Origin of the sequence: Sphingomonas endophytica (genome assembly GCF_001476895.1) — a bacterium.
Taxonomy (GTDB): domain Bacteria; phylum Pseudomonadota; class Alphaproteobacteria; order Sphingomonadales; family Sphingomonadaceae; genus Sphingomonas; species Sphingomonas endophytica_A.
Genome location: NZ_LDTB01000016.1, coordinates 1 through 44,832, shown reverse-complemented (window position 1 = coordinate 44,832; position 44,832 = coordinate 1). Strand labels below are relative to the sequence as shown.

The 44,832-nt window shown below is 68.7% G+C and carries 38 protein-coding genes; 17 read left to right on the top strand and 21 right to left on the bottom strand.

Translation table 11 applies throughout. The features are described from left to right. Nucleotides 1–71: 71 nt before the first annotated feature. Together NS334_RS06960 and NS334_RS06955 are read right to left on the bottom strand one after the other, a co-directional pair. The gene (locus NS334_RS06960; protein ID WP_058755249.1) at nucleotides 72–1,088 is read right to left on the bottom strand and encodes an LLM class flavin-dependent oxidoreductase; all 1,017 of its coding nucleotides are present in this window, start codon (nucleotides 1,086–1,088) and stop codon (nucleotides 72–74) included. Between the two features lie 105 nt (nucleotides 1,089–1,193). Continuing rightward, the gene (locus tag NS334_RS06955; protein ID WP_058755248.1) at nucleotides 1,194–1,568 is read right to left on the bottom strand and encodes a winged helix-turn-helix transcriptional regulator; all 375 of its coding nucleotides are present in this window, start codon (nucleotides 1,566–1,568) and stop codon (nucleotides 1,194–1,196) included. Nucleotides 1,569–1,658: 90 nt separating this feature from the next. On the opposite strand from NS334_RS06955, the gene NS334_RS06950 reads away from it, so the two are divergent. From NS334_RS06950 to NS334_RS06925, 6 genes are all read left to right on the top strand, one after another. Continuing rightward, on the top strand, nucleotides 1,659–2,783 hold the full coding sequence (locus tag NS334_RS06950) for an NADH:flavin oxidoreductase (protein ID WP_058755247.1): 1,125 nt from the start codon (nucleotides 1,659–1,661) through the stop codon (nucleotides 2,781–2,783). Nucleotides 2,784–2,860: 77 nt separating this feature from the next. Then, nucleotides 2,861–5,659 (top strand): DUF3857 domain-containing protein, encoded by a 2,799-nt coding sequence (locus NS334_RS06945; RefSeq protein ID WP_241491845.1) that lies wholly within the window; start codon nucleotides 2,861–2,863, stop codon nucleotides 5,657–5,659. Between the two features lie 481 nt (nucleotides 5,660–6,140). Continuing rightward, nucleotides 6,141–6,665: a ferritin-like domain-containing protein gene (locus tag NS334_RS06940; RefSeq protein WP_058755245.1), complete on the top strand. Its 525-nt coding sequence runs from the start codon at nucleotides 6,141–6,143 to the stop codon at nucleotides 6,663–6,665. A 125-nt stretch (nucleotides 6,666–6,790) separates the two neighbouring features. Further along, entirely contained in the window at nucleotides 6,791–7,039 is a 249-nt protein-coding gene (locus NS334_RS06935) for a hypothetical protein (RefSeq protein ID WP_058755244.1), read from the top strand. Nucleotides 7,040–7,110: 71 nt separating this feature from the next. After that, the gene (locus NS334_RS06930) at nucleotides 7,111–7,797 is read left to right on the top strand and encodes a response regulator transcription factor (RefSeq protein WP_058755243.1); all 687 of its coding nucleotides are present in this window, start codon (nucleotides 7,111–7,113) and stop codon (nucleotides 7,795–7,797) included. Between the two features lie 216 nt (nucleotides 7,798–8,013). Further along, a complete protein-coding gene (locus tag NS334_RS06925; RefSeq protein ID WP_058755242.1) occupies nucleotides 8,014–9,342 on the top strand; it encodes a HAMP domain-containing sensor histidine kinase in 1,329 nt (442 codons plus the stop codon). 9 nt (nucleotides 9,343–9,351) lie between these two features. On the opposite strand, the gene NS334_RS06920 is transcribed toward NS334_RS06925, so the two are convergent. Next, on the bottom strand, nucleotides 9,352–11,778 hold the full coding sequence (locus NS334_RS06920) for a TonB-dependent receptor (RefSeq protein WP_058755241.1): 2,427 nt from the start codon (nucleotides 11,776–11,778) through the stop codon (nucleotides 9,352–9,354). Between the two features lie 421 nt (nucleotides 11,779–12,199). Here NS334_RS06920 and purB point away from each other — a divergent pair, with 421 nt between their 5' ends. Then, entirely contained in the window at nucleotides 12,200–13,513 is a 1,314-nt protein-coding gene (gene purB / locus NS334_RS06915; RefSeq protein WP_058755240.1) for an adenylosuccinate lyase, read from the top strand. A 308-nt stretch (nucleotides 13,514–13,821) separates the two neighbouring features. Continuing rightward, nucleotides 13,822–14,352: a molybdenum cofactor guanylyltransferase gene (gene mobA, locus NS334_RS06910; protein WP_058755239.1), complete on the top strand. Its 531-nt coding sequence runs from the start codon at nucleotides 13,822–13,824 to the stop codon at nucleotides 14,350–14,352. Nucleotides 14,353–14,618: 266 nt separating this feature from the next. Here the strand turns inward: mobA and NS334_RS06905 are convergent, their stop codons facing one another. Further along, nucleotides 14,619–15,221, bottom strand: a complete 603-nt coding sequence (locus NS334_RS06905) for an arylesterase (RefSeq protein WP_153002619.1) — start codon at nucleotides 15,219–15,221, stop codon at nucleotides 14,619–14,621. 50 nt (nucleotides 15,222–15,271) lie between these two features. Here NS334_RS06905 and NS334_RS06900 point away from each other — a divergent pair, with 50 nt between their 5' ends. Together NS334_RS06900 and NS334_RS06895 are read left to right on the top strand one after the other, a co-directional pair. Continuing rightward, the gene (locus NS334_RS06900) at nucleotides 15,272–15,979 is read left to right on the top strand and encodes an ABC transporter ATP-binding protein (protein ID WP_058755238.1); all 708 of its coding nucleotides are present in this window, start codon (nucleotides 15,272–15,274) and stop codon (nucleotides 15,977–15,979) included. Further along, complete coding sequence (locus NS334_RS06895; RefSeq protein ID WP_058755237.1) at nucleotides 15,976–18,465, top strand: ABC transporter permease; 2,490 nt, start codon at nucleotides 15,976–15,978, stop codon at nucleotides 18,463–18,465. The genes NS334_RS06900 and NS334_RS06895 overlap by 4 nt, the downstream gene beginning before the upstream one ends. Before the next feature lie 18 nt (nucleotides 18,466–18,483). On the opposite strand, the gene NS334_RS06890 is transcribed toward NS334_RS06895, so the two are convergent. Continuing rightward, a complete protein-coding gene (locus NS334_RS06890) occupies nucleotides 18,484–19,185 on the bottom strand; it encodes a FadR/GntR family transcriptional regulator (RefSeq protein WP_058755236.1) in 702 nt (233 codons plus the stop codon). Between the two features lie 215 nt (nucleotides 19,186–19,400). Between NS334_RS06890 and NS334_RS06885 the strand changes: the two genes are divergently transcribed. The 3 genes from NS334_RS06885 to NS334_RS06875 are packed head-to-tail and all read left to right on the top strand — an operon-like array spanning nucleotide 19,401 to nucleotide 23,613. Continuing rightward, a complete protein-coding gene (locus NS334_RS06885) occupies nucleotides 19,401–20,585 on the top strand; it encodes an HlyD family secretion protein (RefSeq protein ID WP_083500304.1) in 1,185 nt (394 codons plus the stop codon). Nucleotides 20,586–20,587: 2 nt separating this feature from the next. Continuing rightward, a complete protein-coding gene (locus tag NS334_RS06880; RefSeq protein WP_058755235.1) occupies nucleotides 20,588–22,171 on the top strand; it encodes an MDR family MFS transporter in 1,584 nt (527 codons plus the stop codon). Further along, entirely contained in the window at nucleotides 22,171–23,613 is a 1,443-nt protein-coding gene (locus NS334_RS06875; protein ID WP_058755234.1) for an efflux transporter outer membrane subunit, read from the top strand. Before NS334_RS06880 ends, NS334_RS06875 begins: the two co-directional genes overlap by 1 nt. Here NS334_RS06875 and NS334_RS06870 read toward each other — a convergent pair. From NS334_RS06870 to coxB, 9 genes are all read right to left on the bottom strand, one after another. Then, nucleotides 23,599–24,174 carry a TetR/AcrR family transcriptional regulator gene (locus tag NS334_RS06870; protein WP_083500303.1) on the bottom strand — a complete coding sequence of 192 codons (576 nt, stop codon included), beginning with the start codon at nucleotides 24,172–24,174 and terminating at the stop codon, nucleotides 23,599–23,601. The two genes, NS334_RS06875 and NS334_RS06870, sit on opposite strands and share 15 nt — an antisense overlap. Nucleotides 24,175–24,192: 18 nt before the next feature. After that, nucleotides 24,193–24,909, bottom strand: coding sequence for a Crp/Fnr family transcriptional regulator (locus tag NS334_RS06865; RefSeq protein ID WP_058755232.1), 717 nt, complete (start codon nucleotides 24,907–24,909; stop codon nucleotides 24,193–24,195). Continuing rightward, a complete protein-coding gene (locus NS334_RS18595) occupies nucleotides 24,906–25,247 on the bottom strand; it encodes a response regulator (protein WP_058755231.1) in 342 nt (113 codons plus the stop codon). Before NS334_RS18595 ends, NS334_RS06865 begins: the two co-directional genes overlap by 4 nt. Nucleotides 25,248–25,285: 38 nt before the next feature. Continuing rightward, nucleotides 25,286–26,839: a sensor histidine kinase gene (locus NS334_RS06855; RefSeq protein WP_058755230.1), complete on the bottom strand. Its 1,554-nt coding sequence runs from the start codon at nucleotides 26,837–26,839 to the stop codon at nucleotides 25,286–25,288. Between the two features lie 111 nt (nucleotides 26,840–26,950). After that, entirely contained in the window at nucleotides 26,951–28,027 is a 1,077-nt protein-coding gene (locus NS334_RS06850; protein WP_058755229.1) for a c-type cytochrome, read from the bottom strand. Then, complete coding sequence (locus tag NS334_RS06845; RefSeq protein WP_058755251.1) at nucleotides 28,024–28,593, bottom strand: cytochrome c oxidase assembly protein; 570 nt, start codon at nucleotides 28,591–28,593, stop codon at nucleotides 28,024–28,026. The genes NS334_RS06850 and NS334_RS06845 overlap by 4 nt, the downstream gene beginning before the upstream one ends. Next, a complete protein-coding gene (locus tag NS334_RS06840) occupies nucleotides 28,593–29,000 on the bottom strand; it encodes a hypothetical protein (RefSeq protein WP_058755228.1) in 408 nt (135 codons plus the stop codon). The genes NS334_RS06845 and NS334_RS06840 overlap by 1 nt, the downstream gene beginning before the upstream one ends. Beyond that, nucleotides 28,997–31,522: a cbb3-type cytochrome c oxidase subunit I gene (locus NS334_RS06835; protein WP_058755227.1), complete on the bottom strand. Its 2,526-nt coding sequence runs from the start codon at nucleotides 31,520–31,522 to the stop codon at nucleotides 28,997–28,999. The genes NS334_RS06840 and NS334_RS06835 overlap by 4 nt, the downstream gene beginning before the upstream one ends. Then, complete coding sequence (coxB, locus tag NS334_RS06830; RefSeq protein ID WP_241491844.1) at nucleotides 31,519–32,367, bottom strand: cytochrome c oxidase subunit II; 849 nt, start codon at nucleotides 32,365–32,367, stop codon at nucleotides 31,519–31,521. The genes NS334_RS06835 and coxB overlap by 4 nt, the downstream gene beginning before the upstream one ends. Nucleotides 32,368–32,606: 239 nt before the next feature. On the opposite strand from coxB, the gene NS334_RS06825 reads away from it, so the two are divergent. The 3 genes from NS334_RS06825 to NS334_RS06815 all read left to right on the top strand — a co-directional run bounded on the left by NS334_RS06825 (nucleotide 32,607) and on the right by NS334_RS06815 (nucleotide 36,108). Continuing rightward, entirely contained in the window at nucleotides 32,607–34,172 is a 1,566-nt protein-coding gene (locus tag NS334_RS06825) for an alpha-amylase family glycosyl hydrolase (RefSeq protein WP_058755225.1), read from the top strand. 124 nt (nucleotides 34,173–34,296) lie between these two features. Next, nucleotides 34,297–35,304, top strand: a complete 1,008-nt coding sequence (locus tag NS334_RS06820; RefSeq protein ID WP_058755224.1) for a glycosyltransferase family 4 protein — start codon at nucleotides 34,297–34,299, stop codon at nucleotides 35,302–35,304. Between the two features lie 60 nt (nucleotides 35,305–35,364). Next, nucleotides 35,365–36,108 (top strand): MauE/DoxX family redox-associated membrane protein, encoded by a 744-nt coding sequence (locus tag NS334_RS06815; protein ID WP_058755223.1) that lies wholly within the window; start codon nucleotides 35,365–35,367, stop codon nucleotides 36,106–36,108. A gap of 139 nt (nucleotides 36,109–36,247) precedes the next feature. Here NS334_RS06815 and NS334_RS06810 read toward each other — a convergent pair whose 3' ends face one another. The 7 genes from NS334_RS06810 to cyoA all read right to left on the bottom strand — a co-directional run bounded on the left by NS334_RS06810 (nucleotide 36,248) and on the right by cyoA (nucleotide 43,234). Continuing rightward, complete coding sequence (locus NS334_RS06810) at nucleotides 36,248–36,778, bottom strand: response regulator transcription factor (RefSeq protein ID WP_058755222.1); 531 nt, start codon at nucleotides 36,776–36,778, stop codon at nucleotides 36,248–36,250. After that, nucleotides 36,775–38,073 carry an ATP-binding protein gene (locus NS334_RS06805; protein ID WP_058755221.1) on the bottom strand — a complete coding sequence of 433 codons (1,299 nt, stop codon included), beginning with the start codon at nucleotides 38,071–38,073 and terminating at the stop codon, nucleotides 36,775–36,777. Before NS334_RS06805 ends, NS334_RS06810 begins: the two co-directional genes overlap by 4 nt. A 277-nt stretch (nucleotides 38,074–38,350) precedes the next feature. After that, nucleotides 38,351–39,034 carry an SURF1 family protein gene (locus NS334_RS06800; RefSeq protein ID WP_153002617.1) on the bottom strand — a complete coding sequence of 228 codons (684 nt, stop codon included), beginning with the start codon at nucleotides 39,032–39,034 and terminating at the stop codon, nucleotides 38,351–38,353. Beyond that, the gene (gene cyoD, locus NS334_RS06795; protein ID WP_058755219.1) at nucleotides 39,034–39,456 is read right to left on the bottom strand and encodes a cytochrome o ubiquinol oxidase subunit IV; all 423 of its coding nucleotides are present in this window, start codon (nucleotides 39,454–39,456) and stop codon (nucleotides 39,034–39,036) included. The genes NS334_RS06800 and cyoD overlap by 1 nt, the downstream gene beginning before the upstream one ends. Next, the gene (cyoC, locus tag NS334_RS06790; protein ID WP_058755250.1) at nucleotides 39,456–40,088 is read right to left on the bottom strand and encodes a cytochrome o ubiquinol oxidase subunit III; all 633 of its coding nucleotides are present in this window, start codon (nucleotides 40,086–40,088) and stop codon (nucleotides 39,456–39,458) included. The genes cyoD and cyoC overlap by 1 nt, the downstream gene beginning before the upstream one ends. A gap of 5 nt (nucleotides 40,089–40,093) precedes the next feature. Beyond that, nucleotides 40,094–42,094: a cytochrome o ubiquinol oxidase subunit I gene (gene cyoB / locus NS334_RS06785; RefSeq protein WP_058755218.1), complete on the bottom strand. Its 2,001-nt coding sequence runs from the start codon at nucleotides 42,092–42,094 to the stop codon at nucleotides 40,094–40,096. Nucleotides 42,095–42,100: 6 nt separating this feature from the next. Then, nucleotides 42,101–43,234 carry a ubiquinol oxidase subunit II gene (gene cyoA / locus NS334_RS06780; protein WP_058755217.1) on the bottom strand — a complete coding sequence of 378 codons (1,134 nt, stop codon included), beginning with the start codon at nucleotides 43,232–43,234 and terminating at the stop codon, nucleotides 42,101–42,103. A 112-nt stretch (nucleotides 43,235–43,346) separates the two neighbouring features. Here cyoA and NS334_RS06775 point away from each other — a divergent pair, with 112 nt between their 5' ends. Continuing rightward, nucleotides 43,347–44,669 (top strand): MFS transporter, encoded by a 1,323-nt coding sequence (locus NS334_RS06775; protein ID WP_058755216.1) that lies wholly within the window; start codon nucleotides 43,347–43,349, stop codon nucleotides 44,667–44,669. Nucleotides 44,670–44,832: the final 163 nt, after the last annotated feature.

The window sequence follows — 44,832 nt, the reverse complement described above, 5'->3', positions numbered from 1 at the left end:
GGAACAAGTCCGGGGTGACGGTCGCGTGCGGCTTCCGATGCGACGTAGGCGAAGGTGCCGCGCAGGTCAGTTTAGCGCCAGCCGAGCGCCGGGGCGACGTGGCGGAGGATGTTATCCAGCACATGCGCGTTATAGTCGACGCCGAGCTGGTTCGGGACGGTCAATAGCAGCGTGTCGGCCTCCGCTATGCCTTCGTCGGCGCGGAGCTGCTCGATCAGCCGGTCGGGCTCGGCGGCGTAGGAGCGGCCGAACACCGCGCGCATATTGTCGATGACGCCGATCTGGTCGCCGCCGCCGTCGCGCCCGAAATAGGCGCGGTCGCGGTCGTCGGTCAGCGCGAAGATCGACCGCGAGACCGACACGCGCGGGGTGCGCGTGTGGCCCGCCGCCGCCCATGCGTCGCGATAGGCGCGAATCTGGCGCGCCTGCTGGACGTGGAACGGCTCGCCGGTTTCATCAGCCTTCAGCGTCGAGCTTTGCAGGTTCATGCCCTGCTGGGCCGCCCAGACGGCGGTGGCGTTCGAGGCCGAGCCCCACCAGATCCGGTCGCGCAGGCCGGGGGCGTGCGGCTCCAGCCGGAGCAGGCCGGGCGGGTTGGGGAACATCGGCTGCGGATGGGGCTTGGCGAACCCCTCCCCGTTCAACAGCCGCAGGAAGAGTTCGGTGTGGCGACGCCCCATGTCGGCGTCGCTTTCGCCGGGTTTGGGAGCGTAGCCGAAGTAGCGCCAGCCCTCGATCACCTGTTCGGGCGAGCCGCGGCTGATGCCGAGTTGCAGCCGACCGCGCGCGATCAGGTCCGCCGCGCCGGCATTCTCGGTCATGTAGAAGGGATTTTCGTAGCGCATGTCGACGACGCCGGTGCCGATCTCGATCGTGCGCGTCTTCGCGCCGACGGCCGCGAGCAAGGGGAAGGGCGAGCCGAGCTGCTGCGCGAAATGGTGGACGCGGAAATAGGCGCCGTCCGCGCCGAGTTCTTCGGCCGCGACCGCGAGGTCGATCGACTGGAGCAGCACGTCGCTGGCCGAGCGGGTGGCGGAGCCATGCGCGTCGGACCAGTGGCCGAAGGAGAGGAAGCCGATCTTTTTCATGGGATTGTTCCGTCAGAATGCTCGTCATTGCGAGCGGAGCGAAGCAATCCAGGGCCACACCCGGACGCTCTGGATTGCTTCGCTCCGCTCGCAATGACGAAAGGATTACGCCGCCGCGCGCTCGTCGAAGCTGCGTCGCGCTTCCTCGACATGCGGCATGTTGTCGATCGTCCAGCGGTACAGCGCCTTGAACGGCTGGTGCAGCGAGCGACCGAGCGGGGTGATCGCATATTCGACCGCGACCGGCGACGCCGGGATCACGCGCCTGGACACCATGCCGTTGCGCTCCAGCCGGCGCAGACATTGCGTCAGCGCCTTTTGCGTCACACCCTCCAGATGGCGGCGGATCGCGTTGAAGCGCATCGGCCCGGCGTCGAGCACGGTCAGCACCATCATCGACCATTTGTCGGCGATCTGATCCAGCAACGTGCGGCTGGGACAGGACACGGAGAAATGCTGACAGGTGACGGCGGTTTCCATGAATATACCTAGTCGATCGCAGGTGCGTTATTGACGTCAGGTTTCCAATATATACCTGAAGGGCCGACACCACAAGAAGAAGGCCCGTTCATGTCCTCCGCCTCGGTCGATACCCTGTTCCGTCCGTTCTCACTCGGCTCGCTGGAGCTGCCCAACCGCATCGTGATGGCGCCGATGACGCGCACCATGGCCCCGGACGGCGTACCCGGCGAGGCCAATGCGGCTTATTACCGCCGCCGCGCCGAGGGTGGCGTCGGGCTGATCCTGTCGGAGGGCACGGTGATCGACCGACCGTCGTCGCGCAACCATCCGGGCATCCCGTTCTTCCACGGCGACGCGGCGCTGAACGGCTGGAAGGGCGTGATCGACGCCGTGCATGACGCGGGCGGCAAGATGGGGCCGCAGATCTGGCACACCGGCGCGACCAACGGCCCGCCCGCCGGCGACTGGGCCCCGCCGCAGCCGGTCGAGAGCCCGTCGGGCTATAACGCGCCCGAGGAAGCGCGCGGGCAGGCGATGAGCGACGCGGATGTCGCCGACACGATCGCCGCCTTCGCGCGCGCCGCCGGGGAGGCGAAGGCGCTCGGCTTCGACACGGTCGAAATCCATGGCGCGCACGGCTATCTGATCGACCAGTTCTTCTGGGGCGGCACCAACCAGCGCGACGACCTTTACGGCGGCGCGACGATCCGCGAACGGTCGCGCTTCGCGGGCGAGGTGGTGAAAGCGGTGCGCGAGGCGGTGGGGCCGGACTTCCCCGTGATCCTGCGCATCAGCCAGTGGAAGCAGCAGGATTATCGCGCGCGGCTGGCCGAGACGCCGGAGGCGATGACCGACTGGCTGCTGCCGCTGGTCGAGGCGGGCGCGAACGTGCTGCATTGTTCGCAGCGGCGGTTCTGGGAGCCGGAGTTCCCGGAGATCGACGGCGCGGAGGGGCTGAACTTCGCGGGCTGGGCCAAGAAGCTGACCGGCGCGGCGACGATCAGCGTCGGATCGGTCGGGCTGTCGGGCGAATTCCTGGCGGCGTTCGGCGGCGAGGCGTCGACCAGCACCGATCTCGACCGGCTGGTGACGCGGATGGAGCGCGACGAATTCGACCTGATCGCGGTCGGCCGCGCGCTGATCAGCGATCCGGAATGGGTGGCCAAGGTGCGCGCGGGCGACGCCGCCGGGCTGCGCGGGTTCGAGGCGAGCGCGCTGAAGGAACTGGTGTGATCCTGACCATGGGTTACTGATCGCCATTGCCTCCCCCGACACGGTCGATACAGTGGCCGCGTTGGGGGAGTATGACGATGCGTTGGTTGACGATGGGGGCGGTGTGCGCGCTGGCGACGGGCGCGGCGCAGGCGAAGGACGTGCCGCTGTATCAACCCGCGCCTGACTGGGTGAAGCCGGCACCGCCGATCACCCCGGCGCAACTGACCGCCTCCGCGCCGATCTACGTCCTGCTCGACACGCAGGAGCGGCTGAAGGACGGGCAGGTCTGGCGCTATGTCGATTCCGCCACCCGCGTCGCCTCGCAAGAGATCATGACGCAGGCCGGGATGCTCAACATCCCGTGGCAGCCCGACCAGGGGGACGTGATCGTCCATAAGGTCGAGATCATCCGCGGCAACGAGCATATCGACCTGCTGGCGGGCGGCAAGCGCTTTACGGTGCTGCGCCGCGAACAGAAGCTGGAACAGCGCGAGATCGACGGCACGCTGACCGCCAACATGCCGATCGAGGGGCTGCGGATCGGCGATGTCGTGCACACCACCATCTCGGTCACGAACCATGACAAGGCGCTGGCGGGGAACGTCCAGGCGTCGGCCGGGCTGCCCGCCGCGCCGTTCCGCGCCGGTTTTACCCGCACCCGCTTCCTCTGGCCCGCCGATGCCGCGATCCGGTGGAAGAGCTATGCCGAGGGCGGCAAACCGCCGGTGCTGTCGACCGTGGGCGGTGAGCGCGAGCTGCTGATCGAGGGCACCTTGCCCAAGCAGCCCGAGCAGCCGGACGACGCCCCGCCCCGCTTCCGCAAGGCGCCGTTCGTGGAGGTGACGAGCTTCGCGGACTGGGCGGCGGTGTCGCGGACGATGGCGCCGCTCTATGCCACCGACGGGCTGATCGCGCCCGGCAGCCCGCTGGCGGCCGAGGTGGCGCGGATCAAGGCGGCCGAGAGCGATCCGCTGAAGCGGGTCGCGCTGGCGCTGGACCTGGTGCAGGAGAAGGTCCGCTATCTCTACAACGGAATGGCCGGCGGCAATTACACGCCGCAGACGCCCGCCGACACCTGGGCGCTGCGCTATGGCGACTGCAAGGCCAAGACGCTGCTGCTGCTGTCGCTGCTCCATGCGCTGGATATAGGGGCGGAGGCGGTGCTGGCGCCCGCGCAGGCCGGCGACCTGCTCGACGGGCGGCTCGCCTCGCCGGGGGCGTTCGACCATGTGCTGGTGACGGCGAAGGTCGGGGACGAGACGCTGTGGCTGGACGGGACGATGACGGGCACGAAGCTGGCCGATATCCGCGACGTGCCAGCGTTTCGTACCGTGCTGCCGCTGCGCAAGACGGGCGCACAGCCGCTGGCGGTGCCGTTCCGCGCGCCCGCGCGCCCGAGCGGGGAGGCGTTCGTCGAGCTGGACCAGCGCGCCGGCATCACGATGCCGATCCTCGCCACCGTCAGGATGACGATGCGCGGGCAGACCGGTGCGATGATCGGGCTGATCGCCAGCCAGGCGACCCCCGAGCAGACGCGCGAGATGGCGCAAGGCGCGGTCAACTCGCTGCTGAGCGACGTGCGGCTGACCGACCAGTCGCTGGCGTTCGATCCGGCGACCGGGATCGGGACGCTGACCGCCAGCGGGATCGTCGCCAGCAAATGGGAGCGCGCGCGCGGCCGCAAGCGGATGACGCTGGACCGGACGGTCGCCGACCTGTCGTTCGCGCCGGATCGCACCCGCCCGGCGTGGCGCGCGATCCCGGTGGCGATCGGCGCGCCGGACCGCACCCTCTATCACATGCGCCTGCACCTGCCGGGCGACGGCAAGGGATACGAATTGTCGGGCGACCGCGCGCTGGAGGGCGCGATCGCCGGGCGGACGGTGGCGCGGCGGGTCGCGTTCGATGGCGCGACGATCAGCGTCGACGACGAACTGACCGTGGTGCAGCCGGAGATCGCCGCCGACGCGATCCCGGCCACCCGCGCGCGCGTGGCGCTGGCGCAGTCGCGCAGCCTGGAGGCGGTCGCGCCCGCCGTCGCGCCGTCGCATGTCGCCGAGGTGGCCGCCGCGAAGCGCAGCGGCGCGCTCAAGCCCTATGAACTGGCCTATGCCAAGTCGATCGCCAATAATCCCGAGGACAAGGGCGTCTATACCAACCGCGCCTATTACCGGGTCGGCATCTACGACTATGCGGCCGCGATCCCCGACGTCAGCAAGGCGATCGAGATCGAGCCGGATGCCGACCTCCATCTGTGGCGCGCCAGCCTCTACGAGATCGCCGGCGACGCCAAGAAACAGCGCGCCGACCTGGAGGAAGCGATGCAACTCGCGCCCGACCGGAGCGGGCCGGTGACGCAGCTGGCGCAGTTCATGGTCGACCATGGCGAAAAGGACGCCGCGCTGGCGATGATCGACGAACGGATCGCAGCGGGGGGCACCGAGGCGGCCACCTATATGTCGATCAAGGGCGACCTGCTGGCGCGCACCGGCGCCAGCGATGCGGCGGTCAAGACGCTGGACGAGGCGATCGCCGCCAACCCCGGGAACGCCGGCCTGCTCAACAGCCGCTGCTGGATCAAGGGCACGATGCGCGTCCAGCTGGACAGCGCGATCAAGGATTGCACGCAGTCGATCGAGCTGAGCAAGAACCGCGTCGCCGCGCTGGACAGCCGCGCGATGGTGTACTTCCGCCTCGACCGGCTTGAGGAGGCGCTGACCGATCTGGCGGCGGTGCTGGAGGAAGCGCCGACGCAGGCCGCCAGCCTCTATATGCGCGGCGTGATCGAGACGCGGCAGGGCAGGAAGGCGGAGGGCAGCGCCGACCTGCTGGCCGCGCGGACGATCGCGCCGCTGATCGACAGGGATTATACGCGCTGGGGCATCCGCCCGTGACCGGGCCGTCGTAACGGGCGGCGCCCCGCCCGCCCGGACCCGCGCTGGGTCGGGGCGGGCCGGACGTCGGCTCATGCGGCACCATGCCCCTCCTGGCGGGACACCCGCGCGGATAGCGCCGTGCTTGTCGCTTCGGTCCCTCACCCCGGCGAAGGCCGGCGTTCATGTTTCCGCCACCGCGACGCGTCGTGCATGCGCGGGACGGTGGATGGCGGCACAATCCGACATGAGGACAGGCGCTTCACAGCGCTTTCTATCTGGTCCGAAGTTCAGGCTTCCGTCGGGCCAATGACGGTGCGGGTGCGGCACCATGGATCCCGGCCTTCGCCGGGATGACGGGAAAGGGATATTCGACGACAAGTAACCGGACGCCCCCTGATCCATCTTAGCCCATCACATTGTTATCTTGAGAGTTTTCTGGAACATCCGGCACGCGCGCCGGGTTCATCCCGTCATTCGATGATGATGGGAGACGAGTCCGATGCCGACCGACCAGGACAGCTTGCGCGAACTGTTCATCACCGGACTGCGCAACGCCCATGCGGTGGAAAAGCAGGCGCTGTCGATCATGACGCCGCAGATCGCGCGGATCGAACATTACCCGGAAGTGGCCGAGCGGCTGCGCGAGCATGTCGATGAAACCAACGGCCAGATCGAGCGGCTGGACGAACTGCTCGCCGCGTTCGACACCAGCGGATCGGCGCTGAAGGACGCGGCGCTGAGCATGACCGGCGGCATGGCGGCGATGACGCACAGCCTGGCGGGCGACGAGATCATCAAGAACAGCTTCGCCAATTTCGCCTTCGAGCATTTCGAGATCGCGAGCTACAAATCACTGCTGGTGCTGGCCGAGGACGGCGGGTTCGGGCAGGCGATGACCCCGCTGCGCCAGACGCTGGACGAGGAAGTCGCGATGGCGCGCTGGATCGACGAAGCGCTGCCGACCGTCACCCGCCGCTATGCCACGCTCTACGCCGAGGGCGGCAGCGGCCACGCCAAAGCGTGATCGCGATGGCGACCACCCGGCGCTGCCCCGCCGGCCATCCGTCACGATCGGCGGAAGCCCCGGTGGACGGTCGCGCATCCCTTTGCCCCGCCCGCGCGTAGGATACGATAGCGACGGAGAATGACATGACCGACAAGCAACCGATGCAGGCCGATGGCGAGGGCACGACGCCGCACCTGCCCGACGCGAATGGCGAGGTCGCCAGCCGCCGCGACAGCGCGGGCGAGAGCCAGGGCGGCGCCTATCCCAACCCGCACAAGGGCAAGGAGGGCGGCCATTTCCACGGCGGGCAGACCGAACGCGCCTATCACGGCACCGGGCAACTTGGCGACCAGAAGACCGGGGACCAGCCCAACGCCGGATCGACCGAATAACCGCGACGCCTCCACCATTGCAGAATGTTGCTGATCCCGGCTAATCGGAACGCCGGTTTCAGCGAGCCACCATGACCTCCCTCTCCCTGCTCATTGTCGAAGACGACGCGGTCCTGCGCGATCAATTGCAGCAACAGCTGACGGCGTTCGGCCACACCGCCGTCGCCGCCGGGGACGCGCAGCGCGCGATGGAGGCGATCGCCAACCACCGGTTCGATGCGGTGGTGCTGGACCGGATGCTGCCGGGGCTGGACGGCGTGACCCTGCTGGAGCGGATGCGCGCCGCCGACCTGCACGTCCCCGTCCTGATGCTGACCGCGCTCGGCCAGTCCAGCGAGAAGGTCGAGGGGCTGAACGCCGGGGCGGACGATTATGCGGTGAAGCCGATCGATCCCGAGGAGCTGAACGCGCGGCTGCAGGCGCTGGCGCGCGCGCGCGGCTGGGCACCGACCGCCAGCGACACGCTGACGGTCGGCGAGTTCACGATCAGCCCGACGCGGCATCGCGTGTGGCGGAATGGCGTGTCGCTGGACCTGCCGCGCACCGAGTTCAAGCTGATTACCGAATTGGCGCGTCATGCCGGGACGGTGATGACGCGGTCGATGCTGATCGAGCGCGTGTGGCACTATGATGTCGAGCCGACGACCAACATCGTCGACGCCTATATCCGGCGGTTGCGCGTCCATCTGACCGCCGATGGCGCGATCGATCCGATCGTCACGGTACGCGGCGTCGGCTATATGATGCGTGATGATTGACGCCGTTCCGTATCGTCGTCGCGGACGGGTTCAGCGGAGCACGCGTTCGCCAGCGTTGGCGATAGACGGTTGTGCCGTATCGTCCGCCCGGGCCTGCGCGGAGGTGACAGCGCGTTGGATCCGATCTCTCGTCGGTCGCAACGGTCGCGAACACGGGCCGGGCGACGACGGTGATGGTCCGATCGGGCCGGGACGACGTCGGGACGCGATGGCGCGATGATGAGGCTGCGCTCGCTTCGGGCGCTGACCGGGGCGTTCGTCGCCGTCTTCCTGCTGGTGACGATCGGCGCGGCGCTGGCGGTGCACCAGCGCACGCAGGCGACGATCCGTGCGCTGGTCGATGCGCGGCTGGCGGCGGAGAGCCGCGCGCTGGCCCCCGATGGCGTCATGTTGCCGATCGCGGTGCTGGCCGCGCGGATCGAGATGCTGGCGCGCGCACGCGAGACCGGCGACCTGGGTTTCGAGCTGATCGACCGCGACGGCACGCGCCGCGCCGGCAATGTGCGGGTCCGCCGCACGCTGCCGACCGGCTTCTCGACGCTGGGGCGCGGCGATGCGATTGCGGGGCTGACGCACGGTCGGGTGCTGGTCCGGCGGTTGGCGGATGGCGCGACGCTGGTGACGGTCGGCGAGACGGAGCCGATCGACGATTACGACCGTGCGCGCGTGCGGATCTATGCGATCGGTTTCGGCGCGATCGCCTTGCTGGTCGCGGCGGCGGCGATCGTGCTGATGCGCGCGATCCGGCGGCGGATGATTGATATCGACGATGCCGCGCGTGCGATCATGGCCGGCGACCTGTCGCGGCGCGTGCCGGTCGACGGGTCGGGCAGCGAGTTCGAGCGGACCGCGGTGACGATCAACCGGATGCTGGACCGGATCGGCGAGCTGATGGCCGCCACCGCCGAGACGTCCAGCGCGATCGCGCACGAGTTGCGCACCCCGCTGACACGGTTGCGCAACCGGCTGGCGATGCTGGCGCGCGACGATCTCGCGCCGCCGGCGGGAGTGGAGGTGGAGGCGGCGCTGGGGGATGTCGACGTGGCGCTGGGGACCTTCGCCGCGCTGTTGCGGATCGCCGAGGTCGAGAATGGCGCACGGCGTGCGGGCTTCTCGCGCGTGCGGCTGGACAGGATCGCGCGGGACGCCGCCGACATGATGCGGCCGCTCGCCGAGGATGCGGGCGGTAGCCTGACGCTGGAGGCGGCGTCGGCCGTCACGGTGACCGGCGACGCGCAATTGCTGATGCAGGCGCTGCTCAACCTGATCGACAATGCGCTGAAATATGGTGACGGCGCGGTGCGGGTGGCGGTGCGCGACGAGGGCGCGCAGGCTTCGCTCGTGGTCGAGGATCGCGGTGCGGGGATCGCGCCCGACCAGCGCGCGGTGGCGCTGCGCCGGTTCGGGCGGCTGGATCAGGAGCGCCCCGGCCATGGGCTGGGGCTGGCGCTGGTCGATGCTGTGGCGCGGCTGCACCACGGCGCGGTGACGCTGGACGACGCGCAACCGGGGCTGCGCGTCGTCCTGTCGGTGCCGATGCGATGACGGCGACGATCAGAAGTTGATGGTGCCCTCCAGCCCCATCGTGCGCGGCGCGTTGAAGTTGGCGTAATCGCCCAGCACCAGCGCGTTCGCCGCCGAGCGGCGATAGATGAAGGCGTTGTTGAACAGGTTGCGGCTCCACGCAGCCAGCGTGAAGCGCTGCCCGTGATCGTTGAGCCGGATGTCCGCCAGCGCGATCCGTCCGTTGACGATGAAGGTCGGGTCGGTCTTCGTGCTCTCGTTCTGGAAGCTGTAGACGCTGCTGCCGTAATTGCCGTCGATGTGGAAGCGCAGCTTCGTGTCGCCGCCGCCGACCGGCACCTCGTAATCGGCATAGGCCGATGCCGCGTTGCGCGGGGTGTAGACGACATAGACCTGATACAAGGCGTTGTTCAGGAACGGGTTCGGCGTCGCCGGCACATGCGTGTAGGTGTAGGAATAGGCGCCGCCCAGCGTCACGCCGTCCACCGGCCGCACCGTCAGATCGGCCTCGATCCCGCGAATGCGCGACATGCCGGGGGCGTTGCGCGTCTCCTCGGTATGCAGGTTGAAGGTCGGGTTGGGCGTGACGCCGTCCGCCAGGAACTGCCGCGTGTCGACATTGTCGAAGTCGGTCTGCGTGCCCTTGCGGTCCATGATATAGCCGGCGAGGTTCAGGCGGACGCGGCGATCGAACAGGTCCATCTTCGCGCCGACTTCATAGGACTTGATCGACTCCGGCCCGAACGACGCGAAGGTCTGCGACCGGTCGTTGGCGCCGCCGGCCCGATAGCCGGTCGCGTATTTGGCATAGACGTGCGCGTTGGGCGTCAGGTCATAGGCGATCGTCGCCATCGGATCGAAGCGGCCGTTGTCGAACCGGAAACCGTAATTGGTCGGCTTGTTCTGGACGGTGAACAGCACGCCTTTGCGCTTGTCCTTGGTATAGCGGCCACCGACCGTCAGGTGCAGCGCGTCCGCCCCCGCCGGCGTCCAGGTCGCCTGCGCGAAGGCGGCGTAGCTGTGCGCCTTCGCCCAGCTATCGCGCTGGACGTAGCGCGAGCCATAGGCCCAGCCCTGATTGCCCGAGGCGATCGTGCCGGTGACGATCGGGCTGAGGATCGTATAGCCGGTGCCGTCGGCGTTCCACTGGTTCGACGACGGCGTGGCCGCCGCCTCCTCCGCGCGTTCGGTATAATAATAGAGGCCGGCGACATAATCGAGCCCGCCGGCATGGCCGACCAGCTGCAGTTCCTGGCTGAACTGGTTCTGGCGCAGGTCGGAAAGGCTGTAGCGGCTGAACTTGCCGTTCGGCACGAAGACCGTGCGGTGCGCGCCGCCCGAATTGTCCCACTGGCTGGTGTCGACCCCGCGCCACGCGGTGATCGAGCGCAGTTCCAGATCCGGCGTGATCTCATATTTGATCGTCGAGGACAGGCCGTGCGTCTTGTCGACGCTCAGCTGCTGCGGCACGCCGATGTCCGCCGCCTTCATGCGCCGGTCGCCGGCGGCCTGGACCAGCGCGGGCAGCGGGGCGATGCAGGTGGCGGCACCCGCCGGGCAGACCAGCTTCGTGCCGGTGTAGCTGCCGACCGGCAGGTTCTTCGGATTGTAGGTGACGAGCTGGCTGTAGAACGGCGTGTTCTCGTCATGCGCCTGATCGTAGGCGACCAGGATCGACAGGCCATCGACCGGCTTCCACAGCGCCGACAGGCGGCCGCCGTAGCGGTTGTAGTAATTCCAGCCGTAATTGCCCGGCAGCGGGTTGGTGGTGGTGGCGTTCTGATGCTGGACCAGCCCGTCGAGCTTGAAGGCGATGTTGGCGATTTCCGGCAGGTCGAGGTGCAGCTCGCCAGTATACTGACCGTAGTTGCCGAAGCCCGCGGTGGCGCGACCATCGAATTCGCCGGTGGGCGCCTTGGTGACGATGCTCAGCGCGCCGCCTTCGGTGTTGCGGCCGAACAGCGTCCCCTGCGGCCCGCGCAGCACCTCGACGCGCTCGACGTCGAACAGCGCGGCGTTCAGCCCCTGCGAGCGGCCGAGGTTCACGCCGTCGATATAGACGCCGACGCCGGTGTCGCGCGCGGTCTGGTTCTGGTCGAAGGGAACGATGCCGCGGATGCCGACGGTCAGCGCGGATTGCCGCGCCTCGAAGGTGGCGACGCGCAGCGACGGGATCGCGCCGTCGGCCAGATCGATCAGGCTCTGGATGTGGCGGTCCTTGATGACCTGCGGATCGACCACCGAGATCGCGATCGGCGTCTTCTGCAGATTGGTCTCGCGACGCGTCGCGGTAACGACGACATCCGGCACGCCGTTCACATCGTCGGCAGCGGCGGGCGTCGTGGCGTCGGCGGGTGCGGCAGCAGGCGTTTCGGCGCGTGCGACGCCGGGCGTCAGTGCCGCGAGCATCGCGGAGCCCGCCATGATTTCCCAGCGACGGCTGGAGAAGATGAACATCAAATAACCCCTAGAGCTTCCCTAAACGAGAGCGCCCCTAGAACCGGCATATGAATTGATGATGACACCATTGTCACAAATGTAGTATCTCTATTTCATCTTCTTTTCATTTTCAAATTCATAACAGATAACACACTATACGGCACATAACTTTTAATACGCATCTACTTTATCAGACCATCATTCAGTCTATGACGTTGCTTTGATCTGAAGCGCACCGGTGCGCCAATTGTGCAGGCATTCGAACGTCGCACAACGACATGATTGCAGGTGCGGCGCGACGGATGCCGGAGCGGCTTCGGACCGTCCCGGGCGACGATGCAGGACGCGAAAGTCGATCCGCGGGCGGGCGTGAATTTGCCCGCCGTCGCGCGCACTGCTACCCGCGCGGCGATTCGCTTTTGATCGAAGGACCGCGCGCATGATCCCCCGCTATTCCCGCCCCGACATGGCCGCGATCTGGGAGCCGGAGGCGCGCTATCGCATCTGGTTCGAGATCGAGGCGCATGCCACCGACGCGCTGGCCGAACTGGGCGTGGTGCCGAAGAGCGCGGCGGAGGCATTGTGGCGCTGGTGGGCGACCAACCCGACGATCGACGTTGCGGCGATCGACGCGATCGAGGCCGTCACCAAGCATGACGTGATCGCGTTCCTGACCTGGGTCGCCGAGCAGGTCGGCGACGAGGCGCGCTTCATGCACCAGGGGATGACGTCGTCGGACGTACTCGACACCACCCTCTCGGTGCAGTTGACGCGCGCATCGGACATCCTGCTGGCCGATCTCGACCGGCTGCTGGAGGTGCTGGAGCGCCGCGCCAAGGAGCACAAGCTGACCCCGACGATCGGGCGCAGCCATGGCATCCATGCCGAGCCGGTGACGTTCGGGCTGAAGCTGGCGCAGGCCCATGCCGAGTTCCGCCGCAACCGCGCGCGGTTGGCGATGGCGCGCGAGGATATCGCGACCTGCGCGATCTCCGGCGCGGTCGGCACGTTCGCGAACGTCGATCCGCGCGTCGAGGCGCATGTCGCCGACAAGCTGGGGCTGGCGATCGAGCCGGTGTCGACGCAGGTCATCCCGCGTGACCGGCACGCGATGTTCTTCGCGACGCTGGGCGTGATCGCCAGCTCGATCGAGCGGCTGGCGACCGAGGTACGGCACTTGCAGCGCACCGAGGTGCTGGAAGCGGAGGAATATTTCTCGCCCGGGCAGAAGGGCTCGTCGGCGATGCCGCACAAGCGTAACCCGGTGCTGACCGAGAATTTGACCGGCCTGGCCCGCATGGTGCGCGGCTATGTCACCCCGGCGCTGGAGAATGTCGCGCTGTGGCACGAGCGCGACATCAGCCACTCTTCGGTCGAGCGCTACATCGGGCCGGATGCGACAATCACGCTCGACTTCGCGCTGGCGCGGCTGACCGGGGTGGTCGACAAGCTGCTGGTCTATCCGGAGCGGATGCAGAAGAATCTCGACCGGATGGGCGGCCTCGTCCATTCGCAGCGCGTGCTGCTGGCGCTGACGCAGGCGGGGGTAAGCCGCGAGGACGCCTATCGGCTGGTGCAGCGCAACGCGATGAAGGTGTGGGAATCGGACGGCGCGCTGTCGTTGCAGGAATTGCTGAAGGGCGACGCGGAGGTGACGGCGGCGCTGTCGACCGCCGAGATCGATGAAAAGTTCGACCTGGGGTATCACTATCGCCATGTCGACACGATCTTCGATCGCGTGTTTGGCGGGTGAGGCGTGGGCGAGTCGCGCGTGCCCGGATCGTCGTTGCTTTCCGTTTCGTTGACACCGCGATTGCAAATGCTGCACGTGCGAATGCGTTGTTCGATTATTGCGGAAAAGGGTAATAAATTGCATTTGCCTCCGTGCCGGTACATCCCGGCATTCGGAGACTATCCCCATGCGTATGTTCGAAACCGCTGCCAGCACCGCGCTGGTTCTGGCGGCTCAGGCGCTGGTGGTCGGCGTGGTGTTCACCACGCTCTGACGCATCGGCAGACCGCCCCTCTGACGAGGGGCGGCCAGGCCGTCTCCCGAGCTTCATGAACATTCTGGGCGCCGTGCTGGCGGGCGGTAGCGCGACCCGCTTCGGCAGCGACAAGGCGCTGGCGTTGCTGGATCGCGAGCCGCTGATCGATCACGCCGCGCGCAGCCTTGCGCCGTATTGCACGACGGTCGTGATCGTGGGCCGTGACCATGGATCGGTGCTGAGCATCCCCGACCTGCCGGTGGCGGGACTGGGGCCGCTGGGCGGGATCGCGGGGGCGCTGGCCTATGCCGCGGATCATGGTTTCGACGCGGTGCTGACCACCGCCTGCGACACACCGTTCCTGCCCGAGGCGATCGTGCCCGCATTGCGACAGGCCGCACCCGCGCATGCCGCCGAAGCCCCGACGGTCGGGCTTTGGCCGACACGGCTTGCGACGCCGCTGCTGACGCATCTGCTGTCCGACGGGCCGCGCGCGATCCGGCGCTGGGCGACGTCGGTGGGCGCGACGCCCGTCCTGCCGGGCATCACGCTGTCGAACGTCAACACGCCCGAGGATCTCGCGCGGCTGGTACGCGGTCAGTAGCCATCATCGCGAGCGTAGCCAGACAATCCAGGGAGCCTGGTCCGGCTCTGGATTGCTTCGCTGCGCTCGCAATGACGGGGAAGGTCGGGCAGGCGCGCAGTCTTACTGATAGCCGCCTTCGTCCTCGCGCTCTTCGGCGGCTTCCTCCTGCGCCTCTTCCATTGCGGCGGCCTGTTCGTCGTCGGTGTCGCGCTTGTCGGGGTCGGTCATCATGATCGGGTCTCCTTGCCCTGACCCAACCCGCACCGACGCCTGACGATCCATCGCTATTCGAGCGCGCGCTGCACCGCCGGGGCGATTCGCCGCACGATGATCGCGACACCGCGCGCGTTCGGATGCAGGCCGTCCGGCTGGATCAGTTCGCGCCGCCCGGCCACGCCGTCGAGGAAGAACGGGTACAGCGGCACGCGATACTTGCGTGCGAGCGCGGGATACATGCCCTCGAACGCGCGCGCGTAATCCGCGCCCATGTTCGGCGCGGCGCGCATCCCGGCGAGCAGCACCGGAATGCGGCGTGCGCGCAGCTCGGTCAGGATGCGGTCGAGGTTCGCCTGCGCCTGTCCGGCGGGCAGCCCGCGCAGCATGTCGTTCGCACCGAGCTCGACGATCACCAGATCGGGCGCCCGCCCCAGCCCGCGCAATCCCCAGCGCAGCCGGGCACGGCCCTGCGCCGCCGTGTCGCCGGCGACCCCGCCGTTGCGGACCGTCGCGGCCACGCCCCGCCTCCGCAACTCCGCCTGCAATTGCGCGGTGAAGCCCTGCGCGGGGGGCACCCCGTAGCCTGCCGTCAAACTGTCGCCGAACGCCCATATCAGCGGCGCACGCGGCGCGGCCGCCGCCGGTGCCGCCAGGACTGGGGCCAGCAACATCAGCAGGATCGGATGGACAAGCCACCACCACCCTCCGTATCGACGCGATCGTGACCGGCTTTCCATCCCCTTCAGATAGCGCGCCGATCCAGGCGCGCAACGTGCGCCTCGCGCTCGGCCGTCCCCCCGCGCGGGTCGAGATCCTGCACGGCATCGACCTGACCGTCGCGACCGGCGAGACGGTGGCGCTGCTCGGCGCGTCGGGATCGGGCAAGTCGTCGCTGATGGCGGTGCTGGCGGGCCTGGAGCGCCCGACCGGTGGCGAGGTGCGCGTCACCGGACTGGATTTCACGACGCTGGACGAGGATGCGCTGGCGGTCGCGCGGCGCGGGCGGATCGGAATCGTGCTACAGGCCTTCCACCTGCTGCCGACGATGACCGCGCTGGAGAATGTCGCGGTACCGCTGGAACTGGCGGGTGCGCCCGACCCGTTCGAGCGCGCGCAGGCGGAGCTGGCGGCGGTCGGGCTGGCGGCGCGCGTCGATCACTATCCCGCGCAACTGTCAGGCGGCGAGCAGCAGCGCGTCGCGATCGCGCGCGCGCTGGTCGGGCGCCCCGCCCTGCTGTTCGCGGACGAACCGACCGGCAATCTCGATACCGCGACGGGCGCGGCGATCATGGACCTGCTGTTCGCGCGCGCGGTCGAGGCGGGGACGACGATGCTGGTCATCACGCACGACCCGGCGCTGGCCGCCCGGTGCACGCGGGTGGTCGAACTGGCCGACGGGCGCATCGTCGCCGATCGCCGCGCGGCGTGAGCGGCGCGCTCCGCCTCGCGCTGCGCGACCTGCGACGGGGCGGGCGCGGGCTGGCGTTGCTGGCGATGTGCCTGTTCCTGGGCACCGCCGCGCTGGCCGGGATCGGCAGCCTGTCGTCGGCGATGCTTGCCGCACTGGATGCACAGGGACGCAGCATCCTGGGCGGGGATCTGGAGATGGTGGTGTCGCAACGCCGCGCCACCGTGGAGGAACGCGCCGCCTTCGCCGCGCAGGGACCGGTCGCGGAGGTGGTGTCGCTGCGCGCGATGGCGCACGCCGGTACGGACAGCGCGTTGGTCGAGTTGCGCGGCGTCGACGATCGCTGGCCGCTGGTCGGGCGCGTCCGCCTCGCCCCCGGCGCACTCGCCGCACGGCCGCATGGGCGGCAGGCGGCGATCGCGCCGGTGCTCGCCGAGCGGCTGGGCGTGCGCGTCGGCGGGACGATCCGGCTGGGCACGACGCCGTTCCGCGTCATCGGGCTGATCGCCGAGGAGCCGGACCGGCTGGGCGCCGGGTTCGCGCTGGGCGCGCCGGTGCTGGTCGACATGAAGGGGCTGGACGCCAGCGGGCTGCTCCAGCCCGGCAGCCTGTATCGCAGCGGCTATCGTATCGCGTTGCCGCGCGCGGACGCCGCCGCCGGCATCGGCAAGCGGTTGACCGCCCGCTTCGATGGCGCGGGCTGGACCGCGCGTACCACCGACAATGCGGCGCGCGGCGTGCGGGGCGGGATCGCGACGCTCGGGCAGTTCCTGCTGCTGGTCGGGCTGGCGGCGCTGGCGATCGCCGGGGTCGGTGTCGGCAGCGGCGTTTCCGCCTATCTGGCCGCGCGCACGAAGATGATCGCGACGCTGAAGGTGCTGGGCGCGCGATCGACGCTGATCGCGCGGCTGTTCCTGATCGAGCTGGGCCTGGTCGGGGCCGCGGGGATGCTGCCCGGCCTCGCGCTGGGCGCGGCGGTGCCGTGGATCGTGATGCGCGTCGGCAGCAGCGCGCTGCCGATCGCGCCGCGCCTCGCGCTGTATCCGCTGCCGCTGCTGACCGCCGCCGCGCTGGGCGTGCTGGTCGCGCTGCTCTTCGCGCTGCCCGCGCTGGCGCAGGCGCGGCGCGTGCCGGCGGCGACGCTGCTGCGCGATGCGCTGGCCGATCGCGGGCGGCCGTCGTGGCGGGTGCTGGCGGCGATGGCGCTGATCCTCGCGCTGCTGATCGCGCTGGCGGTGCTGTCGGCGAGCGACCCGTCGCTTGCGCTCGGGTTCGTCGCGGCGGTGGCGGGGCTGGTCGTGCTGTTGTGGCTGGTGGGGATCGCGCTGCGGCGGCTGCTCGCGCGCCTGCCGCGTCCGCGTAGCGCCTTGCCGCGACTCGCGCTCGCCAACCTGCACCGGCCGGGCGCGGCGACCGACCGGCTGGTGGTGGCGCTGGGACTGGGCTTCTCGCTGTTCGTCGCGCTGGCGGTGATCGACTCCAGCCTGTCGCGCGAACTCGCCGGCAGCGCACCGTCGCGCGCGCCGCGCTTCTTCGCGGCCGACGTGCCGGCCGACGAGGCCGCGACGTTCCGCGCCGCCGTCCGCCGCGCGGCACCGCGCGCGACGATCGAGGCGGTGCCGTCGCTGCGCGGCGCGATCGTCGCGATCAAGGGCGTGCCGGTCACGCAACTCAAGACGCTGCCCGCCGACGCCTGGGTGTTGCGCGGCGACCGCACCCTCACCTGGTCGGCAACGGTCCCGCCGCGCAATCAGGTCGTCGCCGGCCGCTGGTGGCCAGCCGATTATCGCGGCCCGCCGCTCGTCTCGATCGAGGATCGCGCCGCGCAGGCGCTGGGGCTGAGGATCGGTGACCCGATCACCGTGTCGGTGCTGGGGGTCGACGTACCGGCGCGGATCGCGGCGCTGCGCAAGATCGACTGGCAGGGGCTGGGGCTCAACTTCGCGATCGTCTTCTCGCCGGGCTATATCGAGGAAGCACCGCACAGCCTGCTGGCCAGCATCTACGCACCCGCCGCCCGCGATGCGGCGCTCGCGCGCTCGGTCGCGGCGGCGCTGCCCTCGGTCACACTGATCCGTACCGGCGACGTCATCGGGCAGATCGGCGCGCTGCTGGGGCAGATCGCGCTGGCGGTACGCGTCGCCGCCGCCGTGACCGTGCTGGCCGGGCTGGCGGTGCTGATCGGCGCGGTCGCCGCCTCGGGACGCGCGCGCCGCTACGACGCGGTGGTGCTGAAACTGCTGGGGGGCAGCGGGCGGCAGGTGCTGGCGGCGCAGGCGATCGAATATGCGCTGCTCGCGGCGCTGTTGTCGATGGTCGCGCTGGCGGCGGGGAGCGCGGCGGGCTGGTATGCGGTGACGCGCGTGTTCGACATCGCCTTCCTGCCCGACTGGGCGCGGGTCGCCTGGACGCTGGGCATCGCCAGCCTCCTGACGCTGGGCATCGGGGTGGCCGGCAGCGTGCCGGCGTTGCGCGCGCGGCCGGCGCGGATGCTGCGAACGCTTTGAGGGTAGCGGCGACCGTCGTCAGGCCGCGGCCGGCCCCGCCTCGATCACGTCCAGCACGTTGACGATCAGCGCGCGCATCGTGGCATGCGCGGCCGCCGCATCGCCTGCGACGATCGCATCGCGAACCGCGCGATGTTCGGCGATATTGGCGGTGCGGCCGGACATCTTGTTGGTGAAGCGGATCGAGGTGCGCAGCGCGGTGCTCACCATGTCGCGGAACTGGACGAAGAACGGATTGTTCGATGCGCGCAACACCGCGACGTGAAAGGCGATGTCGGCATCCAGCGTATCGTCCGCTCCGCGTTCCGCCGCTTCCATACGCGCCAGCCCGGCGGAGATCGCCGCCTGCTGCGCCGCGCTGGCGCCACGGGCCGCCAGCGCCGCCGCCTCCGGCTCCACCCCGATGCGCAGCTCGTTGAAATGACGCAGCAGGTCGAGCGACGCCTCCCGCTCCAGCAGCCAGCGCAGCACGTCGGGATCGAGCAGGTTCCACGCCTCTTCGGGACGGACGAACGTGCCCTGCTTGGGCCGCGCGCCCAGCAGTCCCTTGACCGCCAGCATCTTCACCGCCTCACGCGTGACCGAGCGGCTGACGCCATGTTCGCGAACGATATCGGCCTCGTTCGGGAACGGGCGGTCGGCATAGTCGCCGACCACGATCGCGCGGCCCAGCACCTCGTGAAGCCCATAGGTCAGATTGCGACCGAACGTCTGCTGCACCGCCGACTGCTCCCCTCATCACCGACGGCACGGCCGGCACCTCGCGGAACGTACCGCCTGCAACCAGTACCGCCCAGCGGAATCGCGCATGATCCGGTTTTGGATAGGTATGTTGCACTGCCGCACTTGCGGGCGCGCCCTAACCGGACGATATGTCCGCTTTCATCCGACTCGCGGCGCACCCGCGGGCGCTTCACCGTTGCTGGACCGGATACATGGCGCAAGAGGCTGCACATTCGAACGACGATCGCGCCGCGGAAGAGGCCGCCGCGACCGAAGGCGACGCGCCCGCCGCGCCGCGCCGCGCGCTGAGCGGGCGCGCCAAGGCGATCCTGCTGGTCGTGGCGGCGGCGGTGATCGCGGCGCTGGTCATCTGGTATGTCGGCTACAAGACGCATGGCCAGTACCGGCAGGACACCAACGACGCGACCGTCCGCGCCGACATGGTCACGGTCGCCCCGCGCGTCGCCGGCTATGTCGATCAGGTCTATGTGACCGACAATCAGGACGTGCGCGCCGGGCAACCGCTGGTCCGCATCGATCCGCGCACCTCCAATGCGCAGGCCGCGCAGGCCAATGCGCAGATCGCGGTCGCCGAGGCACAGGCCGACGCCGGGCGCGCGCAGGTGAGCGAGCAATATGCCGCGATCGAACAGGCGCGCGCGCAGCTGGCCGCCGCGCGCGACAAGGCCGCGCACGACGCCGCCGAGGTCCGCCGTTATCGCCCGCTGGCCGCGTCGGGCGCGGAGAGCCGCCAGCAGCTCGCGCAGCTGGAGGTGACCGCGCAGCAATCCGCGCAGAACGTCCGCGCGCAGGAAGCGGCGGTGGCGATGCAGCAGCGTCGCGTCGCCGCGCTGGAGATGCAGGTGAAGCAGGGTCTGGCGCAGGCGCAGGCGGCGCGCGCGCAGCAGAGCGCGGCGCAGGTCGATGTCGGCGCGACGCTGATCCGTGCCGCGATCGACGGACGTGTCGGCGACAAGACGGTGCAGGTCGGCCAATATGCCGCCACCGGCACGCGGCTGATGTCGCTCGTCCCGATGGACAAGCTCTATATCGTCGCGAACTTCAAGGAGACGCAGCTGGCGTTGATGCGCATCGGGCAACCCGCCGAGATCAAGGTCGACGCGCTGGAGGGGCTGACGCTGAAGGGCCGGGTCGAGAGCTTCTCGCCGGGCACCGGCGCGCAATTCTCGCTGCTGCCGCCGCAGAACGCGACGGGCAATTTCACCAAGATCACGCAGCGCGTACCGGTGCGGATCGCGCTGGAGGCGACACCGGAGACGCGCCGCCTGCTGGTGCCGGGCCTGTCGGTCGAGGTCACCGTCGATACCATTTCCGCCAAGGACGACCTGGAACGACTGCGCGACCGGCAGCATCAGGCGAACAAGCGGGAACGCTGAACGTGGCCAGCGCCGCCGCCCCTTCGCCTGTCGCTCCCCGCGCCGACCTGCCGGCGGGCGGGGCGGAACGCGCCGATTTTGCCGCGTGGATGGCGGTCGCGGCGGGGACGCTGGGCGCGTTCATGGCGACGCTCGACATCTCGATCGTCAATTCCTCGCTGCCGACGATCCAGGGCGAAATCGGTGCGAGCGGGACGGAGGGAACGTGGATCGCCACCGCGTATCTGGTCGCGGAGATCGTCGTCATCCCGATGGCCGCGTGGTTGCAGCGATTGCTGGGCCTGCGCACCTTCCTGCTGATCGCGGCGGTGCTGTTCACGATCTTCTCGGTGATCTGCGGCGCCTCGACCTCGCTGATGCAGATGATCGTCGGGCGCGTCGGTCAGGGCTTTACCGGCGGAGCGATGATCCCGACCGCGCAGACGATCATCGCACAGCGCCTGCCGCGGTCGCAGCAACCGATCGGCATCGCCGCATTCGGCATGACCGCGATCCTGGGGCCGGTGCTGGGGCCGCTGATCGGCGGCTGGCTGACCGAAAACGTGAGCTGGCACTACGCCTTCTTCCTGAACGTGCCGATCTGCGGCATCCTGATGCTCCTGCTGCTGGTCGGGTTGAAGCACGAACCGTCGCGACTGCACCTGTTCCGCGAGGCGGACTGGCTGGGGATCCTGGGACTGGCGCTGGGGCTGGGCGGGCTGACGGTGTTTCTGGAGGAAGGCCAGCGCGAGCAATGGTTCTCCTCCGAACTGATCCGCTGGATGTTCGCCGTCACCGCGCTGGGCTTCGCGCTGCTGTTCGCCGGGCAGGTGCTGGCGCGCCAGCCGGTCATCAAGCTCAAGCTGCTGCTCGACCGGCAGTTCGGATCGGTGGCGGTGATGGGGCTGGTGCTGGGGATCGTCCTGTACGGCACCTCTTATGCCATCCCGCAGTTCCTGGCCGCGATCGCCAATTACAACGCGCTGCAATCGGGCAAGGTGGTGTTGCTGGCCGGCATTCCCAGCTTCGTGATGATGGCGATCGTCCCGATCCTGCTGGTACGCGTCGACATCCGCGTCGCCGTGGGCGCCGGGTTGCTGATCATGGGCGGGTCGGCGCTGCTGGACTCGCATCTCACGATCGACTCGGTCGGGCACGACTTCACGGCTTCGCAACTGCTGCGCGGGGTGGGGCAGATCCTGGCGATGCTGTTCCTGAGCCAGGCGGCGATCCGCTCGGTCCCGCCGTCCGAGGCGGGCGACGCCTCCGGGCTGTTCAGCGCGATGCGCAACCTCGGCGGCAGCTTCGCGCTGGCCGGGATCGCGATCCTCCAGGATCAGCGATCGTGGTTCCATGCGCGGCGGATCGAGGAGTCGCTGAACGCCAATTCGGTCGGCGTGCAGGATTACATGGCCGCCACCGCCCGCTCGCTGGGCGGCGCGCCGACCGCGCTGCGCGCGCTGGGTCAGCAGATCCAGGGGCAGGCGCTGGTGATGACCTATAACGATATCTTCTGGATCATGGGCATGGGAACGCTGGCGGTATTGCCGCTGGTGCTGTTCCTCCGCCCCCTACCCAAGGGCGCCGCTCCGGCGGCGATGCACTGATGCGCCACGCACTTCCGCTGATCGCCCTCACGCTGCTGGGCGCCTGCACCGTCGGCCCCGATTACAAGGGGCCGCCCGCCGTCGCCTCCGACGCGGCGACGCGCGGCAGCTTCGTCCGCGCGAAGGACGTCGCCTTCACCCCCGCCCCCGGCCTTGCACGCTGGTGGGAAGCGCTGGGCGATGCGACGCTGACCGCGCTGGTCGACGATGCGCTGGCACACAGCCCATCGATCGACGCGGCGGAGGCCAATCTGCGCGCGGCGCAGGCGCAATATCAGCAACAGCGCGCGGCGCGGCTGCCGAGCGTCAGCGCGAGCGCGGTCTATCTCAACGCGCGACTGCCCGGCACCGATCTGGGCGGCGCGCAGCAGGGCGGCGGAGCTGGGGGCGACACGTCGCTCGACTTCTACAATCTGGGCGGCATGGCGTCGTGGGAGCCGGACCTGTTCGGCGGCGGTCGCCGCTCGCTGGAACAGCGCCGCGCCACCACGGAGCAGCGGTTCGCGCAGCTTGCCGACGCGCAGGTCACGCTGTCGGCGCAGGTCGCGCAGGCCTATGTGGCACTGCGCGACGTACAGGCGCGCGCGCGGCTGAACGCGCAGTCCAGCGCGCTGCAACGCCGCCAGCTCGCGCTGATGCAACAGCGTTACGGCGCGGGGACGGTGTCGAAGCTCCAGGTCGAGCGGTTGCAGAACCAGCTCGACACCACCGATGCGCAGACCATCCCGCTTGCCGCGCAGATCGAGGAATATGAGGGCCAGCTCGCGATCCTGACCGGACGGTCGCCCGGCGCGCTCGACGCGACGCTGGCACCTGTGCGGGCGGTGCCGCTACCGCCCGCACAGGTGCCGATCGGCGATCCGGCCGCGCTGATCGCGCACCGGCCCGACATCCGCGCGGCCGAGCGCGCGCTGGCGGCCGGCAATGCGCAGATCGGCGTCGCCACCGCGCGCATGTTCCCTTCGCTCAAGCTGTTCGGCGTCATCGGCCTGGGCGGCTCCGGCATCGGCGACGTGCTCGATCCGTCGAAGCTGGCGACATTGGCCGCGCCGATGCTCAACTGGTCGTTCCTGGATTTCGGGCGCAACCGCGCCGCCGTCCGCCAGTCGGAGGCGCAGCGCGATGCCGCCGCCGCGCAATACCGCCAGACCGTGCTGGAGGCGCTGCAGGATGCCGAGACCAGCCTGTCGCGCTTCGGCAACACGCGCGCGCAGCTGGCGCAATTGCTGCTCGCCCAGCAATCGGCGGCGCGCGCGGCGAACCTCAACGCGCAGCGTGTGGCGGCGGGCACCAGCACGACCTTCGATCAGCTCGATATCGAGCGGCAGCAGCTGTCCGCCGCGATCGGCGTGGCGCAGGCGCGGGCGCAGCTCGCCAACGGCTATATCGCGATCCAGAAAAGCCTCGGCCTGGGCTGGACCGATCCGTCAGCGGGGCGCTAACCCGACCATCAGCAGCGCCAGCGCCTCGCCGAGCAGCGTATCGCGATGCTCGCGATCGACGGTCTTGATCAGGATCGCACCCAGCATCCGCATCGCCAGCAGCAGTTCGTGCGCGCCCAGGCCGGGCGCGAGCGTGCCGTCGCGATGCCCGCGCTCGACCAGCGGCTCCATCATCCGCTCCAGCCGGGCACGCAGGCTGTCGAACGCCGCGCGATTCTCGCCGTCGAGCGGCATGTCGATCGCCAGCCGCGTGAACAACCGCGTGCCCTCCGCCCCCTCGACGACGAGTCGGGTCAGCGCACGATCGAGCGGCAGGGACGGATCGACCAGCCGCCCGAACCGGTCGATCTCGCGCTCGAACACCGCCAGCGCCAGCGCCATGCGATCCTTGAAGTTGCGATAGAAGGTGCCGCGCCCGACGCCGGCGCAGTCCGCCACCTCCTCCAGCGGCACGAAATAGCCCGAGCGCGCGAAACAGATCCGCGCCGCCTCGATCAGCGCGGCGCGACGCGCCAGCGCGTCGCGCCGCATGACGCGGCCGCCCGGGTCAGATTCGCTCATGCCAGGTAAGAGCGCGCGTCAGCGTTCCGAGACGCGGACCGCCACATGGCCGATCTTGCGCGCGAGGCCCGCCGGATCGGTCAGCCGCACATGCCCGACCCGCCATTGCAGATCGCCCTCGCGCCGGGCCTGCTGCAACATGCGGTTGACGTGAACGGAGGTCAGCCCCAGCGCGTCGGCCAGCGTCTCCTGCGTGAGCGGCAGGTCGAATCCGTTGCCATGGACGGTGCCGTTCAGCGTCAGGCGCTCGTACAGTTCCAGCAGCAGGTCGCTGATCCGCTCCTGCGCGTTCAACCGCCCCAGCCGCGTGATCTGCGCCAGCAGGTGCCCCTCGTCCATCGCACGGCTGATGGCATAGGCGACGTGCAGCGGGGTTCCCGGTTCGGCATGCGGCAACGGACAGACCTGTACGTCCGACATCGCCACCACCGTCGACACCGCCAGCGCGTGCGGATGATCGCACGCACCGATCAGATCGCCGGGGAGCAGAAAGCTCAGAAATTGCCGCCGCCCGTCGGGCAACAGGCGCACGCGCGCCGCCCAGCCCGACAGCAGCAGCAGCGGCTGGAGAATCTCCCGCCCCTCGGTCATCAGGTCGCGGCGGACGCGGACGCTGCGCGTTTCCTCCATCGCGGCGACCAGCGCCTCGTGCGCCGCCTGATCGAGCGACGCGAGCGCGCCCAGCCGCGTCAGCGCCGGACTGCGGACCTCGCCGCGTACCTGTCCCCGGATCATTGCACCGTCTCCGAATCACTCAGCCTGCGTACCGCCGCCAGCACATCACCGACCACGAACGGCTTGGGCAGCAAGGGCACATCCCGGAATACATCCGGCAGCGCCCAGTCGTCATAGCCGGTCAGGAACATGAACGGTACGCCCAATTCCCGCAGCCGCTCCGCGACCGGAAAGCACATCGCTGTCCCCAGATTGACGTCCAGCATCGCGATGTCCACTCCATCATGGTCGATCAGGCGCAGCGCATCGGCCACGCTGCCCACCGGGCCCACCACGGTCACCTGTTCCGCCTCCAACGCGCGCTTCAAATCGGAAGCGATGAAATACTCGTCCTCCACGATCAGCAGGCGTTTTCCCGCAAGGCTGATTGGTACGGTCAGTGTGTTTTCCCTTCTTCGTGCAAAGGCAGCGAGATCGAACAGCGCACACCACCGCCCATGAACGTCAGATGGGTGTCGGCTCCGTATTGATAAGGCAACGCCTCTCGGATCAATTCGGTGCCAAATCCCTGACGCTCGGGCGAAATTGCTACTGCCGGCACTCCCCTTTCCACCCAGATAAGGTGAACGCGCGGACCGTCACCACAATCCATATCAGTCGTCCAGCGGATGTCGAGCGACGCCTTGGCCATTTTCAGCGCGCCGTATTTCACCGCGTTGATCGCCAGTTCGTGCACGGCCAGCCCGATCGCCTCCGCCGTCCTGGGCGGAAGCTGCACGTCCGGGCCGTCGATCGTCAGCGCGGCCCCATCCGCCACGCCGACGCTGAGCAGTTCGTCGCGGATCAGATTTTCCAGATCGACCATCCCGCTCGCCGTCTGCGTGACGATCGCCTGCGTGCGTGCCAGCGCGTCGAGCCGGCCGCGGAAATGATCCGCGGCATCCTCCAGCGCGCCCCCCGCCTCCACGGTGCGCGCGAACACCGACCGCACGACCGTCAGGATGTTGCGGACGCGGTGCTGCAACTCGGCGACCAGCCGCCGCTGCCGCTCCTCCAGCAGATGCATGTCGTGCACGTCGGTCGCCGCGCCGAACCATTGTTCGCCGGAGCCGGCGATGTCGCCCACCCGCACCTTACGGCAGAGGTACCAGCGATACTGGCCTTCACGGCCGCGCACACGAAACTGCAGCTCCATCGCTTCGCCGGTCGCATAGGATCGGCGCAGCGCGGTGGTGGTCCGCTCGCGATCGTCGGGATGGACGGCCTTCAACCAGTCAGATGTCTGGCCGTCGTCGGTCATCCCCGTGACCAGTTCCCACTGGCCGTTCGACACCCGGTTCCTGCCATGCGCATCGGTGCGCCAGAGCATGGCCGGGACCAGCGACATGCTCACACGGCGGATCTGCTCGCTTTCGCGCAGCGCCAGTTCGTCGCGCTTGCTGCACAGCGCCTGCACGATCGCGGGGGCCAGTTCCTCCACCGCCAGCTGGTCGATCTCGCGAAATCCGCCGGCGCGATTGCCCAGCCCCAGCACCCCGATCACCTTGCCCTTCCGGTGGAGCGGAACGCCCAGAAACGACTCGAGTTGGGGATGACCGTGCGGCGTGCCGATGCTGTCCGGATGGTCGGCGGGATGGTTGGCGATCACGCTGGCTTCATCGAAGATGACGCGCGCATACAGGCCGTGAAGCTCCAGATGGCTCGGCACCGCCAGCGGCGCCTCTCCCGCCCAGTCGCGGTTGAAGGTCGCCCAGGCCCGGTCGCTGATTGCCAGATCGTGCAACTTGTCGCGCGCCGGGTTGAGCTCCGCCATGAAGCTGAACGACGCGCCGGTCACATCCTCCGCGACCGCCAGACACAATCGGCCCAGCGCTTCTTCGGTCGTCGCCCCCAACGCCTCGTGAAAGATGCGATTGATCGCCTGCAACACCGCGTTCTTGCGCGCCAGTGTTGCCAGCAGATCGGTTTCGTCGTGCGCCTCCGCCCTCACCCGGCCTCCTTGTCCATCCGACGGCTGTGCCGGGACGGGCTGCTATAGGGCAAGGAGAATGACGGCGCGGTTCTCAGATGCAAGCGCGCGTTGGCCGGCGCTTGCTTTGGATCAACGTGTCTCCCCCGCCAGGTAGCGGGCCAGCGGGTCGATCATCTCTTCGGGGATGCGGCGCGCGATCACCGGCATGACGTTCTGCGGCAGACGCGCATCGATCTCCTTGCCGTCGCCCTTCCAGTAACGCAGCCGCGCGGCGATATACCCTGCGCGCTGACCGGTGAGCACCGGCTGCGGCTTCCCGGCGCCGTGGCAGCTCGCGCAGGCCGGGAGCTGCCATTGCGGGAGGCCGCGCTCGACGATGGTGCGCGCGCGGCTATCCATGCCGGCTGTGCCGGGCAGGCCGGGAAGCGCCGCGAAATGGGCCGCCAGCGCGCGCCGTTCCCCGGGCGTCAGCGTCGCGGCGGCATTCGCCATCACCGCACTCGCCCGGCGTCCGTCGGCATAGGCGGCCAGCGCGGCCTCCAGATAGCCCGCGCGCTGCCCGCCCAGGATCGGGATGTCGCGCTGTCCCCGCCCGCGCCCGTCCGCGCCATGACACGCGACGCAGCCCGCCAGCACGTTACTGCCGAGCGCCCGGGCATCGGTGGTGCCCGCTCCTTGCGCCCCCGCGCCGTCGGTCTGCCCGCTGAGCGACCGGTATTGCGCGGGGGTCATGCCCGGCAGGCGACGGACGAAGGCGACCATCCGCCGGATCTCGTCGTCGCGACCCTCCGCCGCCCAGGCGGGCATGCCGGTATATTTCACGCCGTGGCGCAGGATGTAGAAGAGCTGCGCGTCGCTCCACTTCCTGGCATTGACCGACAGATCGGGCGCGGGCGGGGTCGCCTTCTGCATCACGGTTGACGGCCGCTGCCCCGGCGCGCCGTGACAGCTGGCACAAGCGGCGGCGAAATGGCCGGCGGCGCTGACCAATTGCCCCTCGGTGGCGATCGGATCGCTGGGCGAATCGAAGAAGGCGTGCGTCTTCACCGAGTTGCGCATCGTCCAGTGCAGGAACCAGTCGGTGATCGCCCAGTGCCCGGACGAGGCGGCGATGTTGAAGATCCCCGACCAGGCGAACAGCAACCCCGCCGCCGCCAGTCCGGCGAGCGTCGCCAGCACGCGCTTCCATGTCAGCCGGATCGTCATGCCGCCGCGCGCTCCCGCAACAAGGTGCCGAGCAGCGCCAGCCCGCCCAGACAATAGACCGCGCCGCCGACCGTCAGCATGACGACGCCGCCCAACTGCTGATCGGCAACGGCGTCCAGCCCCGGCGCGGGATGCATCGCCATCATCACATAGAGCGGCCGCGACGCCAGCCCGATCAGCGCGCCGAGCAGGGTCATGTGCATCGAGGTGAGCAGCAGCGCCGCCACGCCGCCGGCCGGATGCGCGAGCGCGGCGCGCCACAGCCCGACGCCGACACCGAGGAACATCGCCTGCTCGACCAGCGCGAGCGCGACATGCGTATCGGCCAGTTCGCGCAACGCGGGCGCGTGCCACGCCCAGACGACGACGAACTCGATGGTCGCCCAAGTGAGCGGGCTGCCCGCACCTTGCCCACCGTGGTCGCGAAGGCGGGAGGTGGAGAGCGCCAACACCGGCGCGGCGACCGCCACCGCGCCCATATGCGCCGCCATATGCCCGGTCATCCCCAGCCCGACCAACCCCAGCAGCGTCGAGGCGACCGCCAGCACGATCCCGACCGTCAGCATCACCGGCAGTCCGTCAACATCAGCGCCGGCACCGCGGTGAAGATCACCGCGATGAAGCTCAGCCCCGCCAGCAGAAGCGTCGACATCGCGAGGAAGCGCAGTCGGTCGACATCGGTCCCCTGATCGTGGGGCGCGGGATCGCCCGGCGTGTGCGTCTGCAACCACGCGATCCATCCCGAGGCCAGGATGATCGCCTCCGCCACCACCGTTCCGATCACGAAGGCGACGGTGAAGCGCGGCAGTTCACCCAGCTTGGCGCAACTCACCGCCGCCCAGAGATAGCAGAACAGGAAATGCACCGCCCATACGCTCGGCGGGACGATCAGCGTCCAGAGCGTGACGCGCAATTCGCGGATGCGATGACGAAAGCCCCGCCGCTCGGGGCCGTGCGGCGCCTCGTTCTTCATGCCGCCCCCGGGAACAGGCCGATCGTGGCGTAGGTGACGACCGCCGTCAGCGCCATGAAATGCTGGTAGACGGTGATGTTGCGCACGTCGGCGTCGTATTTCGGCGTCATCTTGCCCGCCATGCTCCGCGCCAGCGTGTAGAGCTGCATGATGGCGCCGACTCCCGAATGCGCGGTGGTCCAGATCACCAATGTCCAGACGATCGCCGGATAGACGTGCAGCTTGGGCGCGAGGCCCGACAGCCACGGCCCGGCCAGCCCCGCCCCGATCGCCGCCAGCGACGCGACCGCGCCCAGCGCCAGCAGCGCGCGCGCCGCGCCAATGGCACCGCGCCGGTTCGTCTCACGCGCACCGATCGTCATCAGCCACCCGGCCAGCGACACCGCCAGCGCCACCATCGGCCAGAACGCCCCCGGCCCGTCCAGCCCCGCGCCGCTCGGCGGGAAATCCTCGTGCCGGGTCCAGAAGAAGTAATAGCCGAACACCAGCCCCGAAAAGGCGGTCGCATCGGCCATCATCGTGATGAACATCGCCCACCAGCCGGGGGCGGAGGAACCGGAGATATAGAGCGGGATCTCAAGCCCGTGGCCGATCGGCTTGCAGTCCTTCTCTGGGATTTCCGCGGTGCCGGTCCACAGCCACCACAGCACCATCGCCAGCGTCACCACCGCGCCGACCAGCGCCGCCCAATAGAGGTGGTAGGTGGTCAGGATGAACACGCTGCCCAGCGCGATCGCGGTCAGCATCGGCTTGATGCTCGGCCCGCCCAGCCGGATCACCTGCACCGGGCGCGCGTCCAGCACGCTGGTGATGATGGTCTCGCGGCGGCCCTCCTCGGCATCGGGCAGGAAGAAGCGGCCCTCGTCGACCTTCTTCACGAAATCCTGCTGGTCCCAGATCGGATAGCGGCTCTCGATCAACGGGACCGAGCGGATGCCCCAATCCTCGTCATCCGGGTGCGCCAGCCATTCGAGGGTGCCGGCATTCCACGGATTGCGGGGCGACTTCTCGCGGCGCGGGCTGAGCGCCAGATCGACGCACACGATCGCCACGCCGGTCGCGAACACCCACGACCCGATCGTCGAGGCCATGTTGAGCCCGCCGATCCCCAGTTCCTCGGGATAGGTGAAGACGCGGCGCGGCATCCCCAGCAGGCCGGAGAAATGCATCGGGAAGAAGGTCAGGTTCGCACCCGCGAACAGGAACCAGAAAGCGGTGCGGCCAAGCCGGTCGGACAGTTTCTTGCCGGTGATCAACGGCCAGTAATAATACAGCCCGCCGAACAACGGGATCAGCGTCCCGCCGATCAGGACGTAATGCAGGTGCGCGACGATGAAATAGGTGTCGTGCGCCTGCCAGTCGAACGGCGCGATCGCCACCATCACGCCGGTCAGCCCGCCGATGACGAAGATCGCGATCGATCCGGTCGCGTAGAGCAGCGGCGTCGACCATATGACGCGCCCCGCCCACAAAGTCGCAATGAACGCGAAGATCTGGATCCCGGTCGGGATCGCCACCGCTTCGGAGGCGGCCGAGAAGAACGCCAGGCTGATTTTCGGCAGCCCGGTCGTGAACATGTGGTGGACCCACAGCCCGAACGACAGGAACGCCGTCCCCACCGCCGCCAGCACGATCCACGGATAGCCGAGCAGATGCCGCTGCGCGAAGGTCGGCACGATCATCGCGAACAGCGCTATCGACGGCAGGAAGACGATATAGACCTCCGGGTGGCCGAAGATCCAGAACAGGTGCTGCCACAGGATCGCGTCGCCGCCCTTGGCCGCGTCGAAGAACGGCCAGCCGAGCAGCCGCTCCATCTCGAACAATATGTCCCCGGCGATCAGCGGCGGGAAGGCGAACAGGATCATGACCGCCACGACCAGGATGTACCAAGCGTAGAGCGGCATCAGGTTCAGCCGCATTCCCGGCGGACGGCATTTGAGGACGCCGACGATCAGCTCGACGGCGGCGGCCACCGACGACACCTCGATGAAGCTGAGCCCCAGCATCCAGATGTCCGCCCCCAGCCCCGACAGGTCGGTGCGGGTCGTGAACGGCGGATACATGAACCAGCCGCCATCGGGCGCGACGTTGAAGAAGATCGAGCCGGAGACGAACACGCCGCCGATCAGGAAGCTCCAGTAACCGAACGCGGACAGGCGCGGGAACGGCAGGTCGCGCGCACCCAGCAATTGCGGCAGCAGGATGATCGAGACCGCCTCGAACATCGGCACCGCGAACAGGAACATCATCATCGACCCGTGCAGCGTGAACAGCTGGTTGAAGGTCGCAGGGCTGACGATGTCGTTGTTCGGAACGGCGAGCTGCGCGCGAATGATCATCGCCAGCACGCCCGCGAACAGCATGAAGCCGAACGCGGTCAGCGTGTACCACACGCCGACACGGTTGTTGTTGGTATCCGTCCAGCGGAAGAAGAAGCCCTGCGGCGGCTTCCACACCGCGCGCAGCCGTTCTTCCTGCGCGGCGCGAAGCGCGGGGTCGTCCTGCGCGTGGAGGCTCATCGACGTTGCTCCAGCCAGCGCGCGATCGTCGCGGCATCCGTTTCGGTCATTTGCGGGTATGCGGGCATCCGCGCGCCGGGTTTCACCTGCGGTGCGTTGCGGATGAAGCGCACGAGATGGGCGTGCGTCAGCTTCTGCATCCCCGCGCCCAGCGACGGCCGGCTGCCGAGATGCGTCAGGTCCGGCCCGATCGTGCCATTCGCCACCCCCGCCACCCCGTGGCAGCCGCCGCAGCCGTTGGCGGTGAACAGCCGGGCGCCCTCACCGCCGCGAAACGCGGGCGTGCGCCGCGACGCCAGCCAGGCGTCGAACGCGGCCGGCTCCATGGCGACGACCTCGAACGCCATCAGCGCGTGGCTCAACCCGCAGAATTCCGCGCACTGCCCGCGAAAGCGTCCGGCGCGCGTGGCATGGACGACCAGCCGGTTGGTGCGCCCCGGCACCATGTCGACCTTGCCGGCCAGCCCCGGCACCCAGAAGCTGTGGAGGACGTCGCCCGCCTCCAGCAGCAGTTCGACGTCGCGCCCGACCGGTATGCGGAGTTCGTTGGAATCGTCGATCGCGGGCTGGCCGGGCGGCTGATAGCGGACGCGCCACCAGAATTGCTCCCCGGTGACGGTGACGCGCAGGTCGCCCGGCTGCACCTTGATCGGGCGCATCGCGGGCAAGGTGGCGATCAGCAGCGTCAGCAGCACGACGGTCGGCACCACGCCGCCCGCCCACAACACCAGGCGCATTCCCTGCCGGTGCGTCAGCGCATCCTCGCGGCTGCGCTGCGCCATGAACATGAGCGTGCCGACGCCCGCCGCGATCACCACGGCGCCCAGCACCATCCATCCGGTCAACCCGGCCAGCCATGCGGCCTCCGTCCCGAATGTATTGAACGCCGATTGCCGCCCCGACCCGAAAATAACCGCCCCCTGCCCTAACCTGCAGCAAAGGTCCGGCGCGGTCGCTTTGTTCCTTCGTAACGGTTACGTTATGTTGCTACGCCTGCCGGCATCCAGACGCGCGGTTCTTCGCAAGAAGGACGAAGGGGAGGGCCAGAAGGGATCGCATCGCCCCCGCCACCGTTACCGTGCCGATGAGCAACCGAAACGATCATCCGTGGTGGGAAAGCGGCACCGTCTATCAGATCTATCCACGCTCGTTTCAGGACAGCGACGGCGACGGGGTGGGCGATCTCGCCGGAATCGAACGGCGGCTCGATCATGTCGCCGCGCTGGGCGTCGACGCGATCTGGCTCTCACCGATCTTCCCGTCGCCGATGGCCGACTTCGGCTATGACGTCGCCGATTATTGCGGGGTGGAGCCGGTGTTCGGCGACCTTGACGCGTTCGACCGGCTGCTGGCCGCGGTCCATGCGCGCGGGCTGAAGCTGCTGCTCGATTTCGTCCCGAACCACTCCTCCGACCAGCATCCGTGGTTCGTGGACAGCCGGTCGGGTCGCGACAGTCCGAAGCGCGACTGGTACATCTGGCGCGATCCCGGCCCCGATGGCGGGCCGCCCAACAACTGGATCAGCGACTTCGGCGGATCGGCGTGGGAGTATGACGCCGCCAGCGGCCAATATTATCTCCACGCCTTCCTGAAGCAGCAGCCCGACCTCAACTGGCGCAATCCGGACCTGAAGGCCGCGATGCTCGACGTCATGCGCTTCTGGTTCGATCGCGGCGTCGACGGCTTCCGCATCGACGTGCTGTGGCATATCGTGAAAGCGGAGGGTCTGCCGGACAACCCGCCCAACCCCTATTGGCGACCGGGCATCACCGAGCGCGACCGGCTGATCCAGCGTCATTCGACCGACCAGCCCGAGGCGCACGCCATCGCCGCCGGGATGCGCGCATTGGCGGACAGCTATGGAGGGCGCGTGCTGATCGGCGAGATCTTCCTGCCCAACGATCGCCACGCCCGCTGGTACGGCACCCCCGAACGCCCACAGGTGCATCTGCCCTTCAACTTCCAGTTGATCGAGAATGCGTGGGATGCCGCCACGCTGCGCGCCATGATCGCGGCCTATGAGGCGAGCCTGCCGCCATACGGCTGGCCGAACTGGGTGATCGGCAGCCACGATGCCCCGCGCATCGCTGCGCGGATCGGCGAGGCGCAGGCGCGGGTCGCGGCGATGCTGCTGCTGACGCTGCGCGGCACGCCGACACTGTATCAGGGCGACGAGCTCGGCATCGGACAGGTTGACATCCCGCCCGATCGGGTCCGTGATCCGCAGGAACTGCGCCAGCCGGGGATCGGGATCGGCCGCGACCGGTCGCGGACACCGATGCCATGGGATGCGTCGCCGCACGCGGGCTTCTCGACCGTCGAGCCGTGGCTGCCGCTCAACCCCGACTGGCCGACGCGCAACGTCGCGGCGCAGGAGAACGACCCGGGCTCGATGCTGGCGCTGTATCGCCGGCTGCTGGCGCTGCGCCGCGCGCATCCAGCGCTGGCGGTCGGCGACTTCCGGCTGCTGGAGGCGGCGGACGGGGTGCTCGCCTATGAGCGGCGGGATGGCGACGCGGTGGTGCGGGTGGCGCTGAACCTGACAGATTGGGAGCGACCGATGCCGTTTGTGGGGGAGGCGTTGCTGTCGACGCTTGACGCGGCAACGAGCGACGTACTGCGTGCCAACGAAGGCATCATCACCCATTAGCCGTCACCCCGGCGGAGGCCGGGGTCCAGTGGCGAGCGGCGTGTTCGATGCGGAAACGTCCCCCAACTGGACCCCGGCCTTCGCCGGGGTGACAAGCACGGTAAAGTAACGAGGACCACCCGTCATGAAGATCGCCATGCTCGCGCCGATCGCCTGGCGCACGCCGCCGCGCCATTACGGGCCTTGGGAGCTGGTCACGCACCTCATCACCGAGGCGCTGGTCGAGCGCGGCGTCGACGTGACGCTGTTCGCCACCCTCGACAGCCTGACCAGCGCCACGCTCGATGGCGTCGTCCCCGCGCCCTATTCCGAAGACCCATCGATCGACGCGAAGGTTTGGGAGTACCGCCATCTCAGCCATGTCTTCGCGCAAGCCGACCGCTTCGACATCATCCACAATCAGGCGGACTTCCCCGCCCACGCGTTCGCACCGCTGGTCGACACGCCGATGGTGACGACGATCCACGGCTTCTCGTCGGATCGCATCCTGCCGATGTACGCCCCCTATCAGGACCGCGTGCATTATGTCGCGATCAGCGATGCGGACCGGCATCCCGAGCTGCGCTATGCCGCGACGATCCACCACGGCATCCCGCTCGACGACTTCCCGCTGGATGCGAAAGGGAGCGACGACCTGCTGTTCTTCGGGCGGCTCCACCCCGACAAGGGCGCGGCGGAAGCGATCGCCGCCGCGCGGGCCTCCGGCGGGGCGCTCGACCTGTACGGGATCGTGCAGGACCAGGGCTATCACGATCGCGCGGTCGCCCCGGAACTGGACGCCAGCATCCGCTATCACGGAGCGGTGGGCGGCGAGGCACGGGTCAGGGCATTGGGCGGCGCGCGGGCGCTGCTCCACCTCATCAACTTCGACGAGCCGTTCGGGCTGTCGGTGATCGAGGCCATGGCGTGCGGGACGCCGGTGATCGCGACGCGGCGCGGATCGATGCCCGAACTGATCGAGCATGGCGTGACCGGCTTCCTGGTCGACACGCCGGCGGAGGCGGTGAAGGCGATCGAACGCGTCGGCGAGATCGATCGCGCCGCCTGCCGCCGCGCGGTCGCGGAGCGGTTCAGCGTGGCGCGGATGGCGGACGACTATATCGCGCTCTATCGCCGCATCCTGGCGCGCTGAACGGGGTCGTCGGGGCGTCGGGGCGCTCGCAATGACGCACGGATCGCTTATCTTGCCGCGATGACCAGCTCCGCCCCGCAACCCGCCACGCTCTACCGGATGGTGATGCCGTCGCACACCTGCCCCTATGGCCTGAAGGCGAAGGATCTGCTGGAGCGACGCGGCTATACGGTCGACGATCGCTGGTTGCGAACCCGCGAGGACACCGACGCCTTCAAGTCCGAACATGGCGTGAAGACCACGCCGCAGACCTTCATCGCGGGCGAGCGGGTCGGCGGCTACGACGACCTGCGCCGCTTCTTCGGCATCCACGTCCCCGCGCCCGGCGAGACCAGCTACCGCCCGGTGGTCGCGGTGTTCGCGATGACCGCGCTGATGGCGCTGGCCGCCAGCACCGCCGCGTTCGGCACCCCGCTGACGATCCGAGCGGGCGAGTGGTTCGTCGCGTTCAGCATGTGCGTGCTCGCGCTGCTGAAGCTGCAGGATGTCGAGACCTTCTCGACGATGTTTCTCAACTACGATCTGCTGGCGAAACGCTGGGTGCGCTACGGCACGGTCTATCCGTTCGCCGAGGGGCTGGCGGGGGTGCTGATGGTGGCGCATCGCGCGGACTGGCTGTCGGTGCCGATCGCGCTGTTCATCGGCGGGGTCGGCGCGGTGTCGGTGGTGAAGGCGGTGTATATCGACCGGCGCGAGCTGAAATGCGCCTGCGTCGGCGGCGCGACACGCGTGCCGCTGGGGTTCGTGTCGCTGACCGAGAATGTGATGATGGTGGCGATGGCGGTGTGGATGGCGTTCGCATAACCGTCGCCCCTGCGAAGGCAGGGGCCTATGTCTGCATCGTCAAGTTCCTACACCCGACACATGACCGATAGTTCGTATGTCACGCCGACCACACCATTCGACAGCCATGGGCCCCTGCCTGCGCAGGGGCGACGGCGCGTTAGAGATGCCGCTTGCCCAGCTTCCGCGCCAGCGTTCTGCGGTGCATCCCCAGCCGGCGCGCGGCCTCCGACACGTTGAAGCCGCAATCGGCCAGCGTCTGGTGGATATGCTCCCACTCCAGCGTGCGCAGCGAGGTGGGCGAGGCGACCAGCTCGACGCTGGCGTCACCCTCCCCGCTCGCCTGGAACGCGGCCTCGATATCGTCGGAATTGGCGGGCTTCGACAGATAGTTGGTCGCCCCCAGCTTTACCGCCTCCACGGCGGTCGCGATGCTGGCGAAGCCGGTCAGCACGACGATCCGCATCAAGGGATCGAGCGCATGGAGCCGCGCGACGCACGTCAGGCCGGAGGCGTTGCCGAGCCGCAGGTCGACCACCGCATGATCGGGCCGGAGCGTCGCGACGCTTTCGTCGAGATCGTCGGGATCGGTGATCGCGCGGACCTGATAGCCGCGCCGCTCGAACGAGCGCGCCAGCGTGCGCGCGAACACCTCGTCATCCTCGATGATGAGCAGCCGCCGTTCGGTCATGCGCTGTCCTCCGGCATGGAAATCGCCGCGATCGGCAGCGTCAGCGTCACCTCGCCGCCGCCTTCCGAACGATTGCGCGCCGATACGGTGCCGCCGAGCGTGCGCAGGACGTTGACCGCGAGGAACAGCCCCAGCCCGGCGCCGCGCCGCGTCTTCGTGCTGAGATAGGGCTTGCCCAGTCCGTCGAGGATCGCGGGTGCGAAACCGCGGCCATCGTCGCGGACGGACAGGACCAGCCGGTCGCCGTCCCACCACGCGCATAGTGCGATCCGCCGCCCGCCGGCCTCCAGCGCATTGTCGAGCAGGTTGGTGATCGTCTGCGCCAGCGCCTTGTCGGCGACGATGCGCGGGTCGCCGGTCATCAGATGTTCGTAGGCGGCCGCGACCTGCGTCTTGCCGCGCCAGTCGCCGACGATCCCCGACAGGAAGGTGCGCAGCGTGGTGCGGACGGGGGCATTGCCGCGCACCTCGCCCGAGGCGAGCAGGATCTGGCTGAGGATGTCCTTGCAGCGCGTCACCTCGGTCCGCATGTCCTCCAGCTCGGCGAGCAGCGTCGGCGAGGCGGCGATCGCCGGCTCGCGCCGCCAGTCGCCCAGCACCACCGCGATCGAGCTGAGCGGGGTGCCGAGTTCGTGCGCCGCGCCGCTGGCGAGCAGGCCCATGCGGACGATATGCTCCTCCTCCGCCGCGCGTTGGCGCAGCGCCGCGAGCCGGGCGTCATGCTCGGAGACGTTGCGGACGATGCGGGTGACGAACAGCGCCAGCAGCACGGCGGTGAGCGTGAAGTTGAACCAGCTTCCCGCGATATAGGGCGTCGACAGCGACGAGGCCCAGCCGGGCGGGAGCGCGAAGGGCGGCGCGAAATGCGCGAGCCACGCGAACAGCCCGCTGGTCAGCGCGACCATCGCCCAGCTGGCGTGATCGCGCAGCAGCAGCGCGGCGATGACGACCTGTAGCAGGAACAGGGTGACGAACGGATTGCCGACCCCGCCGCTGAGATACAATTGCGTCGTCAGGCAGGCGACGTCGACCAGCAGGGTCGCGAACAGCGCGCCGTTGGTGATCGGCCGTCGCCCGACGATCTGACCGATCGCCAGGTTCAGCGCGACGAGGACACCGATCGCGCCGAGCATCGGGACGAGCGGCAAGCGGACGCCGACGAGGAAGTGGACCAGCGCGATCGCGGCAAGCTGTCCGCCGACCGCCAGCCAGCGCAGGATCGCAAGCAGCCGGACGTTGCGCCGTCCGGCGTCCTCGCGCAGCCCGGTGCCGGCGATGATGTCAGAAGCCGGCATGGGCGGTCACGGGCGCGCGGAAGTTCACAAAGTTCACACCACGTCGCCGCTGGAAAGGGGGGGGCGGCGGCGTCGGCGTGAGGTGGGTCGGAAAACGCGCGATGGAAGCGGGCATGACGGACATTCTACAGGAGCGCGGGCGTGTAGGACAGCGCTCGGCACAACCATTCCCGTCATCTTGGCGAAGGCCGGGATCCAGCGTGCCGCAAGAGCCGACGCCTCGGAGCCTGCGGACAGGTGGACCCCGGCCTTCGCCGGGGTGACGGTCGCAACTGGATCAGTCGCTCCGCCCGGCGGTGCGGTGGGCGATGCGCCACGCGAAATATGCCATCATCGCCGCCAGCGTGAACCACGTCAGCGCATAGACCAGATGGTTGTTGCGGAACTTGACGATCGTGAGGCCGCCGCGCGGCCCGTTGCTGCCCGGTGTCGCGTCCGCGTCGACGAAGAAGGGCGCGACCGGCCCCAGCCTCCGCGCCGCCGCGATCGCCGCGACATCGCGCGAATACCAGCGGTCGGCGGCCGGATCGTTGTGGCGGAGGAACGCGCCGCCGGGTTCGGTCACGCGGATCAATCCCGTCACGCGCGCGGAGCCTTCGGTGACCAATGCCGGATCGCGGCGCGGAACGAAGCCGCGATTGATGAGGATCGTGCCGCGCGCGGTGTCGAGCGGCGATATCACCCAGAAGCCGCCACCCAAGTCCGTTACCGCCTGCACGAACACCGGCGGCACCTTGCGCCACCGTCCGGTCACGACGAGGCGGGTATAAGCGTCGTCGGGGCCGATCGCCGCCCAGCGCGACGGCGGGGGCGGCGCGACCGGCGGGGCGGCGAGCCGCCGTTCGACGCGGTCGATCAGCGCGAGCTTCCACGCGCGCCGCTCGACCTGCCACACGCCGAGCCCCGCCAGCAGCACCGCACCCAGCAGCGCGAAGCCGGCGAGGACCCAGCGCGCGCGCATCACATGCCGCCGCTCGACTGCTCCATCTGCATCCCGGGCATCATGTTCAGGTTCATGTGGTACATGACCCACAGCGAGCCGGCGATGACGATCAGCACGATGATCGCGGTGAAGATCAGCGCGAGCATCGTCCAGCCGTTCTCCGACTTGGTGTTCATGTGCAGGAAGTAGATCATGTGGACGACGATCTGCACCAGCGCGAGCGCGATCACGATCCCGGCGGTGACGCGCGGATCGGGGATGATGCCGGTCATCACCAGCGCGAAGGCCGGTGCGGTCAGCAGGACCGACAGGATGAAGCCGATCCAATATTCGCGCCGCGAACCGTGCGCCGCGCCGCCGTGATGGTCGTGCGCGTCGTGGTGGGCGTGGTCGTGGCCCTGACCATGATTGGGGCCATGGCCGTGCGTCTCGGCGCTCATCAGCGGAGCACTCCCAGCAGATAGACGAAGGTGAAGACGCCGATCCAGACGACGTCGAGGAAGTGCCAGAACAGCGACAGGCACTGTAACCGGCGCAGATTGGCGGGCTCCAGCCCACGGCGCGCGACCTGCACCATCAGCGTCACCAGCCAGATGATACCGAAGGTGACGTGCAGACCGTGCGTGCCGACCAGCGTGAAGAACGACGACAGGAACGCCGAGCGCCACGGCCCCGCGCCTTCGTGGATCAGGTTGCTGAACTCGTACAGCTCGATCGCGAGGAAAGCCGCGCCGAACACGCCGGTTACGCCCAACCAGCGCAGCGTCGCCGCCTTGTTCTTCTCGTCGGCGTTCAGCATCGCGAAGCCGTAGGTGATCGACGACAGCAGCAGCATCGTCGTGTTCACCGCGACCAGCGGCAGCTCGAACAGCTCCTTCGGCCCCGGCCCGCCCGCGAAGCTGCCGCCGTACACGCCGTAGGCGGCGAACAGCATCGCGAAGATCAGGCAGTCGCTCATCAGGTACAGCCAGAAGCCCAGCATGGTGCTGGCGCCCGGCGGATGCTCATGCTCATCCAGGTCGTAATAAGAGGGCGCGGCCGTTCCCGGTGCCGTCTGTGCCGTCGTGCTCATCGTGCTCACACCCCCGCCGACTGGAGCGCGCGGGTGCGCGCATCCTCGCTGTTGACGACATCCTCGGCGGGAATGTGGAAGTCGCGGTCATAGTTGAAGGTGTGCCCGATCGCGGTCGCGATCAGCGCGACGAACGACAGCGCCGCCAGCCACCAGATGTACCAGATCATCGCCACGCCGAAGACGGTCGACAGCCCGGCCAGGATGATCCCGGCGCCGGTGTTCTTGGGCATGTGGATCGCGCGGAAGCCGGTGGTCGGACGCTCGGCCTTCTTCGACTTCATGTCGTGCCAGGCGTCGAGATCGTGGACGACCGGCGTGAAGGCGAAGTTGTACGCCGGCGGCGGCGACGAGGTCGCCCATTCCAGCGTGCGGCCGTTCCACGGATCGCCCGTGACGTCGCGCAGCTTCTCACGGTCGCGGATGCTGACGTAGAATTGCATCAGCATGGCACCGATCCCGGCGGCGATGATCAGCGCGCCGATCGCGGCGATCACGAACCAGATCTGGAGCGACGGATCCTCGAACGCGCGCAGGCGGCGGGTGACGCCCATCAGGCCCAGCACGTAGAGCGGGGTGAACGCGACCCAGAAGCCGACGACCCAGCACCAGAAGCTGATCGTGCCCCAGAACCTGTCGAGCTTGAACCCGAACGCCTTGGGCCACCAGTAATTCACGCCCGCGAACATCCCGAACAGCACGCCGCCGATGATGACGTTGTGGAAGTGCGCGATGAGGAACAGCGAGTTGTGGAACTGGAAGTCGGCCGGCGGGACCGCCAGCATGACGCCGGTCATGCCGCCGACCACGAAGGTCAGCATGAACGCGACCGCCCACATCATCGGCAGCTCGAACCGGATCCGCCCACGATACATCGTGAACAGCCAGTTGAAGATCTTCGCCCCCGTCGGGATCGAGATGATCATCGTCGTGATGCCGAAGAAGCTGTTGACGCTGGCACCCGACCCCATCGTGAAGAAGTGGTGCAGCCATACCAGGTACGACAGGATGCAGATGACGATCAGCGCGTAGACCATCGACGTATAGCCGAACAGCCGCTTGCCCGAGAAGGTCGAGACGACCTCCGAGAACACGCCGAACGCGGGCAGGATCAGGATGTACACCTCCGGGTGGCCCCAGATCCAGATCATGTTCACGTACATCATCGGGTTGCCCCCGCCGGTGTTCGTGAAGAAGTTGGTGCCGATATAGCGGTCGAGGCTGAGCATCGCGAGCACGGCGGTCAGCACCGGGAAGGCCGCGACGATCAGGACGTTGGTGACGAGCGCCGACCAGGTGAAGATCGGCATCTGCATCAGGCTCATGCCCGGCGCGCGCATCTTGATGATCGTGGCCAGCAGGTTGACGCCCGACAGCAAGGTGCCGACGCCCGCGATCTGGAGCGCCCAGATATAATAATCGACACCGACATCGGGCGAGTAGTCGAGCCCCGACAAGGGCGCCATCGCCAGCCAGCCGGTGCGTGCGAACTCACCGACGAACAGGCTCATCATCACCGTGACCGCGCCGCTGACCGTCATCCAGAAGCTGAAATTGTTCAGGAACGGGAAGCTGACGTCGCGCGCGCCGATCTGGAGCGGGACGACATAGTTCATCAGCCCCGTGACGAACGGCATCGCCACGAAGAAGATCATGATGACGCCGTGCGCGGTGAAGACCTGGTCATAATGGTGCGCGGGCAGGAAGCCCTCGCTGCCGCCAAAGGCCATCGCCTGCTGCGCGCGCATCATCAGCGCGTCGGCGAACCCGCGCAGGAACATGATGAGCGCGAGCACGATGTACATGATGCCGATCTTCTTGTGATCGACGCTCGTGAACCACTCCTTCCAGAGATAGCCCCACAGCTTGAAGTAGGTGAGCGCGCCCAGCACCGCCGCCCCGCCGATCGCCACCATGATGAAGGTGCCGACGAGGATCGGTTCGTGGATCGGAAAGCTCTCGAGCGTCAGCCGCCCGAAGATCGTCTTGATGAGGTCGTCCGACATAAGTCCTCAAGCCTCCTTCGAGGCGGTCGCGCGCAAGGGCGCGGGAAGATCGAGCTGCGTCATGTTGCGGTTGTCCTCCGCACCCGGCTGCGCGGCACCCGGCGCGTTGCCCTTCGGCGCGCTGATGTGCGGGCTCTCGCCCTTCTGCGACGGATCGCGGGTCAGCGCGCCTTCGGCCTCGCCGGGCGCCTGCGGACGGTCGTTCACCGCCGGCCCGGCGTGCGACATGCCCTGCATGCAGGTGGTGCCGGGGTTGACGCACATGCCGACGATGCGCGGGAACAGCGAACGGTCGATCGCGCCGAAGCCGATCGGGCGGACCTTCTCGCTCGGCTTCTCCAGCTTGCGATAGGTGCCCAGATCAAGCTGCCAGCGGTTGCGCTTCACGCCCGCGACCCATTGGTCGAAGCGCGCCGGGGTCACCGAATGCGTCCAGAAGGTCATGTGCGAGAAGCCCGCGCCTGAATAATTGCCCGAGCGGCCCTCGAACCTGCCGGTGCGGTTCAGCACGCCGTGCAGCACCGTCTCCATGCCCGGCATGGTGTAGATCATCCCCGCCATCGACGGGATCCACAGCGCGTTCATGACGCTGGACGAGGTCATGGTGAACTTCACCGGGCGGTCGACCGGCACGACCAGCTCGTTGACCGTCGCCACGCCCTGTTCGGGGTAGATGAACAGCCACTTCCAGTCGAGCGAGACGACCTGCACCTCCAGCGGCTTCTGGGTCGCCGCCACCGGCTTGCCCGGCGCGGTGCGCGCCAGCGGGCGATACGGGTCGAGCGTGTGCGTGCCGACCCAGGTCAGCGCGCCCAGCGCGATGATGATGAGCAGCGGCGCGGCCCAGATCACCAGCTCCAGGCCGGTCGAGTGATCCCAGTCGGGCTCGTAGCTCGCCTCGGTGTTCTGCTCGCGATAGCGCCACGCGAACACGACCGTCAGCGCCATGACGGGGATGATGATGAGCAGCATCAGCACCACCGACCAGACGATCAGGTGCGACTGCTGCACCGCCACATCGCCGGCGGGATTCATCACCACGGTGTCGCAGCCGCCCAAGGCGAGCAGCGCGGCCGCGGCGGCCAAGTGTCGGACGAAAGGCGTGCGGCCGGGCGCACGTCGGGCGGGACGACGGTTCATGGTCGCGCCGCTACGCTTTGCTGCGTCGCAGCGGAATAGGACATTTTGTCCCATCCACGCGCCCGCGCGTTTACGCTAGAGCGCGCAGAAATACGTCCGATCGGGAACATCTATGGCCACCGCAACGTCCACACCGCTCGAGCAGGATGCTCGCGCCCTCCACGACCGGGGGGATCACGAGGTTCGCCCCGGCGAGATCGCGATCGGCGTCATCATCGGGCGCACGTCCGAGTTCTTCGACTTCTTCGTCTATGCGATCGCGTCGGTGATCGTGTTCCCGGCGGTGATCTTCCCGTACCTGCAGCCGATCGTCGCGACGATGTGGTCGTTCGCGCTGTTCCCGCTGGCGTTCATCGCGCGCCCGATCGGCACGCAGATCTTCATGAAGCTCGACCGCCGCTACGGACGGGGCACGAAGCTGACGATCGCGCTGTTCCTGCTCGGCACCTCGACCGTGCTGGTCGCGTTCCTGCCGGGGTTCGAGACGCTCGGCCACTGGTCGGCGATCCTGCTGGCGCTGTTCCGGGTCGGCCAGGGCATCGCACTGGGCGGCGCGTGGGACGGCCTGCCGTCGCTGCTGGCGCTCAACGCGCCGGAAAAGAAGCGCGGCTGGTGGGCGATGGTGCCGCAGCTGGGCGCGCCGCTGGGCCTGATCGTGGCGAGCGCCTTGTTCGCCTTCTTCCTGTCGACGCTGGAGCCGGCGGACTTCATTTCGTGGGGCTGGCGCTATCCGTTCTTCGTGGCGTTCGCGCTGAACGTCGTCGCGCTGTTCGCGCGGCTGCGCATCGTCGTGACGCCGGAATATGCCGAACTGTTCCACAGCCGCGAGCTGACGCCGTCGCGCGTGACCGCGACCGTCAAGGCGCAGTGGCGCAACATCATCATCGGGGCGTTCGCGCCGCTGGCCAGCTTCGCGCTGTTCCACATGGTCACCGTCTTCCCGCTGTCGTGGGTCGCGCTCTACACGCGTGAGGACATCTCGACCTTCCTGATGATCGAGGTGCTGGGCGGATTCGTCGGGCTGGGCGCGATCGTGCTGTCGGGGCTGCTCGCCGACCGGATCGGGCGCCGCAGCGTGCTGGGCTATACCGCGGCGGGCATCGCGGCGTTCAGCGGCTTCGCACCGAACCTGCTGAGCGGCGGGCGCGGCGGCGAGATCCTGTTCATGGTGATGGGCTTCCTGCTGCTGGGCATTTCGTTCGGCCAGTCGTCGGGCGCGGTGACCAGCAACTTCCCGAAGCGGGCGCGCTACACCGGCGCGGCGCTGACGTCGGATCTGGCGTGGCTGTTCGGCGCGGGCTTCGCGCCGCTGGCGGCGCTGGCGCTGACGCAGGCGTTCGGGCTGGTCGCGGCGGGCGGCTATCTGCTGTCGGGTGCGCTGGGCACGCTGATCGCGCTGGGGCTGAACGTGGAGCTGGCGCGGCGTCTCGACTGACGCGGCGCGGCGTCGGCCACGAGAAAGGGCGGGCGCGGTGGAGACCGCGACCCGCCCTTTTTGTTGGCCCGCCCGCCCCGAGGCCGTCATCCCCGCGGAGGCGGGGCTGTCACTTGTACACATCTCCGAGCCCACGCGACAGGCAGCAAACTCGTCTGCCGTG

What these genes read in the sequence shown, in the direction of transcription:
- NS334_RS06960 (WP_058755249.1), bottom strand. Translation starts at nt 1,088, where the DNA reads ATGAAAAAGATCGGCTTCCTCTCCTTCGGCCACTGGTCCGACGCGCAT.
- NS334_RS06955 (WP_058755248.1), bottom strand. Translation starts at nt 1,568, where the DNA reads ATGGAAACCGCCGTCACCTGTCAGCATTTCTCCGTGTCCTGTCCCAGC.
- NS334_RS06950 (WP_058755247.1), top strand. Translation starts at nt 1,659, where the DNA reads ATGTCCTCCGCCTCGGTCGATACCCTGTTCCGTCCGTTCTCACTCGGC.
- NS334_RS06945 (WP_241491845.1), top strand. Translation starts at nt 2,861, where the DNA reads ATGCGTTGGTTGACGATGGGGGCGGTGTGCGCGCTGGCGACGGGCGCG.
- NS334_RS06940 (WP_058755245.1), top strand. Translation starts at nt 6,141, where the DNA reads ATGCCGACCGACCAGGACAGCTTGCGCGAACTGTTCATCACCGGACTG.
- NS334_RS06935 (WP_058755244.1), top strand. Translation starts at nt 6,791, where the DNA reads ATGACCGACAAGCAACCGATGCAGGCCGATGGCGAGGGCACGACGCCG.
- NS334_RS06930 (WP_058755243.1), top strand. Translation starts at nt 7,111, where the DNA reads ATGACCTCCCTCTCCCTGCTCATTGTCGAAGACGACGCGGTCCTGCGC.
- NS334_RS06925 (WP_058755242.1), top strand. Translation starts at nt 8,014, where the DNA reads ATGATGAGGCTGCGCTCGCTTCGGGCGCTGACCGGGGCGTTCGTCGCC.
- NS334_RS06920 (WP_058755241.1), bottom strand. Translation starts at nt 11,778, where the DNA reads ATGTTCATCTTCTCCAGCCGTCGCTGGGAAATCATGGCGGGCTCCGCG.
- purB (WP_058755240.1), top strand. Translation starts at nt 12,200, where the DNA reads ATGATCCCCCGCTATTCCCGCCCCGACATGGCCGCGATCTGGGAGCCG.
- mobA (WP_058755239.1), top strand. Translation starts at nt 13,822, where the DNA reads ATGAACATTCTGGGCGCCGTGCTGGCGGGCGGTAGCGCGACCCGCTTC.
- NS334_RS06905 (WP_153002619.1), bottom strand. Translation starts at nt 15,221, where the DNA reads ATGTTGCTGGCCCCAGTCCTGGCGGCACCGGCGGCGGCCGCGCCGCGT.
- NS334_RS06885 (WP_083500304.1), top strand. Translation starts at nt 19,401, where the DNA reads ATGGCGCAAGAGGCTGCACATTCGAACGACGATCGCGCCGCGGAAGAG.
- NS334_RS06875 (WP_058755234.1), top strand. Translation starts at nt 22,171, where the DNA reads ATGCGCCACGCACTTCCGCTGATCGCCCTCACGCTGCTGGGCGCCTGC.
- NS334_RS06870 (WP_083500303.1), bottom strand. Translation starts at nt 24,174, where the DNA reads ATGAGCGAATCTGACCCGGGCGGCCGCGTCATGCGGCGCGACGCGCTG.
- NS334_RS06865 (WP_058755232.1), bottom strand. Translation starts at nt 24,909, where the DNA reads ATGATCCGGGGACAGGTACGCGGCGAGGTCCGCAGTCCGGCGCTGACG.
- NS334_RS06850 (WP_058755229.1), bottom strand. Translation starts at nt 28,027, where the DNA reads ATGACGATCCGGCTGACATGGAAGCGCGTGCTGGCGACGCTCGCCGGA.
- NS334_RS06845 (WP_058755251.1), bottom strand. Translation starts at nt 28,593, where the DNA reads ATGCTGACGGTCGGGATCGTGCTGGCGGTCGCCTCGACGCTGCTGGGG.
- NS334_RS06840 (WP_058755228.1), bottom strand. Translation starts at nt 29,000, where the DNA reads ATGAAGAACGAGGCGCCGCACGGCCCCGAGCGGCGGGGCTTTCGTCAT.
- NS334_RS06835 (WP_058755227.1), bottom strand. Translation starts at nt 31,522, where the DNA reads ATGAGCCTCCACGCGCAGGACGACCCCGCGCTTCGCGCCGCGCAGGAA.
- NS334_RS06825 (WP_058755225.1), top strand. Translation starts at nt 32,607, where the DNA reads ATGAGCAACCGAAACGATCATCCGTGGTGGGAAAGCGGCACCGTCTAT.
- NS334_RS06820 (WP_058755224.1), top strand. Translation starts at nt 34,297, where the DNA reads ATGAAGATCGCCATGCTCGCGCCGATCGCCTGGCGCACGCCGCCGCGC.
- NS334_RS06815 (WP_058755223.1), top strand. Translation starts at nt 35,365, where the DNA reads ATGACCAGCTCCGCCCCGCAACCCGCCACGCTCTACCGGATGGTGATG.
- NS334_RS06810 (WP_058755222.1), bottom strand. Translation starts at nt 36,778, where the DNA reads ATGACCGAACGGCGGCTGCTCATCATCGAGGATGACGAGGTGTTCGCG.
- NS334_RS06805 (WP_058755221.1), bottom strand. Translation starts at nt 38,073, where the DNA reads ATGCCGGCTTCTGACATCATCGCCGGCACCGGGCTGCGCGAGGACGCC.
- NS334_RS06800 (WP_153002617.1), bottom strand. Translation starts at nt 39,034, where the DNA reads ATGCGCGCGCGCTGGGTCCTCGCCGGCTTCGCGCTGCTGGGTGCGGTG.
- cyoD (WP_058755219.1), bottom strand. Translation starts at nt 39,456, where the DNA reads ATGAGCGCCGAGACGCACGGCCATGGCCCCAATCATGGTCAGGGCCAC.
- cyoC (WP_058755250.1), bottom strand. Translation starts at nt 40,088, where the DNA reads ATGAGCACGACGGCACAGACGGCACCGGGAACGGCCGCGCCCTCTTAT.
- cyoB (WP_058755218.1), bottom strand. Translation starts at nt 42,094, where the DNA reads ATGTCGGACGACCTCATCAAGACGATCTTCGGGCGGCTGACGCTCGAG.
- cyoA (WP_058755217.1), bottom strand. Translation starts at nt 43,234, where the DNA reads ATGAACCGTCGTCCCGCCCGACGTGCGCCCGGCCGCACGCCTTTCGTC.
- NS334_RS06775 (WP_058755216.1), top strand. Translation starts at nt 43,347, where the DNA reads ATGGCCACCGCAACGTCCACACCGCTCGAGCAGGATGCTCGCGCCCTC.